47 protein-coding genes and 1 pseudogene (1 of these 48 running past the window's edge) are annotated in these 57,671 nt (G+C 59.8%); 24 read left to right on the top strand and 24 right to left on the bottom strand.

The genetic code is table 11. The features are described 5' to 3' along the window. The 5 genes from EKA13_RS07175 to EKA13_RS07155 all read right to left on the bottom strand — a co-directional run. Positions 1–423, bottom strand: partial view of an Mpo1 family 2-hydroxy fatty acid dioxygenase gene (locus EKA13_RS07175; protein WP_065758700.1) — the 5' portion only. 84 nt of this gene lie to the left of the window's left edge; the window shows 423 of its 507 coding nt (coding positions 1–423); it begins with the start codon at positions 421–423; its stop codon lies beyond the left edge, outside the window. 226 nt (positions 424–649) lie between these two features. Further along, entirely contained in the window at positions 650–1,903 is a 1,254-nt protein-coding gene (locus EKA13_RS07170) for an OprD family porin (RefSeq protein ID WP_065758699.1), read from the bottom strand. Between the two features lie 366 nt (positions 1,904–2,269). Then, positions 2,270–3,721, bottom strand: coding sequence for an AdeC/AdeK/OprM family multidrug efflux complex outer membrane factor (locus tag EKA13_RS07165; RefSeq protein WP_065758698.1), 1,452 nt, complete (start codon positions 3,719–3,721; stop codon positions 2,270–2,272). Continuing rightward, on the bottom strand, positions 3,718–6,870 hold the full coding sequence (locus tag EKA13_RS07160) for an efflux RND transporter permease subunit (RefSeq protein ID WP_065758697.1): 3,153 nt from the start codon (positions 6,868–6,870) through the stop codon (positions 3,718–3,720). Before EKA13_RS07160 ends, EKA13_RS07165 begins: the two co-directional genes overlap by 4 nt. Positions 6,871–6,873: 3 nt before the next feature. Beyond that, the gene (locus EKA13_RS07155; protein WP_065758696.1) at positions 6,874–8,034 is read right to left on the bottom strand and encodes an efflux RND transporter periplasmic adaptor subunit; all 1,161 of its coding nucleotides are present in this window, start codon (positions 8,032–8,034) and stop codon (positions 6,874–6,876) included. A gap of 259 nt (positions 8,035–8,293) precedes the next feature. On the opposite strand from EKA13_RS07155, the gene EKA13_RS07150 reads away from it, so the two are divergent. Next, entirely contained in the window at positions 8,294–8,926 is a 633-nt protein-coding gene (locus EKA13_RS07150; protein ID WP_065758695.1) for a TetR family transcriptional regulator, read from the top strand. Between the two features lie 158 nt (positions 8,927–9,084). Then, on the top strand, positions 9,085–9,972 hold the full coding sequence (locus EKA13_RS07145) for a DMT family transporter (protein ID WP_065758694.1): 888 nt from the start codon (positions 9,085–9,087) through the stop codon (positions 9,970–9,972). On the opposite strand, the gene EKA13_RS07140 is transcribed toward EKA13_RS07145, so the two are convergent. Both EKA13_RS07140 and EKA13_RS07135 read right to left on the bottom strand, forming a co-directional pair. Then, positions 9,969–11,459 (bottom strand): MDR family MFS transporter, encoded by a 1,491-nt coding sequence (locus EKA13_RS07140; protein ID WP_065758693.1) that lies wholly within the window; start codon positions 11,457–11,459, stop codon positions 9,969–9,971. The genes EKA13_RS07145 and EKA13_RS07140 overlap by 4 nt on opposite strands. 72 nt (positions 11,460–11,531) lie before the next feature. Beyond that, positions 11,532–12,437, bottom strand: coding sequence for a LysR family transcriptional regulator (locus tag EKA13_RS07135; RefSeq protein WP_065758692.1), 906 nt, complete (start codon positions 12,435–12,437; stop codon positions 11,532–11,534). Positions 12,438–12,552: 115 nt separating this feature from the next. Between EKA13_RS07135 and EKA13_RS07130 the strand changes: the two genes are divergently transcribed. Beyond that, positions 12,553–13,182, top strand: a complete 630-nt coding sequence (locus tag EKA13_RS07130) for an NAD(P)-dependent oxidoreductase (RefSeq protein WP_065758691.1) — start codon at positions 12,553–12,555, stop codon at positions 13,180–13,182. Here the strand turns inward: EKA13_RS07130 and EKA13_RS07125 are convergent. Next, positions 13,177–14,106 (bottom strand): AraC family transcriptional regulator, encoded by a 930-nt coding sequence (locus tag EKA13_RS07125; RefSeq protein WP_065758690.1) that lies wholly within the window; start codon positions 14,104–14,106, stop codon positions 13,177–13,179. The genes EKA13_RS07130 and EKA13_RS07125 overlap by 6 nt on opposite strands. Positions 14,107–14,429: 323 nt before the next feature. Here EKA13_RS07125 and EKA13_RS07120 point away from each other — a divergent pair. Together EKA13_RS07120 and EKA13_RS07115 are read left to right on the top strand one after the other, a co-directional pair. Next, positions 14,430–14,723, top strand: a pseudogene (locus EKA13_RS07120) (antibiotic biosynthesis monooxygenase family protein); the annotation flags it as partial. A gap of 39 nt (positions 14,724–14,762) precedes the next feature. Continuing rightward, positions 14,763–14,993 (top strand): hypothetical protein, encoded by a 231-nt coding sequence (locus EKA13_RS07115; RefSeq protein ID WP_065758689.1) that lies wholly within the window; start codon positions 14,763–14,765, stop codon positions 14,991–14,993. A 1-nt stretch (position 14,994) separates the two neighbouring features. On the opposite strand, the gene EKA13_RS07110 is transcribed toward EKA13_RS07115, so the two are convergent. Further along, positions 14,995–15,600: a flavin reductase family protein gene (locus EKA13_RS07110; RefSeq protein WP_065758688.1), complete on the bottom strand. Its 606-nt coding sequence runs from the start codon at positions 15,598–15,600 to the stop codon at positions 14,995–14,997. Positions 15,601–15,709: 109 nt separating this feature from the next. Further along, positions 15,710–15,997: a hypothetical protein gene (locus tag EKA13_RS07105; RefSeq protein WP_065758687.1), complete on the bottom strand. Its 288-nt coding sequence runs from the start codon at positions 15,995–15,997 to the stop codon at positions 15,710–15,712. 219 nt (positions 15,998–16,216) lie between these two features. Between EKA13_RS07105 and EKA13_RS07100 the strand changes: the two genes are divergently transcribed. Then, positions 16,217–16,972, top strand: coding sequence for a COG4705 family protein (locus EKA13_RS07100; RefSeq protein WP_065758686.1), 756 nt, complete (start codon positions 16,217–16,219; stop codon positions 16,970–16,972). A gap of 113 nt (positions 16,973–17,085) precedes the next feature. On the opposite strand, the gene EKA13_RS07095 is transcribed toward EKA13_RS07100, so the two are convergent. The 4 genes from EKA13_RS07095 to bglX all read right to left on the bottom strand — a co-directional run bounded on the left by EKA13_RS07095 (position 17,086) and on the right by bglX (position 24,022). Next, positions 17,086–18,405 carry an MFS transporter gene (locus EKA13_RS07095; RefSeq protein ID WP_065758685.1) on the bottom strand — a complete coding sequence of 440 codons (1,320 nt, stop codon included), beginning with the start codon at positions 18,403–18,405 and terminating at the stop codon, positions 17,086–17,088. A 170-nt stretch (positions 18,406–18,575) separates the two neighbouring features. After that, a complete protein-coding gene (locus EKA13_RS07090; RefSeq protein ID WP_065758684.1) occupies positions 18,576–19,910 on the bottom strand; it encodes a sigma-54-dependent transcriptional regulator in 1,335 nt (444 codons plus the stop codon). After that, positions 19,904–21,661, bottom strand: a complete 1,758-nt coding sequence (locus EKA13_RS07085; protein ID WP_065758683.1) for a sensor histidine kinase — start codon at positions 21,659–21,661, stop codon at positions 19,904–19,906. Before EKA13_RS07085 ends, EKA13_RS07090 begins: the two co-directional genes overlap by 7 nt. Positions 21,662–21,727: 66 nt before the next feature. Beyond that, positions 21,728–24,022: a beta-glucosidase BglX gene (gene bglX, locus EKA13_RS07080; RefSeq protein ID WP_065758682.1), complete on the bottom strand. Its 2,295-nt coding sequence runs from the start codon at positions 24,020–24,022 to the stop codon at positions 21,728–21,730. 184 nt (positions 24,023–24,206) lie between these two features. Between bglX and EKA13_RS07075 the strand changes: the two genes are divergently transcribed. From EKA13_RS07075 to EKA13_RS07060, 4 genes are all read left to right on the top strand, one after another. Continuing rightward, positions 24,207–24,809, top strand: a complete 603-nt coding sequence (locus EKA13_RS07075) for a LemA family protein (RefSeq protein WP_099775660.1) — start codon at positions 24,207–24,209, stop codon at positions 24,807–24,809. Further along, positions 24,809–25,543, top strand: coding sequence for a TPM domain-containing protein (locus EKA13_RS28600; RefSeq protein ID WP_065758680.1), 735 nt, complete (start codon positions 24,809–24,811; stop codon positions 25,541–25,543). Before EKA13_RS07075 ends, EKA13_RS28600 begins: the two co-directional genes overlap by 1 nt. A gap of 27 nt (positions 25,544–25,570) precedes the next feature. Further along, positions 25,571–26,188, top strand: a complete 618-nt coding sequence (locus EKA13_RS07065) for a TPM domain-containing protein (RefSeq protein WP_065758679.1) — start codon at positions 25,571–25,573, stop codon at positions 26,186–26,188. A gap of 108 nt (positions 26,189–26,296) precedes the next feature. Continuing rightward, complete coding sequence (locus EKA13_RS07060; RefSeq protein WP_065758678.1) at positions 26,297–27,514, top strand: class I SAM-dependent methyltransferase; 1,218 nt, start codon at positions 26,297–26,299, stop codon at positions 27,512–27,514. Here the strand turns inward: EKA13_RS07060 and EKA13_RS07055 are convergent. Continuing rightward, positions 27,511–28,404 carry a DMT family transporter gene (locus EKA13_RS07055; protein ID WP_065758677.1) on the bottom strand — a complete coding sequence of 298 codons (894 nt, stop codon included), beginning with the start codon at positions 28,402–28,404 and terminating at the stop codon, positions 27,511–27,513. The genes EKA13_RS07060 and EKA13_RS07055 overlap by 4 nt on opposite strands. Before the next feature lie 105 nt (positions 28,405–28,509). After that, entirely contained in the window at positions 28,510–29,532 is a 1,023-nt protein-coding gene (locus EKA13_RS07050) for a DUF4917 family protein (protein WP_065758676.1), read from the bottom strand. 155 nt (positions 29,533–29,687) lie between these two features. Between EKA13_RS07050 and EKA13_RS07045 the strand changes: the two genes are divergently transcribed. Continuing rightward, positions 29,688–30,320, top strand: coding sequence for a LysE family translocator (locus EKA13_RS07045; protein ID WP_065758675.1), 633 nt, complete (start codon positions 29,688–29,690; stop codon positions 30,318–30,320). Between the two features lie 96 nt (positions 30,321–30,416). On the opposite strand, the gene EKA13_RS07040 is transcribed toward EKA13_RS07045, so the two are convergent. The 3 genes from EKA13_RS07040 to EKA13_RS07030 form a co-directional block, all read right to left on the bottom strand. Then, complete coding sequence (locus EKA13_RS07040) at positions 30,417–30,722, bottom strand: DUF3077 domain-containing protein (protein WP_065758674.1); 306 nt, start codon at positions 30,720–30,722, stop codon at positions 30,417–30,419. A 308-nt stretch (positions 30,723–31,030) separates the two neighbouring features. Continuing rightward, positions 31,031–32,731 (bottom strand): SulP family inorganic anion transporter, encoded by a 1,701-nt coding sequence (locus EKA13_RS07035; protein WP_065758673.1) that lies wholly within the window; start codon positions 32,729–32,731, stop codon positions 31,031–31,033. A gap of 409 nt (positions 32,732–33,140) precedes the next feature. Further along, positions 33,141–33,782, bottom strand: coding sequence for a substrate-binding domain-containing protein (locus tag EKA13_RS07030; protein ID WP_003158902.1), 642 nt, complete (start codon positions 33,780–33,782; stop codon positions 33,141–33,143). 106 nt (positions 33,783–33,888) lie between these two features. Here EKA13_RS07030 and EKA13_RS07025 point away from each other — a divergent pair, with 106 nt between their 5' ends. Beyond that, positions 33,889–34,209: a helix-turn-helix domain-containing protein gene (locus EKA13_RS07025; protein WP_023464294.1), complete on the top strand. Its 321-nt coding sequence runs from the start codon at positions 33,889–33,891 to the stop codon at positions 34,207–34,209. Between the two features lie 98 nt (positions 34,210–34,307). On the opposite strand, the gene EKA13_RS07020 is transcribed toward EKA13_RS07025, so the two are convergent. From EKA13_RS07020 to EKA13_RS07005, 4 genes are all read right to left on the bottom strand, one after another. Beyond that, positions 34,308–36,656 carry a S8 family peptidase gene (locus EKA13_RS07020; RefSeq protein WP_176031468.1) on the bottom strand — a complete coding sequence of 783 codons (2,349 nt, stop codon included), beginning with the start codon at positions 36,654–36,656 and terminating at the stop codon, positions 34,308–34,310. A gap of 139 nt (positions 36,657–36,795) precedes the next feature. Beyond that, a complete protein-coding gene (locus EKA13_RS07015) occupies positions 36,796–37,827 on the bottom strand; it encodes an AAA family ATPase (protein WP_003158906.1) in 1,032 nt (343 codons plus the stop codon). Continuing rightward, positions 37,820–38,137 (bottom strand): helix-turn-helix domain-containing protein, encoded by a 318-nt coding sequence (locus EKA13_RS07010; protein ID WP_023464296.1) that lies wholly within the window; start codon positions 38,135–38,137, stop codon positions 37,820–37,822. The genes EKA13_RS07015 and EKA13_RS07010 overlap by 8 nt, the downstream gene beginning before the upstream one ends. Before the next feature lie 134 nt (positions 38,138–38,271). Then, complete coding sequence (locus tag EKA13_RS07005; RefSeq protein WP_003158908.1) at positions 38,272–39,162, bottom strand: LysR family transcriptional regulator; 891 nt, start codon at positions 39,160–39,162, stop codon at positions 38,272–38,274. Between the two features lie 279 nt (positions 39,163–39,441). Here EKA13_RS07005 and EKA13_RS07000 point away from each other — a divergent pair, with 279 nt between their 5' ends. The 8 genes from EKA13_RS07000 to EKA13_RS06965 are packed head-to-tail and all read left to right on the top strand — an operon-like array spanning position 39,442 to position 54,341. After that, on the top strand, positions 39,442–40,350 hold the full coding sequence (locus EKA13_RS07000) for a WYL domain-containing transcriptional regulator (RefSeq protein WP_003158909.1): 909 nt from the start codon (positions 39,442–39,444) through the stop codon (positions 40,348–40,350). Between the two features lie 12 nt (positions 40,351–40,362). Next, positions 40,363–43,584 (top strand): helicase-related protein, encoded by a 3,222-nt coding sequence (locus tag EKA13_RS06995; protein ID WP_003160812.1) that lies wholly within the window; start codon positions 40,363–40,365, stop codon positions 43,582–43,584. Beyond that, complete coding sequence (locus EKA13_RS06990) at positions 43,581–44,387, top strand: DUF4391 domain-containing protein (protein ID WP_003158911.1); 807 nt, start codon at positions 43,581–43,583, stop codon at positions 44,385–44,387. Before EKA13_RS06995 ends, EKA13_RS06990 begins: the two co-directional genes overlap by 4 nt. A 9-nt stretch (positions 44,388–44,396) precedes the next feature. Beyond that, positions 44,397–46,520 (top strand): GmrSD restriction endonuclease domain-containing protein, encoded by a 2,124-nt coding sequence (locus tag EKA13_RS06985; RefSeq protein WP_003158912.1) that lies wholly within the window; start codon positions 44,397–44,399, stop codon positions 46,518–46,520. A gap of 35 nt (positions 46,521–46,555) precedes the next feature. Beyond that, positions 46,556–48,676, top strand: a complete 2,121-nt coding sequence (locus EKA13_RS06980; protein ID WP_071535871.1) for a site-specific DNA-methyltransferase — start codon at positions 46,556–46,558, stop codon at positions 48,674–48,676. Positions 48,677–48,688: 12 nt separating this feature from the next. Continuing rightward, a complete protein-coding gene (locus EKA13_RS06975) occupies positions 48,689–51,694 on the top strand; it encodes a type III restriction-modification system endonuclease (RefSeq protein WP_003160810.1) in 3,006 nt (1,001 codons plus the stop codon). Positions 51,695–51,750: 56 nt separating this feature from the next. Beyond that, positions 51,751–53,631: an ATP-dependent endonuclease gene (locus EKA13_RS06970; RefSeq protein WP_003158915.1), complete on the top strand. Its 1,881-nt coding sequence runs from the start codon at positions 51,751–51,753 to the stop codon at positions 53,629–53,631. Positions 53,632–53,633: 2 nt separating this feature from the next. Then, the gene (locus EKA13_RS06965; RefSeq protein WP_003158916.1) at positions 53,634–54,341 is read left to right on the top strand and encodes a DUF2130 domain-containing protein; all 708 of its coding nucleotides are present in this window, start codon (positions 53,634–53,636) and stop codon (positions 54,339–54,341) included. A gap of 6 nt (positions 54,342–54,347) precedes the next feature. Here the strand turns inward: EKA13_RS06965 and EKA13_RS06960 are convergent, their stop codons facing one another. Next, positions 54,348–54,782, bottom strand: coding sequence for a mercury resistance transcriptional regulator MerR (locus tag EKA13_RS06960; protein WP_003131969.1), 435 nt, complete (start codon positions 54,780–54,782; stop codon positions 54,348–54,350). Between the two features lie 71 nt (positions 54,783–54,853). On the opposite strand from EKA13_RS06960, the gene merT reads away from it, so the two are divergent. The 4 genes from merT (at position 54,854) to merD (ending at position 57,632) form a co-directional block, all read left to right on the top strand. After that, positions 54,854–55,204 (top strand): mercuric ion transporter MerT, encoded by a 351-nt coding sequence (gene merT, locus EKA13_RS06955; RefSeq protein WP_003131974.1) that lies wholly within the window; start codon positions 54,854–54,856, stop codon positions 55,202–55,204. A 12-nt stretch (positions 55,205–55,216) separates the two neighbouring features. After that, positions 55,217–55,492: a mercury resistance system periplasmic binding protein MerP gene (gene merP, locus EKA13_RS06950; protein ID WP_003131987.1), complete on the top strand. Its 276-nt coding sequence runs from the start codon at positions 55,217–55,219 to the stop codon at positions 55,490–55,492. Between the two features lie 71 nt (positions 55,493–55,563). Next, positions 55,564–57,249: a mercury(II) reductase gene (merA, locus tag EKA13_RS06945; RefSeq protein ID WP_003158917.1), complete on the top strand. Its 1,686-nt coding sequence runs from the start codon at positions 55,564–55,566 to the stop codon at positions 57,247–57,249. Between the two features lie 17 nt (positions 57,250–57,266). Beyond that, a complete protein-coding gene (merD, locus tag EKA13_RS06940; protein WP_000995360.1) occupies positions 57,267–57,632 on the top strand; it encodes a mercury resistance co-regulator MerD in 366 nt (121 codons plus the stop codon). The last annotated feature ends 39 nt before the right edge of the window (positions 57,633–57,671 follow it).

Here is a 57,671-nt window from a genome sequence, read left to right as displayed (position 1 = left end):
GACGATGAACAGCGGTCCGATGATCAGCCCGCTGATGTCATCGACAAACGCCGGTTTGCGCCTTTCGTAATAATGCCCGACGAACTGGATGGCCCAGCCTGCCACGAACAGCCCCAATCCTGCGCTAAACCAGACGGCAGTGCTTTGTGCTGCCAGCCGCTCGCCAGCCCATAGGCACAGACCGAGCAGTGCGCCCATCACCAGGCCAAAGTGTGTGTCCAGTCGCAGGTAAAACCAGGCCGAAGCAGAGGCCACGAGCAGTGCAGGTGACAGCCACATCCCCATCAGCGACAGGCCCGGGCGCGACAGCAGTACCGTCACTGCAACAACAATCAGCGGGATACCAATGAAATGCGTGGCGATGTTGCGTGGATCTCGGTGATGCGCAGCGTATTGACTGAGGTATGTGGCGAGGTTTTTCATTGTTGTTCCTCCCGTCGAGCGTCAAATGAATAACCGTCATACCTGGCGTATGCAGCCGATTCAAGGCCACAGGTGTGAGCGGTTGCGCATTTCTGTGCAGGATAGCGTGCTACAGGGGAGGGGGAGCGGCGTGCGGGGATGCAATGGGATCAAGGTTTTCGCCCCGGTTCGCCTCAAACAGCTGGCGAACCGTGGCGGAACCTCGACAGGCTAGACGTTGCGGTGCTTACAGAATACCGATCGGGTAGCTGACGATCAGGCGGTTCTCGTCGAAGGAGTTGGTGTTGAAGTCCCGGCGCATGGTCGAGTTGCGCCATTTGAACGAGAGGTCTTTGAAGGCGCCGGATTGGATGACATAGGCCAGCTCCGATTCTCGTGCCCATTCCTTGCCATTGTCGACACTGCTGGTTTGCACGTTGTCGCCGCTGATGTAGCGGTTCATCAAGGTCAACCCGGGTACACCGAGGCTGGCGAAGTTGAAATCATGGCGCAATTGCCAGGAGCGTTCCTTGGCGTTGTCGAAGCTGGAGTTGTAGCTGTCGTTGGCCAGGGTGCCGCCGCTGGTGCCGTTGACCCGCATCCAGGCGCTATCGCCACTGACGTCCTGCAGACCGACATAGAAGGTGTTGCTGCCGTAGCGTGCCGACAACAGGGCTGACGCGGTCTTGTTATCCAGCTTGCCGGCCCGTTCAGCGCCGTCTTCCTTGCCGATGAAGTAACCAAGGTTGGCACCCAGGGTCCAGTTGCCCAGTGGCTGGCTGTGAACAAGGTTGATGTACTGCTGGTTGTAGATGTCCTTGAGTTCGGCATTCCACAGGCCGATCAATGTTCGCTTTTCGTTGAAGCTGTATTCGCCGCCGGCAAAGTTGAAGCGGTCGGAAGTGAAGGCTGGCTTGCCGTTCATGTACATGTCTTCCATGCTGGCGTCATTGCGTGGGCTGTTGCCACGGAACTGGCCACCATAGAGCGTAAGGCCGGTAATCTCCTGAGAGGTGATCTGGCCACCGCGGAAGGTTTGCGGCAACGAGCGGCCATCGTCCGAACGTAGAATCGGCAGCACCGGCATCCATTCGCCGACTTTCAGCTCGGTCTTGGACACCTTCGCTTTCAATGCCACGCCCAGGCGACCGAAGTTGTCGGCTGGGCGGCCGTCATCATGAACCGGTAGCAATTGAGTGCCTGCGGTGCCTTTACCGCCGTCCAGTTTGACCGAGTACAAGCCCAGTACATCGACGCCGAAGCCGACGGTCCCCTGGGTGAAGCCGGACTTGGCATCAAGGATGAAACTTTGGGTCCATTCCTCAGCCTTGCCTTGTTTGTTTGCCGGGTCGACGAAGTTGCGATTGATGTAGAAGTTGCGCAGGTTGAGCGTGGCTTTGGCATCTTCGACAAAACCGCCTTCGCTGGCCAGTGCAGGCAGCGCGCAGGTGGTCATCAACAAGCCGGAAAACACGTGCCGTGCGGGTTGGAAGGTATTCATTGTGGTGTCTCTTGTTTTTATTGGGCCGAGGCCTTCAACCGTAACGTTCAGCCGTCACGGATCGAGGTGCTGAGCTGAATGATCAGTGTTTCAAAGCGGCGAGAGGATGGTGCTGCGAGCGGTGGGAGTGAATCAATTCGTTGCAAACGGTACTGTGCGATAAACGAACACTAACTAGGTGGTACATAATTTTTTGCGGCATTCACGTGGCTGCGATGGCCGTGCAGGCATCGGTGCTGCCAGGGTAAGCAGGCCAGGTAGCGTTTTTTCGTGGGGGCAAAAAAAAACCACCGCGAGGGTGGTTTTCAACGAGTGGCTTGCCTGGGTCATGAGCCCAGGCAAGGCAGCAGATTGCTGCCGACGCAATCAGTTCTTCGAAGCCTGCGCTGACGCCTGCTGATCCTGAACGGTTTGTTCATGCCAGCCGCCACCGAGTGCCTTGTACAGGTTGACCTCGCTGACCAGTTGCAACAGGCGGTCGGCGATCAGCGCCTGCTGGCTGCTGAACAGCGAGCGCTGGGCATCGAGGAAGGTCAGGTTGCTGTCGATCCCGATACGGTAGCGACGCTCGGCCAGACGGTAGTAGTCCTGGTTGGCAGCGACCAGGTCACGCTGGGCTTGCAGCTGCTCTTTGAAGGTCTGGCGTGCTGCCAGGCCATCGGAGACTTCCTGGAACGCGGTCTGGATTGTTTTCTCGTACTTGGCGACGTTGATGTCTTTCTGGATTTTCGAGTAATCCAGGCTGGCACGCAGGCTACCCGCGTTGAAGATCGGCAGGTTGATCTGCGGCTGGAACAGCCAGGTGCCAGAGCCACCCTTGAACAGGCCGCCCATGTCTGGGCTGAGGGTGCCGGCGTTGGCCGTCAGGCTGATGCTTGGGAAGAATGCAGCCCTTGCCGCACCGATGTTGGCGTTGGCGGCCTTGAGCAGGTGCTCGGCTTCCTGGATGTCCGGACGGCGTTGCAGCAGCTCGGAAGGCAGGCCTGCCGGTACTTCGCTAAGCAGGTCGGCATTGAGTTCCTGGCTGGCCGGGAGGTTGGCCGGCACGCTAGTGCCGAGCAGCACGGTCAGGCTGTTCAGGTCTTGTGCAACCAGGCGTTGGTACTGGGCCAGCTTGACCCTGGCACCCTCCACCGACGTGCGCGCCTGGCTCAAGTCGAGTGCCGACGACACGCCGACTTCATTGCTACGTTTGGTCAGCTGGTAGCTTTCCTCGTAGGTCTTGAGGGTTTCCTCGGTCAGCTTGAGCAGGGCCTGGTCTGCTTGCCAGGTCAGGTAGGCGTTGGCCACGCTGGCCACCAGGCTGATCTGTGTCGAACGGCGTGCTTGCTCGCTGGACAGGTAGGTTTCCAGTGCCTGTTCGCTGAGGCTGCGGACACGGCCAAACAGGTCCAGCTCATAGGCGCTGACGCCGAGTGTGGCCGAGTACTGGCTGTTGATCGTTGCTTCGCCAGTACTGGAGACATCGCCGGGTACACGCTGGCGGCTACCACTGCCATTGGCCGAAACGGCCGGGAACAGGTCGGCGCGCTGAATGCGGTACTGCGCCCGGTAGGCGTCGATGTTCAATGCCGCAACCCGCAGGTCGCGGTTGTTGACCAGCGCCGTCTGAATCAGCTGTTGCAGTGCCGGGTCATGGAAGAACTGACGCCAGCCTTGCTCGGCTGCCGCGACCTCGGCCGACTCGTTTGGCGAGTAGGCCGGGCCTTGCGGCCACTGAGCCGCCGCTGGCGACTCGGGTGTCTGGTAATCGGGAATCAGCGAGCAGCCGCCAAGAATGAAAGCGGTGACCGCCAGGGACAACAGGGACTTACTCATTGCCCAGCCTCATAGCGTGGAGTTTCGGGGGTGGCGTCGGCTTTAGGCTTCTTGCTGGCGAACAGCGACGACACACTGACGAAGAACAGTGGTACCCAGAAAATGGCCAGTACCGTGGCGGTCAGCATCCCGCCGATAACGCCGGTACCGATAGCATGCTGGCTGCCCGAGCCCGCACCGCTTGAGATAGCCAGAGGTACCACGCCGAGAATGAACGCCAGCGACGTCATGATGATCGGGCGCAGACGCATCCGGCAGGCTTCCACTGCGGCGTCGATCAGGCTGCGACCCTGCTCATGCAGCTCTTTGGCGAACTCGACAATCAGGATCGCGTTCTTTGCAGCAAGCCCGATGGTGGTCAGCAGACCGACCTGGAAGTACACGTCGTTGGACAGACCGCGCAGGCTGGTGGCAGCCAGCGCACCGATGATCCCCAGCGGCACGACCAGCATGACGGCAATCGGGATCGACCAGCTTTCATACAGTGCTGCCAGGCAGAGGAACACCATCAGCAGCGACAGCGCGTACAGGGCTGGGGCTTGCGAGCCGGACAACCGCTCCTCGTAGGATAGACCGGTCCATGAATAGCCAATACCGGCGGGCAGTTGCGCTGCCAGGCGCTCGACTTCAGCCATTGCTTCACCGGTACTGTAGCCCGGGGCCGGCGCACCCAGGATCTCCATGGCTTCAACACCGTTGTAGCGCGACAGCTTCGGTGCGCCATAGATCCACTGGCCTTTGGCGAAGGAGGAGAACGGTACCATTTCACCGATCGAGTTGCGCACATACCACTTCTGCAGGTCTTCCGGGTTCATCCGTGAGCCGGGCTCACCCTGGATATAGACCTTCTTGACCCGACCGCGGTCGATGAAGTCGTTGACGTAGCTGGCACCCAAGGCAATCGACAGTGTGTTGTTGATCTCGGCGATGGTCACACCCAGGGCACTGGCGCGCTCGTCGTCGATGGTCAGTTGGTACTGCGGTTCATCGTTCAGGCCGTTCGGTCGTACTGCAGTCAGTACCTTGCTTTGCGCGGCCATACCGAGGAACTGGTTGCGGGCTTCCATCAGCTTGGCATGGCCGACACCGGCGCGGTCCTGGAGGAACACATCGAAGCCGGTGGCGTTGCCCAGTTCCAGTACTGCGGGAGGGGCGAACGCGAACACCATGGCATCACGGAAGGTGAAGAAATGTTGTTGAGCACGTTTGGCCAGGTTGAATACGCTGTTTTCAGCAGAGCGCTGGTCCCATGGCTTGAGCATGATGAAGGCCATGCCCGAGCTCTGACCACGACCGGCAAAGTTGAAGCCGTTGACGGTAAACACCGAACTGACGGTATCCGACTCCTGCTCCAGCAAATAGCTGCGCATTTCGTCGATGACCACCTGTGTACGCTCGGCGCTGGAGCCTGCAGGTGTCTGCACCTGGGCGAAGAGTACACCCTGGTCTTCTTCCGGCAGGAACGCCGTTGGAATGCGGGTGAACAGCCAGACCATACCGACGACGATGATCAGGTAGGCCAGCAGGTAGGGGGCTTTGTGCCGCAGCATGCTGCCCACACCGCGCTCGTAGCTGCGTACGCTGCGGTCGAAGTTGCGGTTGAACCAGCCAAAGAAGCCACGTTTGGCAACGTGATGCTCACCTTTTGGCACCGCCTTGAGCATGGTCGCACACAGTGCCGGGGTGAAGATCAGCGCTACCAGTACCGACAAGGCCATGGCCGAGACGATGGTGATGGAGAACTGTTTGTAGATCACCCCGGTGGAGCCGCCAAAGAACGCCATGGGCAACAGTACTGCCGACAGTACCAGGGCGATACCGACCAGGGCGCCCTGGATCTGGCCCATGGATTTCTTGGTTGCTTCCTTGGGTGACAGGCCCTCTTCGGACATCACCCGCTCGACGTTTTCCACCACAACGATGGCATCGTCCACCAGCAAGCCGATGGCCAGCACCATGCCGAACATGGTCAGCGTGTTGATGCTGAAACCGGCGGCCGCGAGGATGCCGAAGGTACCCAGCAACACCACCGGTACGGTCATGGTGGTGATGACCGTGGCGCGGAAGTTTTGCAGGAACAGGTACATCACCAGAAACACCAGCACGATGGCTTCGATCAGGGTGTGGATAACTCCGCTGATCGATTCGGTGACCACTGGCGTGGTGTCATACGGGAATACCGCCTTCATGCCTTGCGGGAAGAACGGCTCCAGGTCGCTGATGGTCTTGCGCAGCGCCTTGGCGGTATCCAGCGCGTTGGCGCCGGTTGCCAGCTTGATCGCCATGCCCGAGGCTGGTTTGCCGTTGAATTGGGCACTGACTGCGTAGTTTTCGCCGCCCAGACCGATCTTGGCGACATCACCCAGGCGTACCTGCGAGCCGTCGCGATTGACCTTCAGCAGGATCTTCTCGAACTGCTCGGCGGTTTGCAGGCGGGTCTTGCCGATGATGGTTGCGTTCAGTTGCTGGCCGGGCAGGGCGGGCAGACCGCCGAGCTGGCCGGAGGATATCTGGACGTTCTGCGCGGCAACCGCCGTCTTCACATCCACCGGGGTCAGCTGGAAATTGTTCAGCTTGGCCGGGTCGAGCCAGATACGCATCGCGTACTGGGCACCGAATACCTGGAAGTCACCGACACCGGCGGTACGCGAGATCGGGTCCTGCATGTTCGAGACGATGTAGTTGGCCAGGTCGTCCTTGCTCATGCTGCCGTCTTCGGACACCAGGCCGATTACCATGAGGAAGTTTTTCACTGCCTTGGTAACGCGGATACCCTGTTGCTGCACTTCTTGCGGCAGCAGCGGGGTGGCCAGGTTCAGTTTGTTCTGCACCTGGACCTGCGCGGTATCGGGGTTGGTACCCTGCTCGAAGGTCGCCGTGATGGTCATGCTGCCATCGGAGTTACTTTCCGAGGACACATAACGCAGGTTGTCGATCCCGTTGAGCTGCTGCTCGATCACCTGGACCACGGTGTCCTGCACCGTCTGCGCCGAAGCACCTGGGTAGGTCACGGCGATGGCAATGGCCGGTGGAGCGATGCTTGGATACTGGTTGATTGGCAACTTGAGGATCGACAGTGCGCCGACCAGCATGATCACCAAGGCGATCACCCAAGCGAAGATCGGGCGATCGATAAAGAATCTCGACATGGTTTACTCCCCTTTGGCCTCTGCAGTCGCTGCATTGGCCTGGGCTGGCTTGGCTGGCTGGGCCGACTGGACGTTGGTGGCTTCGCGTGCCTTGACCTCGATGCCCGGTTTGACGAACTGCAGGCCTTCGGTGATCAGGCGGTCGCCCGGGTTCAGGCCTTCCTCGATCAGCCACTGGTTGCCGACGGTACGGTTTGCCTTGAGCTGGCGAAGTTCGACCTTGTTGTCCTGATTGACGACCAATGCGGTTGGAGCACCTTTCAGGTCGCGGGTCACGCCCTGTTGAGGAGCCAGGATCGCTGCGTTCTTGACGCCCGCCTTGAGCTGGGCATGCACGAACATGCCTGGCAACAGGTTGTGGTCAGGGTTAGGGAACACCGCGCGCAGTGTCACCGAGCCGGTGGTGGGGTCGACCGAGACTTCGGAGAACTCCAGGCGCCCGGCATGGGCATAGCTGCTGCCATCTTCAAGGGTCAGTTGAACCTTGGCGGCATTGCTGCCGACCTTTTCCAACTGACCGCTTTCCAGTTCGCGGCGCAGCGTGAGCAGCTCGACCGAGGACTGGGTGACGTCAACATAGATCGGATCGAGCTGCTGGATGACGGCCATGGCATCGGCCTGGCCATTGTTCACCAGCGCACCTTCGGTGACTGACGAGCGGCCAATGCGGCCGGAGATCGGTGCCAGTACCTTGGTGTAGCGCAGGTCGATCTGGGCGCTTTTTAGGGTGGCCTCAGCCTGCAAACGTTTGGCTTGCGCGTCGTCGTATTCCTGACGGCTCACAGCCTGTTCGGCAACCAACTGCTTGTAGCGCTCAGCCAGCGCACGGGTTGATTGCAGGTTGGCCTGGGCACTGGCCAGGGTCGACTCATACACCGATGGGTCAATCTGGTACAGCTGCTGGCCGAGCTTGACCTCGCTGCCTTCAGTGAAAAGACGCTTGAGAATGATGCCGTTAACCTGGGGGCGAACTTCTGCGACCCGGTACGCGGTGGTACGTCCCGGCAGTTCCGTGGTCAGGGTATAGGCTTGAGGTTGAAGGGTGACTACACCCACCTGGGGGGCCTGTGCGACAGGCGCCGCCGCTTCCTTCTTACAGCCGCTGAGCAGTGTTGCCAGGGCGACGGCGGAAACCAGAGCAGTAACAGCTGGTTTGAAGTGCATGGAGATCCTCGGGTCGCTGAGAGCTGAAGACGCTCAAGAGTAGTGGAAATTGAATGAGAGAAAAAATGGCGTCGAGTGGATAAGTAGCTTACTAACGAATATACTTACATTCACGGCTGTTTGTAAACACCTCTCGTTCGGTCTACCCGACTGCAGCGAGACCTGAATTAACCCCCGGGAACTGGCTCAGTAGACACTTGCCCGGCACCGAACCCGAGCGCCCACGGCGCGCCCGGCCCCTTGATGAGGTTGTACTGCCATGGTCCGTCGAACCAAAGAGGAAGCCCAGGAAACCCGTAGCCAGATTCTCGAGGCTGCGGAGAAAGCCTTCTACAAACGCGGGGTGGCGCGCACCACCCTGGCCGATATTGCAGAGCTGGCAGGGGTGACCCGGGGGGCCATTTACTGGCATTTCAACAACAAGGCCGAGCTGGTTCAGGCCATGCTCGATACTTTGCGCGAACCGCTTGATGAGCTGGCAAGGGCGAGTGAGAGCGAGGAGGAAGCCGACCCGTTGGGGTGCATGCGCAAACTGCTCATTCAACTCATGCAGCACTTGGTACTCGACCCTAAGACGCGGCGCATCAATGAAATCCTGCATCACAAGTGTGAGTTCACCGATGACATGTGTGACATTCGCCAGCAGCGCCAGAATTCGACCATTGACTGCCATGCACACATCACGTTGTCGTTGGCCAATGCCATAAGGCGAGGCCAACTCCCCGCCAATGTAGACCCAGAGCGAGCCGCCATTGCAATACATGCTTACATAGACGGCATCATCAAACGCTGGTTGCTGTTACCCGAGAGCTTCGACTTGTTCAAGGATGCCGAACTGTGGGTGGACACCGGCCTTGATATGCTGCGCTTGAGCCCAGCCTTGCGCAAATAAGAGTTTGTGAAGGATTGTGAGTAACTGCGTCTATTTGTTTCCAAGGTCCAGTTGTGCCCAAGGCCTCGTTCAGGTGAAGTCGACAGGTTCCGTTCTCACGGAGTGTCTGCGCTCTGGTAGTTAGCAGGCTAATTAATTATTTTTCATCGAGTCCTACCATGAGAGCCCTGAACCCGAAGCTTGGTGGTGCCGAACGGCCGCTCAAAGGTATTGCCTTGATCTGCCTGGCGGTGCTGTTGTTTGCCAGCCATGACGCCTTGTCCAAATACCTGTCTGGTTTCTATGCCATTGTGATGGTGGTTTGGGCGCGTTATGTGGTGCATACACTGCTGATGCTTGCGGTTTTTGTGCCGCGTGCGGGGTTTTCGGCAGTGGTGCGTACCCGGCGCCCGGGGCTGCAACTGGCACGGGCCTTGTGTCTGATTGGTACCAGCCTGTTCTTCACCACTGGCCTGCGTTACATCCCACTGGCCGAAGCCACGGCGGTCAACTTCCTGGCCCCCTTGCTGGTGACGGCACTGTCGGTGCCGCTGCTGGGCGAGAAGGTCAGTCGCAGCCAGTGGCTGGCGGTGCTCGGTGGTTTTGTCGGGGTGTTGATTGTGGTGCGCCCGGGGGGCGCGCTGTTCACCCCGGCGATTATCCTGCCGTTGTGTTCGGCGCTCTGTTTCGGTGGCTACCAGTTGCTGACGCGCAAGCTCAGCGGCTTTGATAGCCCAACCACCAGTAACTTTCTCACCGGTATTCTCAACAGCCTGATCATGACCGCACTGGTGCCGTTTTTCTGGACAGTGCCTACCCTGACCCACGGCCTGTTCATGATTGGCCTTGGGACCTGCGGTATGCTGGGCCACATGTTGCTGACCCAGGCATTTCGGCATGCCGCTCCAGCGATGCTGGCGCCGTTCAGTTATGGGCAGATCCTGTTTGCCGGGATGTTTGGCTACCTGGTCTTCAACCACACGCCGGACCTGTTCGGTGTGGTTGGCATTACCATCATCTGCGTCAGCGGGCTGGCGGTAGCCTGGGTTCAACGCCGGGGCGCCTAAGTGCGCCCACGCAGTTGTTGATTGGGCAGCCTGAGAGCGGCACCCAGGCCAAGCAGCGAGATCAAGGCGCTGCCCAGCAGGACGTCGCGGAAGGTCAGGCTCAATGCACTGCGCAAGGCTTGCAATGCTTGGCCATCCACGGTGTTCAGGCTGTCGAGCAGGATGTTGCTGGTAAGGCCGTGTTCACTCATGCCAGGCTGAATCGGGCCTGTATGCCCCAGCATTGCCAGCAGTAGCGCTGACATGCTGGCCACACCAATTGCGCCGCCGAGTGCGCGGAACAGGTTGGTGGTGCTGGTGGCGACGCCAATATCACGTGGTTCAACAGAACTCTGCGCGGCGACCAGCGAGGTTGGAAACTGAAGGCCTGAGGCAATGCCGGTCAGCAGCATGAAGGTCGCACTGGTCAGCCATGCGTCTGGCGGGGTCAACGCCATACCGATGATTGCCAGCGGCATGCACAGCGCACCGGTCAGGATCTGCGGCTTGAAGCGACCGCTGCGGGCAGTCAGCCGCCCGCCCGTGTAGGCCCCGATGGGCAGGCCGATGGCCAGCGGCATCAGGTAAAGCGCTGCGCTATCGGCACCCGCACCGGTGATGCTTTGAAAGCGCAGGGGCATCAGCATAGACAGCGAAATGGCCTGGAAACTGGTCATGAAAATAGTGCACCAGCACAGTACTGCTGTGCGATTGCTGAACAGCTTCAATGGCAACAAGGGCTCGGGTGTTCGCCGCTGGTGGGCCACGAACAGCACCAGCCCGACCACGGCAGTACTCAGTAAACCGAGCATTTCCTGGCTGTTCCAGGCGTAGCCTTGGCCGATCAGGGTAATGGCCATCAGCAGGGTACCGAGCCCGGCCACCAGCAGCACGCTACCCAGGTAATCGATCACCGCCGTCCGCTGAGGGATGACCAGCACGCGCAAGGTGCGTCGAGCGATCCACCAGGCGAGCAGACCCAGAGGCAGGTTCAACCAGAACACCCAATGCCAGGACAGGTATTCGGTGAGGTAACCACCAAACACGGGCCCAGTGACGCTGGCCAAGGCATACATACTGCTGAAATAGCCCTGATAGCGACCACGGTCGCGCGGTGCAATGATGTCGCCAATGATTGCCTGGCTGACCGAGATCATCCCGCCAGCACCGATGCCCTGCAGTACCCTGGCGACTACCAGTTGCTCCATACTCTGCGACAGGGCACAGAATACCGAGGCCAGGGTAAACAGGCCGATTCCGAACAGAATCATCCGCCGACGCCCATACAGATCGCCCAGTTTGCCGTAGATCGGCACGGCCACCGTCATCGCCACCATGTAACCGGATATCACCCAGGCCAACAGGCTGACATTGTTGAACTGGGTCGAAATGGCTGGCATCGACACGGCGACGATGGTCTGGTCCAGTGCGCCAAGGAAAATTGCCAGCATCAGGGCGACCAATACGCTACGCAGGACGGTTGGGGGCAAAGGAGCGTTCACGGACAAACCTTGGAGAAAAGTGAGTGGCCAGTTTACCTGCGTGCGTCGACTTTTCTAATCCGCCAGAGGCGTAACGAGCTAAAGGCCGATGTCCCATGCCGGTTCGGCGTTGAAGCGCTCCGCGAGAAAGTCGAGCATGCTGCGCAAGGTCGCGGGCATATGCTTGCGTGAGGTGTACACCGCATTCAGGTTCAGCTCGCGTGGCTTGGCATCCGGCAGCAACCGGATCAGCTCTTTGCTGCGCAGCGACTCGGCCGCCAGGTAGGTTGGCAGCATTGCGATACCGGCCCCGGCCAAGGTAGCCCGTTGCAGCGTCAGTGCCTCATTGGCGCTGATAGAGCCTTGCACCGGAACCGAGACGGCCTCGCCGTGAAGCTCGAAATGCCAGAGGCTGTGGCCAAAGTAGGAGTGGGTCAGGCAGTTGTGCCGGGCCAGGTCCTCGACCCTTTGTGGTGCCGGGTGCTCGCGCAGGTACGCGGGTGACGCGCAGATCACTGAACGACAGACAGTCAGGCGCCGTGCAATCAGGTTGGGATCAAGGTCATTGCTGGTCCGGATCGCCAGATCAATGCGTTCGTCCACCAGGTTGACGGTACGGTCGAGCATCTGCAGGTCGACCTTCACGTCTGGATAGCGCTTCACATAGTCGGCGACAGCTTCGACCAACTGCGCATGAGCGAACGAGGTGCTGACACTGATGCGCAGTTCACCGTGTGGCGCATCATCCGGCCGCCTGACCGCCGCTTGCAGGTCGCCGGCCATTTCCAGCATTTGTCGGCAGCGCGGCAGCGTTTCGTTGCCGGCTGCGGTCAGGCTCAGTTTGCGCGTAGTGCGTTGCATCAGCCGTGCACCGACCCAGTCCTCGAGCTCTGCCAGGTAGCGCGAAACGACCGGGCGTGAAAGCTCCAGGTGGTCGGCGGCAGCCGATTGGCTGCCGAGGTCAACCACGGTCACAAACACCCGCATTGCAGTCAGACGGTCCATGATTTGCCCGATTTCAGAAACAAACTATGTCCAAGCATCGCATTTTTTGCGACGGTTCATGCAACTAAGCTGTTCCTCATTGATGACTTCAGTGCAACTCAGATCGGAGGTTTCCATGAGCAAGATCGCAATTATCGGTGCTACTGGCCGTGCTGGTAGCCAGTTGTTGGAAGAAGCCTTGCGCCGTGGTCACAGCGTCACGGCCATTGCCCGCAATACGGCCTCCCTGGCCGGACGCTCGGGCGTGACCACACGTCAGCTGGATGTCACTGATGCTGCCGCGCTAGAGCAGGCCCTGGTCGGCCATGACGTGGTGCTCAGTGCGGCACATTTCTCCGGGATCAAGCCGCAGGCGATCATCGAGCCGGTGAAGCGGGCCGGGGTCAAGCGTCTGCTGGTCGTCGGAGGCGCCGGTAGCCTGCTGCTGCCATCCGGGCACAAAGTGATCGACAGCCCGGACTTCCCGGAAGCCTATAAGGCTGAGGCTACAGCAGGCGGCCATTACCTGGACACCTTGCGCCAGGAGCACGAACTGGACTGGACCTTCCTTTCACCCTCGGCCGAGTTTGTTGAGGGCGCGCGTACTGGCGTGTACACGCTGGGCAAGGATCACTTGCTGATTGGCGCTGACGGCAGAAGCTGGATCACCTTTGCCGACTACGCCATTGCCATGCTCGACGAGGTAGAGAAACCAGCCCATTCTCGCCAGCGTTTCACCGTGGGCGCCGGCAAGGGCGACCTATAAGGCGCTGCGTAGCCGGGCCAGGTCTCGCAGCGGCGGTGCCCCGTACAGGCGGCTGTACTCGCGGCTGAACTGTGACGGGCTCTCATAGCCGACGCGATAGGCCGCCACCGAAGCCTCCAGCCCATCGTTGAGCATCAACCGCCTGGCCTCCTGCAGACGCAGTTGTTTTTGGTACTGCAGGGGGCTCATCGAGGTCACGGCCTTGAAGCGGTGGTGCAGTGTTGACGTGCTGAGGTTCACCGCCCGGGCCAGTTCGTCAATGCGCAACGGGTGGTGGAAATGCTCGTTCAGCCATTGAACGGCCTGACAGACACGGTGTGTCTGGCTGTTGGCCATGGCTATCTCGTAAAGCCGGTAACCCTGCTGCCCGCGCAGTAGCCGGTACAGAATCTCGCGGCGTACCAGCGGTGCCAGTACGGCAATGTCTCTGGGGGTGTCGAGCAGGCGGACCAGGCGCAGCAAGGCATCGAGCAGCTCGCTGTCGATGCGTTCGATAAACAGACCGCGCCCTGAGCGTGGGGATGGCACGCTCATTGGGCCGGCTTCGGCAATCAGGCTATGGATTTCAGCTGGGTCGATATCCAGGCGCACGCCAAGTGTCGGGTTTTCAGGGCTCGCATCCAGCAGTACACCACTGATCGGCAGGGCCACCGATACGACCATGTAGTGCAGTGGATCGTAGGTGTAGCACTCATCGCCCAATCGGACTTCCTTGCTGCCATGGGCCATGATGCACAGCGCTGGTTGCGCCAGTGTAGGCATCGAGCGCACCCGCTCTTCATAGCGCACCAGGTACAGGTCGTCGATGGCCGATGCAACGCCAATCTGGCTGGTCGTGTGTCGCTTGATCAGGTCGGCCAGTTCCAGTCGTTGCTGCTCGAAAGCAGGTTCCAGTTGAAGGGCGGCGGGGGCTTCGGATGACATGCGACAGCTTCCAGAGGTGACCGGATAAAGCATAGGTTTGTGCAAGTGGTGACGCTAGTCCGATGCTGCCGGGTTCTTGCCTGATCCTGCGTAAGCAGTCTCTCATGAGGGCACGATGGTGCTGAGTGCTTGCCTGAAATCCATCGGCATGGGCGAGGCCTCGCGTCAGGCTGGGCTTTCGCTGGCAATGACCCGGTGCAGAATCAGGCAAGTCATCGGCAGGAATTGCCTATCGCCACGCGTGTCTGCGGTTCTACGCTGTGCAACCTGGCAATTTCCCCCTCTGGCCGCTTTCAGGAGAACCGCCCATGATTTCACCGTAACCGGTCAGCCATCTTGCGTTCGTTCGTGCCAGTTCCGGGCGTTCGGCAGAGCTGGGCGAACGCCTGCAGCAGTTGCTTGAGCCTTCTCGACAGGCACCCGGTTGCCTGAGCTTCAGCCTGCAACGCTCTACCAGCGATACGCAGCTTTGGCTGCTCAGCGGCTCCTGGCGCAATTCGGCTGCGATGGCAGACTATTTCGCCTCGCCAACCTTGATGCTGTTCGGTGACTTGCTTCAGGCGCAGCTACTCGACAGCCTCGACGTACAGACATTCGGCGAGGCGCACACAGGTTAGAATGCTGGCTTTCCAGTCACCGAGGCAGGTTTCAACTCCATGGCACGCAGAGAGTTTGCACAGTACGAGGCCGTTTCGGCCGTGGTTCCGGGAGAGGGCGGTTACAGTGCCGCCATCGCGGTAAAAGGTCTGGGCGCCGGTGGTGCACCACGCTTCCACAAAGTGCTGCCGGGCCAGACCTTCAAGACTGCTCACGAAGCTGACGTCGCGGCGTGTGGCGAACTAGAGCGCTTGGTCGGGATCAGCGAGGACGCCGAACTGCGCTGGTAACTCACACCTGTGGACGGGGCATCTTGAACAGGTTGCCCAGTTCAAAGTAGTCCGCCGGGCCGCCACCACGAAGGATCGGCTCGGCGGCCGCCGTGTCGTAGATACCCTCTTTGAGCAGATGCTCGGCGATATGCACGGCCACCACTTCACCCAGAATCAGCCAACTCGGTACCAGCGCCTGGTCGGCACGTTGCAGTTGGACGATCTGCGTCACCTTGCATTCAAATGACACCGGGCTTTCCTGCACGCGTGGTACGGCGATTACCTTCGAGGCGGCGGGTGTCAGCCCGCTCAAGGCGAACTCATCGACGTGCGACGCCACTGCTGCGCAGCTCTGGTTCATGGCTTCGGCCAAGGGACGGGTAGCCAGGTTCCAGGCGAACTCGCCGGTCTGCTCGATGTTGTTCAGGCTGTCTTTGCGCCCGACGCTGCAGAAGCCGATGATCGGTGGGATGTAATTGAACGCGTTGAAAAAGCTGTACGGCGCGAGGTTCAGGCGACCTTCTGCGTCCTGGCTAGAGATCCAGCCAATCGGTCGTGGGCCGACGATAGCGTTGAAGGGATCGTGGGGCAGGCCATGGCCTTCTGCGGGTTCGTAGTAGTACATCGAGGGTCTGCTAGCAATTTTACGGCCTGCTAGTGTGCCAAGGTCCATCGTCGTTGAAAACGACCAAGCCCGGCCGAAGCCGGGCGTTGAGCATGTCGTTGCCGTTGTATTAGCTGAAGCGGTGGGCCTGGGTGCGGTCGAAACCATCTGCGGCAAACTTGGCAGCGCCGGTGCGGTCAAAGCCGTCTTCGGCAAATTTGCCAGCGCCGGTGCGGTCAAAGCCGTCTTCAGCAAATTTGCCAGCCCCCGTCCGATCAAAACCGTCTTCGACATAGCCGGCTGATTGGCTGTGCTCGCTGGTAAAGCTGTGAGCATGGGTACGTTCAAAGCCATCTTCAGCGAATGCGTTTGCAGCCAGAACCGAGAAGGCGAGGGTCAGGATCAGTTTGCTTTTCATGGTGGTTGCTCCGGGGTAGTGAGGGGTTGTGTGTTGCTATGGGTTCAATGTTACGCTCGTTAAATTGATAAAAAAGCGCAAAAAATAACGCGTATAAATCAGTTAATTCGATACATATGGCGAAACAAAAAAATCCAACGAATTTTTCATCTCTGCTCGACTGGTTTTTCATCCGCCTTTACGCAGCCTTGCCGCACTTTTTCCTGGAGCGGTGAACGCGTGAATAAACTTCCTCAGATAACCCTGGCGTTCTGGGTCATGAAGATCTGTGCAACCACCTTGGGCGAAACCGCCGGTGACTTGCTTTCAATGACCCTGAACGTTGGCTATGCCCTCAGTTCGGTCATTCTGATCAGCATTTTCCTGGCGACCCTGGTTACCCAGCTGTTTTCCCGTACCTACAGCCCGGTGCTGTACTGGTTGGTGATTCTGTCGACCAGTACCGCCGGTACGACGATGTCCGATTTCATGGACCGCACACTGGGCTTGGGCTATGCCAGTGGTTCGATGATCCTGATCGGCATTCTGGCGGTGATTTTTGTTGCGTGGCGCTTCAGCGGTGACTCGCTCAACGTCAGCCATGTTCAAACGCGGCGTGGCGAGCTGTTCTACTGGGCCGCGATTCTGTTCTCCAACACCCTGGGTACCGCGTTGGGCGACTACCTGGCCGACGACTCCGGCCTGGGCTTTGCCGGTGGTGCGTTGCTGATCGGTTCGGCCATTGGCGTGGTGGTGTTGGCGCGCTACTGGACGCGGTTGTCGGGTGTGTTGCTGTTCTGGGTAGCGTTTGTGCTGACTCGGCCATTCGGCGCCACCTTGGGCGACTTCCTGACCAAGCCGCACGAAAAGGGCGGGCTGGATTTCGGCACCGTCGGTTCATCGCTGGTGCTGGGTGGTGTGCTGTTGGTGCTGATTGTCGCAGCTTCGTACTACCAAGGACGTGAGCAACGGCCAGTCGCCGCCGAACTTTCGTGAGGCACTGAACAGCAAAAAAGGGGGCCATTACTGGCCCCCTTTTTTGTATTTGGGCGCTGATCCCTGCGCCGACGCCATCGCAGGCAAACCTGCATCCCAAAAAGACTGCTGTATCAGTCGGTGACGATTCGAGAATGCTGGCGGGTGTCCTTCATGAATACATACACCAACAGCGAACAGGCGATGCAGGCGGTGACGTACCAGTAGAAGCCGGCTTCCATGCCATTGCTCTTGAACCACAGCGCCACGTATTCGGCGGTACCGCCGAAAATCGATACGGTCAGTGCATAGGGCAGGCCAACGCCCAGGGCGCGGATCTCGGTAGGGAACAGCTCGGCTTTGACCACGGCGTTGATCGAGGTGTAGCCACTGACGATGATCAGTGCAGCCATGATCAGGAAGAACGCACCCCACCAGGTCTGGATGGTGTGCAGGGTGCTGAGGATCGGTACGGTGAACAGTGTTCCCAAAACACCAAAGGCAATCAGGATCGGACGACGGCCAATTTTGTCGGACAGGCCGCCGATCACTGGCTGCAGGCACATGAACAGGAACATTGTGGCCGCTGAAATGGTGGTCGAGTCGCTGATGGTCATGCCCACCGTGTTTACCAGGTACTTCTGCATGTAGGTGGTGTAGGTGTAGAAGGCCAGGGTACCGCCCATGGTCAGGCCAACTACCGTCATCAGCTCCTTGGGATGACGTATCAGTGTGCGCATCAGGCTTTCCTTGGACTTCTCCTTCTTGGTGAACGAGCTGGTCTCTTCCATGCCACGGCGCAGGTACAGCGCAACCACTGCACACAGCGCGCCGATCACGAACGGTACGCGCCAGCCCCAGGCGTAGAGCTCTTCGGTGGTCAGTGTCTGTTGCAGGACGATCAACACAGCCAGGGCGATGAGCTGGCCGGAGATCAGCGTCACGTACTGGAAGCTGGAGAAGAAACCACGGCGCTCCTTGCTGGCCATCTCGCTGAGGTAGGTAGCCGAAGTACCGTATTCACCGCCCACGGACAGGCCCTGCATCAAGCGGGCGATCACCAGCAATACAGGGGCTGCAACCCCGATGGTTTCATAGCCGGGAGTCAGGGCGATGAGCAGCGAGCCGGCACACATCAACAGCACCGAGGCCATCAGCGCAGCCTTGCGTCCCTTGCGGTCGGCGTACAGGCCCATCAGCCAGCCGCCGATAGGGCGCATCAGGAAGCCCACGGCGAAGATCGCGGCGGTGTTGAGCAGTTGTGCGGTGGAGTCGCCTGCTGGGAAGAAAGCCTTGGCGAAATACAGCGAGAATGCGGCGTAGACGTACCAGTCGTACCATTCGACCATGTTGCCGATGGAGCCACTGAAGATCGACTTGAGCCGGCTGGCAGTGTTTTTTTCTGCGGCAGGCGCGATGGCCGCCCCGACAGACAGGGTGCTTGAATTATCCATGATGGATCCTTCTCGTTGTTTTTGTGGAGCGCGCCGAAACGCAGCTTGCCTGTGCCATAGCAGGAGCTGTGCCAGATGCCAGAGGCCTGTTCTAGAAGGGTTTAGCCTCTCTGGTGAGCGGAAATTCGCTTATCGGTCAGGGGGTGATCAGCAAGAATCCGCTTATTGGCTCAGGGCCGGTCGAGAAAGTCTTCACGCTGCAGGCCGTGGCGCTGCATCTTTTCGTTGAGGGTGCGCCGGGGCAGTTGCAGCTCCTCGAGCACTGCCTTGATATCGCCCTTGTTGCGGGTAAGTGCCGCACGCAGGCATTGGGCCTCAAAGGCCTCTGTCTGGGCGCTCAGCGACTGCCCACCTTCTACCGCCAGCGTTTGAGGGGGTGTCAGGCCCAGAACGTGGCGCTCAGCAGCGTTAGCCAGTTCGCGCACGTTGCCTGGCCAATCGTGGCTGAGCAGGTTGCCCAGTTGTGCGCCGCTTAAAACGGGCGGGGTACGGGCCAGTCGTGCGGCGGCGGTGCGGGCGAAATGCTGGAACAGCAAGGGGATGTCTTCGCGGCGCTCGCGTAACGGCGCCAAGTGCAGTTCGGCGACGTTCAAGCGGTAGGCAAGGTCTTCACGAAAGCGCCCGGCGCGGGCCTCTTCAAGCAGATCGGGTTTGGTCGCGGCAATGATCCGCAGGTCGATGGCGATGCTCTGGTTGGCCCCCAGGCGTTCCAGCTTCTGTTCCTGCAAGACGCGCAGCAGCTTGGCCTGTTGAGCCAAGGGCATGCTCTCGATTTCGTCGAGGAACACCGTGCCGCCGTTGGCGTATTCCAGCTTGCCAATACGTTTGCCCTGAGCACCGGTGAAGGCACCGCTTTCGTGGCCGAACAGCTCAGCTTCAAACAACTGCTCGGGGATCGCCGCGCAGTTAAGCGCGACAAAAGGTTTGTTCGCACGCGGGCCGAAATCGTGCAGGCAACGGGCAACCTGCTCCTTGCCGCTACCGGTTTCGCCACGTATCAGGACATTGACCGGTAGCGCGGCGAGCTCCAGTACCTGACGGCGTAACTGCTGCATGCCTTGGGACATGCCAAGCAACGTGGACTCCAGCCGCGCCTTGAGGTCGGCCTGCTCATGTAGCGAGCGGTTTTCCAGCACCAATTGGCGCTTTTCCAAAGCGCGGCGCAGGCTGCTGAGCAGGTCTTCGGGGCTGAACGGCTTTTCCAGAAAGTCGTAGGCCCCCTTGCGCATGGCCTGTACGGCCATCGGCACATCGCCATGGCCGGTCAGCAGGATCACCGGCAGGTCGGCATCGCGTGCTTGCAGCTGTTCCAGCAGTTGCAGGCCATCCATGCCGGGCATGCGCACATCGCTCACCACCACACCGGGGAAGTGCTCGGGCAATTGTGCCAGGCACGCCTCGGCACGGTTGTGCAACTGAACGCTGAAGCCCGACAGCGTCAGCCACTGCTCCACCGCAGTAAGGATGCTGGCTTCGTCATCAACGACGATCACCGAATTCAACATGCTGGCTCCGTATCGCTGGGCAAGGTCAGGGTGAAGCGGGCGCCACCCGGCAGGTTTTCAACCTGCAGGCGACCACCGATTTCATGGACGATACCGTAGGAGATAGCAAGACCCAGGCCAAGCCCTTCACCCACAGGTTTGGTGGTGAAAAACGGGTCGAAAACGTTGCCCAAGTGTTCGTCGGCAATACCGCCACCGCTGTCCAGTATGCTCAGCTTCCAATCGTGCTGGTCGACCTCAATGCGCACTTCCAGGCGTTTGTAGGGCTTGTCGAGCATGGCGTCGAGGGCATTGCGCAGCAGGTTGATCAGCACCTGTTCAAGGCGGATCGCATCGCCACGCACCCAGGCTGGTCGGGCCAGGTACAGCGCCGTACTGACACCCTCGGCGCGGATACGCGGATCTAGCAACTGCATGGCCTGATCCACCACCGTGGCCAGGTCCAGGCGTTCGCGCAGGCCGCTGGGGCTGTTGCGGGCGAACGTTTTCAAGTGCCCGGTCAGGGCCGCCATGCGGGTCAGCATCTGTTCCAGTGGTTCCAGTGCCTTACGCGCTTCGTCGAGGCGTTCATTGTCGAGGAGCAGGCGCAAGGTAGCCAGTTGCATGCGCTGGGTGGTCAGCGGCTGGTTGATCTCGTGGGCCAGGGCGGCCGACATCTGCCCCAGGGCGGCCAGTTTGGCGGACTGCACCAAGCCTTCCTGAGCGGTACGCAGGTCGCGGGTGCGGGCTTCGACCAAACACTCCAGCTCCTGGCGGCTACGTTGGCGCAGGCGTGCCATGCGCAGGCGCTGGCTGATGAACAGCAGCGCAAAGAACAGGCTTAGCCATAACGCGGCAGCCGCCAGGGCTGCGTTGCGCCCGTCTTCAGTCACCTGGGGCGAGCGCAACAGGTGCAGTGTCCAGCCTTCAGTGCCCAGCGGCAGGCTTTCCCACAGGTAGTCCCTGGTGCCTGCTGGCCCCTGGACACTGACCAGTTGGCTGTTGTCATCAAAGCGGTTCAGTGGATGATGTTTCAGAGGTACCAGCGGCTGTTTGTCGTATTGCCGGGTTTGCTCCAGCTCCTTGCGGTCTTCGGCGCCAAGCGGTTGCAGTTCGCGGTAGCGCCAGCCGTCCTGGTTAGCGATGAAGATAATGCCGCGGGCATCACTGACCAGCAGGATATCGTTGCCCTGGCGCCACTCCCGCTCCAGCTCCGGAAACTCCAGTTTGACCACCATCGCCCCGAGAAAGCGCCCGTTACTGTCCTTGACCGCACTGGAGAGGAAGTAGCCAGGGATGCCGCTGGTGACCCCTACGGCGTAGAAACGCCCACTGCCCTGGTTCATGGTCTGTTTGAAGTAGGGGCGGAACGCATAGTTCTGCCCAACGTAAGTGCTGGGCAAACGCCAGTTGCTGGCGGCGACGGCCAGGCCCGTGTGGTCCAGCAGTTCCAGGGTCGAGGAATTGGCCGCGCCGTTGATACGCTCCAGCTTGTGGTTGAGCGCCTCTTGAACCTCGGCTGTAACCGGGCCGCTGAGGGCTGCGATCAGTTCCGGGTCGAGGGCCAGCACCGCGGGCAAGGCGCGGTAGCGTTCGATCAGGGTGTGTAGCGAATTGGCGTACAGCCCCAGTTGCTGGCTCGCCCTGGAGGCATCTTCCAGCAAGGCCTGGCGCTGGGCGTGCTGCCAGGCCCACGCCGTGCTCAAGAGCATGCCTGTGAGCATCAGGAACAGCATCAGGCCCAAGCGCATGGCGCGAAAGGAAATAGGCATGGCAAACAGAATCCCGGCAACGGGGAAGGCATCTCGGCACTTCCCCTTGGACATCGCGGCGACCGCTTACAGCAGCTCGAAACTCTGCTGTTTCACAGCCTCTGAGTCCAGCCCGACCTGCACGTTGAACTCGCCAGGCTCTGCAGCGTACTTCAATTGAGCGTTGTAGAACTTCAGGTCGTCTTCGCTGAGGGTGAAATGAACGATGCGTTCTTCGCCCGCCTTGAGGCTGATTTTCTGGAAGTTCTTCAGCTCCTTGATGGGCCGGCTAATCGACGCCGCGACGTCGCGAACGTACAACTGAACCACGGTTTCACCGTCACGCTTGCTGGTGTTTTTCACCCGGATGCTGGCATCGAGGGTTTGCCCAGGCTTCAGGGTCTTGCGGGACAGCGTCAGCTCCGACAGGCTGAACTCGCTGTAGCTCAGGCCATAGCCGAACGGGTAGAGCGGGCCGTTGGGTTCCTCGAAGTACTGCGAGGTGTAGTTGCCCGGTTTGCCCGGTGTGTATGGGCGACCAATGCTCAGGTGGTTGTAGTACATCGGCACCTGTCCGACCGAACGCGGGAAGGTCATTGGCAGTTTGCCGGACGGGTTGTAGTCGCCGAACAGTACGTCCGCGATGGCGTTGCCGCCTTCAGTACCGCTGAACCAGGTTTCGAGCATGGCATCGGCCTGTTCGCGTTCCCAGGTCAGCGACAATGGTCGGCCGTTCATCAGCACCAGCACCAGCGGTTTGCCGGTGGCTTTCAAGGCCTTGATCAGGGCGCGTTGGCTGGCGGGGACTTCCAGCGTGGTGCGGCTGGACGACTCATGGGACATGCCCCGCGATTCGCCAACCACGGCAACCACGACATCTGCTTGCTGCGCAGCCTTGACCGCTTCATCGATCATCACTGCCGCAGGGCGTGGGTCGTCGACGATTTCCGGTGCATCGAAGTTGAGGAAGTTCAGGTAATCGAGGATCGCCTTGTCGTGGGTAATGTTTGCACCCTTGGCGTAGATCACGCGGGCGCGTTCGCCCAGCACACGGCGCATACCGTCATGCACGGTCACGGAGTGACGCGGGCGGCCTGCCGCGGCCCAACTGCCCATCATGTCGATAGGGGCATCGGCCAGCGGCCCGACCAGAGCGATGGTGCCCTGCTTCTTCAAGGGCAGGGTCTGGTTGCGGTTTTCCAGCAATACCATGCTGCGGCGCGCTACATCACGGGCGGCATCGCGGTGCAGGCGTCCTTCGGCGTAGGTGTCGGCCGGGTCTTCGCTGGCGATACCGATGCGTCGGTACGGGTTTTCGAACAGGCCCATGTCGTACTTGGCGCCCAGCACTTCACGCACGGCATTGTCGATATCCGCCTGATTGATCTCGCCGGACTTGAGCAGGCCCGGCAGTTCCTGGCCGTACAGCGAGTCGTTCATGCTCAGGTCGATGCCGGCCTTGATCGACAGCTTCGCCGCTTCGCGACCATCACGGGCGATGCCGTGCTTGATCAGTTCAAAGATCGCACCATGGTCGCTGACCGTGACGCCCTTGAACCCCCACTCCTTGCGCAGCAGGTCATTCATCAACCAGGTGTTGGCCGTCGCCGGTACACCGTTGATCGAGTTGAGCGCCACCATCACCCCGCCTGCACCCGCATCGACAGCGGCGCGGTAAGGCGGGAGGTAGTCGTTGTACATCTTGATCGGGCTCATATCGACGGTGTTGTAGTCGCGCCCGCCTTCCACTGCACCATATAAGGCGAAGTGCTTCACGCTCGCCATCAGGCTGGTCGCCGATGCCGGGTTGTTGTCCTGAAAGCCCTCGACCATCACCTTGGAGATCCGCGAAACCAGGTAGGTGTCTTCACCGAAGCCTTCACTGCTGCGGCCCCAGCGCGGGTCACGGGCGATATCGACCATGGGCGCGAAGGTCATGTCGATACCGTCGGCACTGGCCTCCACTGCCGAGGTACGGGCGACCGTGTGGATGGCGTCCATGTCCCAACTGGAGGCCAGCGCCAGGCTGATCGGGAAAATGGTGCGGTGGCCGTGGATCACGTCATAGGCGAAGAACATCGGGATCTTCAGCCGGCTGTTCTTCACTGCCGCATCCTGCAGCGGACGGTTCTCGCTACGGGTGATGGAGTTGAACGTACCGCCGATATTGCCCGCGGCGATCTCCTTGAGGATCTGCGGTTGGGGCATATCGGGGCCGATGCTGATCAGGCGCAACTGGCCGATTTTTTCCTCGAGCGTCATTTGCTGCATCAGGTCGGCAATAAACGCCTGCTTGTTCTTCTGCGGCTCGGTAGTGGTATCGGCAAAGGCGGTATGGCTGGCCAGGCTGACAAGCAGGCCCAGCAAACAGAGTTTGTTCATGACTATTCGTTCTCAAGGCTCAGAGCAGTATTCACCAGGGAGACTGCACAGCCGAAATTGGGGGAGCAGCTATTGTTGTAATGGGCTGGGATCTTTTAGCCGATTGTGCCATCGCGTTCCAGCGATGGCCGGCGATTATGCCTGAAGTCCGGACTTTTACGGGTAATCAAGGAGCACGATGACGATGCAGGTACTTCATGCCAAAGCGATACGGCTCTGGGTCGTGTTGATGCTGTCCAGCCTGCTGGCCGGCTGTGGGATCAACAACATTCCTCAGTATGACGAACAGGTCAAGGCGGCCTGGGCGCAAGTGCAGAACCAGTACCAGCGGCGCGCCGACCTGATTCCCAACCTGGTGGAAACGGTAAAAGGCTATGCCAAGCAAGAGCAGACCACCCTGACCGCCGTTGTCGAGGCCCGGGCCAAGGCCACCTCGATTCAGGTCGACGCCAGTACCTTGGACGACCCGGAAAAATTGCGCCAGTTCCAGGCGGCACAAGCTCAACTCAGCGGGGCCTTGAGCCGGCTGATGGCGGTTTCCGAGCGTTACCCGGAGCTGAAGTCGAACCAGAATTTTCTGGCCCTGCAGTCGCAACTCGAAGGCACGGAAAACCGGATTGCCGTGGCGCGCAAGGATTTCATCGCCGCCGTCCAGCGTTACAACACCGAGATCCGCACCTTTCCCGGGCGTATCTGGCACAGCTTGATGTACAGCGACATGCCGCTGCGTGAGACCTTCGAGGCGACCAGTGCCGATGCCGACAAAGCCCCTGAAGTGAAATTCTGATGCGCCTGCTCAAGGCTGCTGTGCTGCTGGCACTGCTCTGTGCAGCCTTGACGCTGCGCGCTGAACCGAGCTTCCCGGCCCTGACCGGGCGCGTGGTGGACGAGGCTCATTTGCTCGATGCGGCCAGTATTGCCCAGCTCAGCCAGATGTTGGCGGCCCATGAGCAGGCCAGCGGTGGTGAGCAGGTGGTGGTGGTCACCTTGCCTGACCTGCAAGGCATGAGCATTGAAGACTACGGCTACCAGCTAGGACGGCACTGGGGGATCGGCCAGCGCGGCAAGGACAATGGCGCATTGCTGATCGTCGCGCCGCAGGCGCGCAAGCTGCGTATCGAGGTCGGCTACGGGCTGGAAGAGCGCCTGACCGATGCCCAGGCCTCCGTCATCATCAACAGCATCATTACCCCGGCGTTTCGGCGCGGCGAGTTCAGCCAAGGTATCGTTCAGGGCACGGCGGCGATTATTCAGGTATTGGGGGGCAACCCCTTGGCCGAACCGGCCCAGGCGACGGGCGCGGAGGCCGAAGGCGGCTCGCGTGGCTGGACCATCGGCTTGTTCATCTTGCTGGTGGTACTCGCCTTCACCTTGCAAGGCTTGGGCTTGAGCGGTGGGCGAGGCGGGCGCGGCGGCGGTTTTGGTGGCGGCCTTGGCGGCTTCGGTGGCGGTTCGGGTGGGGGCGGCTTCAGTGGCGGTGGCGGCAGTTTTGGCGGTGGCGGCTCATCGGGCGGCTGGTAGACAACTTATCAACAAGAGCCACAGTGCATGGCATTGCTCAGTGAATTTGAACAACGGCAGGTCGCCGAGGCGATTGCCCAGGTCGAGCGCAACACCGACGCGGAACTGGTCACGGTGTTGGCCGCTCGGGCTGACGACTACACCTATATCCCGCTGCTCTGGGCCAGCCTGCTGGCACTGGTGCTGCCGGGCATCATCTATTACCTCAGCGGCTGGCCGGGTGGGCATGGGCTGCTGATCGCGCAATGGTTGACCTTCATTGTGTTCAGTCTGGTGTTTCGTGTGCCGCGCCTGACCACCCGCTTGATTCCGCGCGCTGTGCGCCATTGGCGGGCCTCGAACCTGGCTCGGCGGCAGTTCCTTGAACAGAACCTGCACCGCACGGTGGGCAGCACCGGCATGCTGATCTTTGTCAGCGAAGCCGAGCGCTATGTGGAGATTCTGGTCGACGAAGGCATTTCCCGGCATTTGGACAATCAGGTCTGGGACAGCATTGTGCAGCGCTTCACCGGGCAGGTCGGGCAAGGCCAGACCTTGCAGGGTTTTCTCGACTGTATTCAGGCGTGTGGCGAACTGTTGAGTGCCCATGTGCCACTGACGCAGGCCCGTAATGAATTGCCCAATCGCCTGGTGATATTGCCGTAAGGGCAGGGCAATCATCGACAAAAGCTGTGCCTGCGCCGGTCATCCACGTAAAATGCCCGGCACTGGCGCCGACTGGCGCGTCCCCGCACTCCGAGGCACCCACTCCTGATGTCCGATACCCCTACCGCCCAGGCCGCGCCGGATGCGCGTGCGCAGTTTCTGGCCCTGCTCGCCACCTGCCTGCAGCAGAATGCCCTGATCAAACTGGTGCTGGCGCGCCATGTCGGCACCGAAGAAGCCCTGCAACGGGTGATCGCCAAGCCGCTGACCGTCAAGGGCCAGGCTTGCCTGTCGTTTGTCTACCGCTACCAAACCCGCGACATCACCCGCAATCTGCCGGTCGACGAAGCCCTGGCACTGGTGGCTGAACTGCTGCCAGGCAGTTTTCGCAACGCCCACCTGCAGAGCCTCAGCGATGAAGCCCAGTTGGAGTTCAGCAAGAAAGGCAAGCCGATGCTGCACCACAGCGCAGCACAGCAGGCACGTCAGGCGCCGGCGGGCGAGCATGACCGGGAGAAGAAACGCTACCTGGAACTGAGCCGACCGTTTCTGGTCGACCTGGGTGTCACCGACAAGCAGCATGCGCTGATTCCGGCCATGTCGCGCAAGTGGAAACAGATCAACAAGTTCATCGAGGTGTTTTCCCATGCCCTCGGCAGCTCGACCCTGGGCGCAGAGCAGCCACTGCGTGTCGCGGATTTCGGCTCGGGCAAGGGTTACCTGACCTTCGCCATCCATGATTACCTGCGCAACACCCTGCAGCGTGAGGCCCAGGTCACCGGCGTCGAGCTGCGCCAGGACATGGTCGAGCTGTGTAACAAGGCTGCGGCTCAGTTGGAGCACCCAGGCCTGCATTTCGAACATGGCGACGTGCGCACCGTTGTGCCCAGCGCCATCGACGTGATGATTGCCCTGCATGCCTGCGACATCGCCACCGACTATGCCATCCACACCGGTATCCGCTGTGGTGCAGCCATCATCATGTGCTCGCCGTGCTGCCACAAACAGATTCGCCCGCAAATGCACACCCCGGGCCTGCTCAAGCCGATGCTGCAATATGGCCTGCATTTGGGCCAGCAGGCTGAAATGCTGACCGACAGCTTGCGCGCGCTGTACCTGGAAGCCTGCGGCTATGAGACCAAGGTGTTCGAGTTCATTTCCCTTGAACACACCAACAAGAACAAGATGATCCTGGCGATCAAGCGTCGCGATCCGGTCGATGCGAGCGTGTTGATGGCCAGAATCCAGGAGCTCAAAGCGTTCTATGGGGTTCAGGAGCACTGCCTGGAGACCTTGCTGCGGGCTGACGGTTTGCTCGCGGCCTAAACCTTGGCTGGGCGCTGGGCCGGATGCACCCGTGTGCGCCGGCCCAGTACCACAGTCAGAATCACCCCGGTGGCAAACACCCAGGTAATCGGCTCGACCTGCTCGCCAAAGAACAGGGCGGAAAAGGCGATAGTGAAGAAGATCTGCAGCAACTGCACCTGACTCACCCGGGCGATGCCGCCCAGCGCCAAGCCGGCGTACCAGGCAAAGAAACCGATGAACTGCGAGAACAGCGAAACATAACCGAAGGCCCACCAGGTTTTGCTGCTGACCTCGCCCTGATGCTGCAGCGCCAGGTACACCACCGGCCCTAGCAGCAACGGGCTGGCCAGTACCAGCGCCCAGCAGATCACCTGCCAACCGCCCATTTCACGGGCCAGTCGCCCACCTTCGGCATACCCCAGGCCACCCACCGCAATGGCGGCGAGCATCAGCAGGTCGCCGGCCTGGATCTGCCCGGCACCCATGATCATGGCGTAGGACAGCACTAAAACGCTGCCCAGCGCGGCGCAGGCCCAGAAGGCTTTTGACGGGCGCTCGTGGGACAACCAGGCCGCGTACACCGCTACGCACAGCGGTTGCAGGCCGTTGACCAGAGCCCCGTGGGAGGCCGGTACGGTTTGCATGGCCCACGCGGAAAACACCGGGAACCCCAGAATGACCCCCAGCGCTACCAGGCTCAGCCCTTTTATTTGCTGCCAGGTCGGCCATTTTTCGCGGCGCCAGAGCAACAGCGCGGCGGCGGGAATGGCTGCGACCAGCGCCCGGCCCAGCCCATTGAGCAGTGGGTGCAGTTCCTGCACGACGATACGGGTCATGGGCAGGGTCAGGCTGAAAATGACCACGCCGAGCAGGCCGAGGGCCATGCCGGTGTTTTCGCGGGTAGACATGCGGGAGCGCCTTGGGCAGATAAGTCGGTCCATTGAGCCACAGGCGTTGGGTGCGGTCTTGTAACAGTTGCATACAAAACGACGGATACAGTCCCTGGACAGCGTTTAGCGGCGACGTTTGCTGGCAGGGGGAACCGCCACCGCCAATTCAGCCTGCCCAAACGGGTGGCTGCTGGCATCGAAGAAACACAGTTCGATGTCCGGGCGCTCGGCAAACAACGCCGCATAGTGCTGCTTCTGGCCGATGATCGCTGCTTCGCTCAGTGGGTGTACCGCAATCGCGAGGTGGCCGGGGCTGGCCTGTTTGATGGCCTCCACCAGATGCCGGTCGGAGCTGTCCAGGCGGTGCCCGAAAATACACAGGCCACCGTCATGGCTGGCCAGTTCGCCGTGGCACCAGCTCAGGTAGTCCGAGGTACGGATAGCGCGCAGTTTGTCGTCGCTGCTGCTTTCATTGATGAACAGCGGCACATCGCCTGGGGTGTTCACCGCAAAGCCGTCGAGCAGTGCGCTTTCGCGGGCACTGCGTTGGCGGGTGCTGCCGTCCTGTTGCTTGAGCAGGTGCAAGCCACCGTGCAGGTAAAGCAGGCGATGGCCGTCACCGCGGCTGCGGCGTACGTCAAACACGCCCTCCTCATCGAACAGCACCTGAAAGCCTTCAGGCGCGTAGCTCACCGCCCAATGGGTGAGCAGGTCGTAGTTGCTCGAATAGATGCTGCGGTAATTGCGCAGCTCCTGGTTGAGGGTGTGCAGGGTCGAGGCAGGCAGCAGCTTCCACGGGATATGCACGCTGCGCACGGCATGAATCAGCGCTTCCTTGATTGCGTAATAGCGGTTCAGCGGCGCCGACGAACTGATGGCCAGGGCGGCATTGACCCGTACCGTGGTGTTCAGTGCCGTGAGCACCGGCTCGAACACCTCCGTGCCCATGGACTTGAACAAGGCCTGATCGGTAAGCCCCAAGGGTTTGTGGCGTACCCGCTGGGCCAGTTCGAACAATGAGAAATAGGCGAACGGGCGCCACACAGTGCGGCTGGCGCCGTTGCCCAGCAGCAAGCCGCTGCAAGGACGGCGGGAGACCAGTTCAGGCCAAGCGGCGAGGGTGGCGTCGAAGTTGGCAGAGGGCATGCAGGGCTCACAGACAGGTAATGCAAAGGAATGGGCGCGACTGTATCACGCACGTCCTGCTTGTCATCAGCGCAGGCCATCGGCTGTGTGGCTGGCTGGCTTTTGGAAGCCCGCGTAGACTCTCGTGCCTTGCTCTGTTCAGGCCCCGTGTTCCGATGACGTTTTCGCTTGTGTTTGCTGTGCTCGCCTCCGGCTTTATCTATGGCATTACCCCGGGCCCCGGTGTCCTGGCGGTGCTCGGTATTGGCGCGGCACGTGGGCGTAAGGCGGGGGCGGGGTTTCTTTGTGGGCACCTGCTGGGTGATGTGCTCTGGTGTGGCACTGCGTTGGTGGCCATCGTCGGCGCGCGCCAGGTTGGCAGCCTGTTGTTTGATGGCCTGGGCGTAATCAGCGGCGTGTACCTGTTCTGGCTGGGCCTGCGCGCCTTGCGCAGTCGCCCGTCTGCTGAAGACGGGCAGCAGGGGCCGGTGCGTCAGCCGTTCTGGCATGGCGTGGTGTTTGGCCTGACCAATCCCAAGGCCTACCCGGTGGCCGTTGCCACCTTTACGGCATTGTTATCCAGCCGCGCCGAAGCACTGACCTGGTCGATGCTGCCCTTGTTGATCGTGCTCAGCTTTGTGGGTGGCTTGCTGGCCTATGCGACTCTGGTGGCGCTGGTGGGCGCGCGCCAGGTCCGTACGTTATATGTGCGCTATGAACTGTGGATCACCCGGGCCTGCGGGTTGATGTTCATTGGTTTCGCAATCAATGCGCTGGTGCATGCCTTGCCGGGGTTGCTGGCGGGTTGATCGTGTGGCCCCAATCGCAGGCAAGACCTGCTCCCACCCGGCCCCGATCAAACCGCGTGGGATGCAGGCTTGCCTGCGATGGCGTCAGTGAAGGTATTAGCGCTTCATGGCCTGCGCCTCGAACCCGTCGAGCAGGGCGTCAATCAACGCTTTGGCCGCCTCCATCGCGTGCAGCGAGGCCCAGCGCAAGCCTTCCGGGGTGCGCTCGTGGCAGAAGCAGGTCTGGTTGACGGCATCAATGCCTGCCTTCAGTTGCAAGGAGGCATGCACCAGCGCGTCTTCGGCACTAATGCCTTCGTTAACGGAAAACAATGGCGGGTGCCCTGCGTCGCAGGAGCCAAAAGGCAGCGAGGCCGTTTTATACGGCGCACAACGTGGTGGGTCGGGAACAATCTTCATCATGGTAAAGCTCCTATAGACATAGAGGAGCTGCCCTGACTCACTTCCACATGAGGGTGGCAGCCACACGCAGGGTGGAAGACCGGTCTATAGGAATCCGGCGCACCCCAAAGGGTGCCCTGCGCGTAGCCGCCATAACAAATCATACAGGCATAAAAGTACGCCAGCATTCACCTGTCAGGGAATACACGCCTATAGAGGGTCCAGACTTCCACATCTGGTCGCTGAATATGCAGCGACCCCCGAAGGCTAGTGGGCATGCCGTTGTGCAACAAGGTCAGCAGTTCCCAAGGTTATGTAGGAAGTTTCGCTTACTCCGAAGCAAACAGCTCTTTGTTCCGATTGCGCCATACGCGGTAGGCGCGAATGCCGGCCCGTACCGAGCCGAACAGCAAGCGATCCTCCAGTTCCCGCGCGATCCCCGAGCGCACCAGCATGCGCAAGAACTTGCCGCGGGCACGGGCAATGCCGAACAGAATGCCTTGTGCTTTGAGGGTGTCCCGCACTTCACGCAAGGCCGCGATACCGCTGACGTCGATGGTGCTCACCGCTTCAGCGTCGAACAGCACCGCACGGGGCTGGTGTTCACGTTGTACGGCATCGAGCAGGCGCATTTTGAAGTAGTCGGCGTTGAAGAACAGAATCGCATCATCGAAGCGGTACACCACTAAACCCGGTACGGTGCGGGCATCTTCGTGGTGACGAATGTCCACCTGGCCTTCGACGCCGGGTAGCCAGCCGAGTACGGCATCGGTTGGCTGGTAGATGCTGTACAGCAGGCGCAGGATGGCCAGGGTCACGGCAATGATAATGCCCGGCAGCACGCCCGCCCCGAGCACGCCGACGGTGGTGAACACGCAAAGCCAGAACTCGAAGCGACTGAGTGCACGGATCTTGCGCAGTGACTGCACATCAATCAGCCCCCAGCCGGCCATCAGCAACACCGCGCCCAAGGCGGCTTGGGGAATCCAGGCCAGTGGTGCGGTGAAGAACATCAGGATCGCCGCGATCACCAGCGCGGCAATAATACCCACCAGTTGGCTCTTGCCGCCGACCATATCGTTGACCGCCGTACGCGAGTCGGCACCGCTGATGGCAAAGCCCTGGGAAACCCCGGCAGCGAGGTTCGACACACCCAGTGCAAGAAACTCGTGGTTGGCATTGATCGCGTAACCGTGGCGCGCGGCGAAACTGCGGGCGGTGAGCATCGCACTACAGAAGCTCACGGTCGCGATACCCAAGGCGTCACGCATCAGGCTTTTCATTTCTGCCAGGTTGGTTTGCGGCCAGGCCAGTTCCGGCATCCCGGCGGGCACCGCGCCCAGAATGGCAACGCCGAAGCGGTCTAGCCGCAGCACGCCAACCGCCAGCGTGGCGATGGCCACAGTCACCAGTGCCGCCGGCAAGCGTTGGAAGTGCCGGGGCAACCAGATCAGTGCAATCAGCCCGGCAACCCCAATGGCCAACGTCGGCCAATGGATTTCATTCAGGCGCTGCAGCATGTTGATCAGGCTGAGAATGAAACCATCCCCCTCGATCTGAAAGCCGAGCACTTTGCCCAACTGCCCGGCCAGCAGGCTCAGGCCGATCCCGTTCAGGTAGCCGATCAGAATAGGTCGCGAGAAAAAGCTGGCGATAAACCCGGCACGTGCCGCCCCGGCGGCGATCAACATCAGCCCCACCAGTACCGTGACAATCACCGACAACTGCGCCAGCCGCTGCGGATCGCCCATCGCCAGTGGCGCAATTGCCCCGGCAACCATCGCGCAGGTGGCGGCATCCGGCCCGACCATCAACTGCCGCGAACTGCCGACCAAGGCATAGACAATCATTGGCAAGATGCAGGCATACAAGCCCACATGGGGCGGCAGGCCGACAATTTGCGCATAGGCAATGGCGATAGGGATCTGAATCGCGGCCACAGACAGCCCGGCCTGAAGATCGTGGCGAAACCACTCGGCGCGGTAATGCAGCAAATTGGCCAGGCCCGGAAGCCAGCGGGAGAGAAACATGAACGGGTCCTTTCGACTGTTTCAGAACAACGCCGCGTTCATTCCCGAGCGCCGAAACACTGCGGCGGGCAGGGCGCCTGGTCAGGGTGCAGCGAGATGAACTGTTTGTACCCGATTGCAGAAACGTTGCAAGAAATTTCGACAGTAAAGCGACTGGCGTTGTTTTGAGTCAGGCGAGAGGCAATGGCTTGAGGGTAGATGCGGTATGGAGAGAGGGGGATGCTAAAGGAGGGAGAGCAAGAAGTGGAGCGGGTGAAGGGAATCACCCAAGGCAGCCAACCCATTGATTAATAAAGATTTTTTCTGGTTATTAAAACCAGAAGTGGCCTCTGAATGTACCACATCACCCCTCTTGGCGAAAGGCATAAATCCACCGCCTTCTGCTGGCAGCTACCGACAGCCACTGCGATCAGGAAGGGAGCGCTTTTGCGATCTGCAGTGCCCTGCGCTCGAACCGTTCGGAAACAGGGTTCGCTTGCCCCTGGGGCCTATGCAGGTGCGCCACGATTTCGTAGGGGCCGTCGTCCAGTGGTCGCATGCTGACTCCCCATCCAGGGGCGTGCTTGATACGCGATTGTGCGGATACCCCGACACCGTAGCCGGCAGAAACCCATAGCGCCATCATCTCGAAGGAAGTCACGTACTGAAGGTTCTGCGGGTCAGCAGGCAGACGCGCGAGCAGCCGACGATCCAGCGAAGAACAGGTCTCAGCCTCCCAGCGAAAGATCGGATAGTTCTGGAGGTCGGCGATGGTGAGCGATGCCTGCTCAAGCAAGGGAAGCCTCAGCGGTATCGCAACGGCCATGTGCTCAATCCACAAGGGCTGGGTTTCCAGGGCCGGATCGCTCGCTCCTTGAAGCGACATTCCCACGTCGTAGCGGCCTTCACGAAGCCCATCAAGCAGCTCGTCACCTGCCACTTCAAAGAACGTGATGCTGACCTCGGGTTCTTCCGCTCGTTGCAGCGCGAGCAGCGCCGAGAGCTGAGATGACGATACGCCTGGCGCAATCGCAAGCCTGAGGTGGGCGGGTTGGCTGGTGATGTTGTCCACGGAGAACCTACAGAAGCGACGAAGCAGGTCAAGGGCAAACCAGCATCATAGTAAAGAGAGAAGTTTAACGTCTATATGTTTAACGTGGTTAATTTAAGAGGATTGTTTGACGCTTCTGTTGATGCAGAAGCTTACTATTCAGCCAGGTCGTCCACCTGGCACACCCACATATGAATCCGAACCAGCATTAGCTTTCGGGCGGGCCGTGCGTGCCGCTCGCGTCGCGCAGGGGGTCGCTCAAGACGATTTTGCGTATCAGGCGGGAATATCGCGTTCGCACATGGGCAAGATCGAACGCGGGGAGCATGTGCCGACGCTGCCTTTGATACTGAAAATCGCTGCCGCACTCGGGATAAGCGCCAGCGAATTGATGGCCGCGACTGAAAAGAACCTCAGCGCGGGCAGTGAGCCGCAAGATTCGGCATAGCGGTCGTAAGTGTCTTTTCGGATATTGGCAGCGCAAGCTGTCGCAGCCAACGGCGCCGGGCGGGTGCTTAGCCCGACAGCGGAACACTGGAATGCCTCTTACGTATCGACAACCACAACATTAGCCACAGGGATTTTCTGGGAAATAGCAGCGTAAAGATCAACGTCCGTCTGCTGGGTCTGAATGGATACCACCAAGCTATATCGCGCCGGCAGGCCATAACGTTCCAGCGCAGGCCGTGTCCGCCACCACCCAGCCGAAGGATACACAGCAATGAAGCCACGGCTGGCCAAGTCAGCCGCCGTACCTTTCCAGACATCCTGATGCAGCGAACCACGATGCCGCTGCCGTTCGCCCAACAGCCAATTGGGATCTGAGGGGTTCACAGGGTCACCCTCATCCTCGCGCTGCGCTGCCGCATTCACCCGTGCGACAAAATGCTCGGTGGATGCATCCAGCGGACGCTGCACATCGAATCGCAGGCGATGCGAAGGGTAGTGATACTTCGAGGCCACACCACGTGCCGAAGGATTGGGTTCGATGAAGTAGGAGAGCGTGACACGCATCTCGACGGGCGTGTCCTGCAATGCCTCCAACTCATCCTTCGGCCAAGGCAAGGAATGCAAATTCATGTCGCGCGTCACGACCTTGCCTGAAACCTTCGCGTAAGGCTGTACCACGTCCTCAACCAGCAAGGTCAGCGAGTCTCCCGCGCTCCATAGTGCCCGGTTCAAATCCGGGACTCCCCAGCCGCAATGGCGAATCAAGTGAACGTAATCGTCCTTGTTCGGCACCACGGGCAGGAACATCCCGCGCATGGCCTCGCTCCATTGCGCAGAATGCACCAGCAACGCACGCACGGTTTCCGGCCGGAGGTGCGGATAGGCCGCCATGATCTGAGCCACCATTCCCGCACACAATGCCGACGCGGCACTGGTGGCGTTGCTGGTGGTGAACAGGCGATCCAGCGGCTGGTTGTGGGTCGTCAGCAAGTTCAGGCTGGCCATACCGACCGCACCCAGTTCATCCTTGGCCGTATTGCCTCCTTCCAGCACAACCTCGGGCTTCAACGGCCATGCCCGATCCCACGTTCTGGTTGTCGTCGTGAAGGGGCTGAGGCCGCCGGCTTCGGCGACGGGGCTCAAGGAAGGATGACCTTCCGTGTCGATCTTGTCAGTACAAGCACCCACCGTGATTGCGTTCCATGCCTGGCCGGGGTCATGCACGAGATTGGTGGAAAGGCTATCGGGATATCCAGCCCACGCATTGGGGTCGCGCGTGTTGCCGGCGGACAGCACGAACAGGCGCGGACTTTCACCAGCCCCATCGGTATCCGCAGCAAGGCCATCGACAGCAGCAGACCACGAGGAAGGACGGCCACGGTCACGGTAGTCCGAAGCCGTCACCGCCGAAGCAAACACGCGCGACCGATTCGGCGCAGAGATTTCAGGCCGCGCGACGCCTTCCGTGAAAAGATAAGCGTGGTGGCGCGCATCACCTTCATTCGCACCTTCCGCCGGTATCAGCTTCACCGACTCCAGTCGATGAGGGACATTGATTGAATCAGCAGAGGCCAGAGCATCCGTGAGATCGCCATAGGCAGCCAAGCCCGCCAGGCCGGTGCCATGATCAGCCTCATCATCCACGCCCCAGGCCGGCTCCACGGTATGCAAATCGCTCGCATCCATCAAAGGCGCCAAGAGCGGATGCGCACGAGTCACTCCGGAATCCAACAGGCAGACGCGGGGAGCCGTATCGTCCGACGGCTGCAACCGGGCACGACGCAGCAAGTCGTCCGCCCACGCCTGCTGCTCGCGTACGCCCATGCCATCGAAGAACTCAGCAGTCTCCTTGGCATAGCGAAGTTCAGCCACACAGTTCAGCGTCATCACCGACCGCGAGAACTGCTGCTGCGATCCATACATCAACAGCACCGTGCGTTCGGGGAAATTGACCTGCTTGTCACTGACGACACATTCCGCCAATCGAGCAAGTTTCTTGAAGTCCTCTACAACGATTTGCCGCTGTCCCGCCCCTCGAACCGGAAGCCAGACCTCCCACCAGAAGGCGGTCGCGAGATCGTCAGGCAGCAATTCGGGGGCGTCAGTCCACAGAGCCCTGATTTCTGCTGCCCGGATGGATTCGATGGCATCGATCAGCTTGCGGTGATCTCGCGCCTTGCCGTTACGATCCTTTTTCTCTTCGAGGTAGTCGGAAATGTATTTCTCGAAATGCGCCAGCTTTCCATCAGGGACAAAGACATTGGCGAAGGTCCGGTTGCCCTCGTGACGAACACTGAGAAGCTCAATCCTCTTGCGAGCATCCGCCAAGCTCTCGAACGCCAGCTCAACATCCGGTTGACTGGAAAACTGGATTTGCAAGCCAAGGCCACTTTCCAGTTGCAGTTCCCCTTGAACTCGCACCGCCTCTGCCACAGCAGGCTTCAAGATCTCGATTTGTGCTCGGAGGGACGCACTCTGTTGCGGCCGAGGCAAGGCCGGTACGTTTTGCGTTGGGCCACCGCCCGGAGAATGTGCGGTAAACCCGACGGTCTTTGATGTATTTCGAAGAATGAAGTGTGGGCGTTTAGCTTGTGGCTGATCCGGCATGGTTCGGTACGGCCTTCTTGTGATTCATTCTGAAGCTTAATTTGCGGCGCTCATCGAGAGCGCGTGTCAGCATATCCACCTTCACACACGCCTCGTCGTGCATCACCGCTTCCTTGATGGACTCATCCACTGCACGTTTAATCTCTGCGTAGCTCAAACCCTCCGCTCTGCTTGTAAGCGCCTTGAGTGGAAAAGGTTTGGGCGCGAACTTCCCAAGCCGCGACTGGATCAGCCTGGCGGCTTGCGGCGCACCTGGAAACCGATACTCGATCACATCATCAAACCGGCGGAAAAGTGCGTAGTCAAGGATCTCCACATGGTTCGTCGCTGCGACGATCAGGCTATGGGATTGATCGCTTTCAATCATTTGCAGAAAGCTGTTCAGTACCCGCCGAATCTCACCCACGTCATTGGCCAGCCCTCTTTGCGAGCCGATGGCATCGAACTCATCAAAGAAGTAAACACCCCGCACATCATTGATGGCATCGAATATTTGACGCAGCTTGGCGGCGGTCTCTCCCATGAACTTGGTAATCAGGGCATCCAGCCGAACAGAAAACAGCGGGATACCCAGTTCACCGGCCAGCACAGAGGCCGTCATCGTTTTGCCGGTGCCAGGCGGGCCGACCAGCAACAATTTACGTCTCGGCGACAGGCCATGCTCGCGGATACGCGAATGGTGCTTCTGTTCCTTCATGATGCGGCCAAGCTGTTCGGCCATCTCCGCATCGAGCACCATGTCCGACAGTCGATTCTTTGGGTAGGACACCGTCAGCAAGTTCGCCAGTTCACCGCGTGGACGGGCCAATGGCACCAGTTTGCCCTCGGTGCCATGCGATGAGACACGGGCTTTCGCCGCGTCGATCATGTCGCGCAGTTCTTCGGCAAGCTTGCCATGCCCCACCTTGGCTTCACGAGCCGCGACCTGCATGGCGACGGAATAGAAGTGCTGGTCATCCCGCTCGATATGGGATTTCACCAACGCCTTGAGTTGTTCGGCATTAGCCATAGTGGCCTCCCACCTGCGCTGTCATGTTGGCCGATGCTCCCAGTGATGCCAGCGCAGACTGCATTAACTGATCGGCGACGTGCTCGTCTATCGCACCCAGTTCGCTTTGGTCGGCAGCCAGAACGAACAGCAGGCCGACAGGCACATGCAATGCCTCGGCAATTCTTGTAACCGTCGAAAGTGTCGGGTCGCGCTTATTGTTCTCAAGCATCGACAAGTACGACACGGAGCAATTGGCTCGGTTCGCAATGGTGCTTTGAGAGACGCCCCGTTGCGTTCGGCACAGTCGAATGGCTTGTCCAACATTCATGGCGCTTGCTTTCTCACGGGTTGCGACGAGCGTAAGTACCCTGGAATTTTACCACCAGTGAACATTATTGACGAGACTTCTCCTCCGGATACCGCACTGGCAGGCTTCAGGCAGCCAGTCCTGGCCGCTGCGGATCAATCGTCCGAGTGCGCGCGCAGGCGCGCGATGAATCGTTCCACCGACACCGGCGAGTCCTCGCCGGCGGGCCGTAGCAAGTAGGTCGTGATGACTGCGGAATCCATGGCCAGAGGGCGGATCACCACGTCGGGGCGCAGGCTCGCCGCGATCCTGGTTTCGGTGATGAAGCCTACCCCGTAGCCGGCACCGACCAGGGTGAGCATCATGTCCAATGACGACACGTGCTCGGCGACGTCGGGTGGACGCTCCAAAGGCCGCAGCAGCCGCGCCAGTTCACGATGGTAGCCTTCGCATGCCTGCGGGTCACATAAGACCAGTGGGTAGATCGCAAGCTGATGCAGCGGAACAGCCTTGTGTGAAAGTAAAGGATGCCGGGCGGGCACGGCTACCACCAGCGGATCGTGCCAGAGTGGCTCGGTAACGATGTCGTCGCCGACTTCCGCCGTGTGCGCAAACCCGATCGAGAAGTCACCTGAGCGCAAACCACGCAACTGATCGGCCAACGGCACTTCGGACAGGCGAATCTCGATCTCCGGCTCTTCCTCGCGGCAGCGGGCCAGGAGGGCCGACAGCCTGGGATCGATTGCACCGTCGGATACGGCAATGCGAAGGCTTCCGCTCAGGCCCGCAGCGACCGCCTGTACGTTCTCCTGAGCCTGTTTGAGGACGGCGAACACTCTGCGCACATCTTGCAGGAACGTTGCTCCCGCCTCGGTCAGTACCGTGCCTCGGCGGTTGCGCTCGAAGAGCACCACACCCAGATCATCCTCAAGCTCTTTGATGGCGCGGGACAAGGGTGGCTGTTCGATATGCAGGCGCTCTGCGGCCCGTGTGAAGTGCAGCTCTTCTGCGAGAGCCACAAAGCAGCGAAGGTGTCGCAGTTCCATGGGTCGTGCTCCTGTTCCGTATCAGCGATCTATTCGCACCAGCTCTCGTCCGCAGTGACCTGCTGGATGCACGTCCAGTCCACGTCACTCCTGGCGCGCTGCGCTGGACTGAAGCGCCTGCCAGTCCACGCCGGATCACTCATTTGCGCCTCAAAAATGGTTATCATAATACAGCTAACTAGTGAATCAACTTAGATTTATAGACGTCTTTCCACACAGACCATATACTTTCTGCAGAAATTTACACGAGCATTCGCTAACCCGAACGAGCCAGTCAGGATGCCCCACCAACAGCTTGCCGATCTCACCCAGCCACAGCGTGACCGCCTCGCGTTCGTGGAATTGCGTCTGCGCTTCATTGGGGAGATGCGCCGCCAGGACTTGGTCGCGCGTTTTGGTATCCAGTCCGCTGCCGCGTCCAGGGATCTGGCGCTGTACAAGGACTTGGCTCCGGGCAATATCGACTACGACGGCAAAGGCAAGTTCTACGTCCTGGGTTCGAGCTTCCAGCCGATCTTCGATTTCCCACCCGAGCGGGTGTTGTCGTGGCTGACCCAGGGGTTTGGCGACGGTGAACCGATGCACATCAAGGCGTGGGTGGCCAGCGAGAGCCCGTCCCGGCTCACTCACCCTGACCTGGCAATCTTGGCGAGCGTCACTCGGGCCATTCATTACGAGTGCCCGCTCGGCATCGAGTACCACTCCATCTCAAGCGGTCGCACGGAGCGCGAGATCGTTCCGTTTGCGCTGATCGACAACGGTCTGCGCTGGCACGTTCGCGCGTTCGACCGCAAATCCCAGGATTTCCGGGATTTCGTCATCACCCGGATCAGACGCCCTGTCGTGCTCAAGGGCCAGCCAGTGGCGGCTCACGAGATGAGCGATCAGGACATTCAGTGGACACGGATCGTCGAGCTGGAACTGGTTCCCCATCCGGACCAGCCCCGGCCAGAGATCACCGAAATGGACTACGGCATGCAGGGCGGCGTGCTGCGGATGAAGCTGCGTGCAGCCACGGCCGGGTACATCCTGCGCAAATGGAGTGTCGATTGTTCCCCCGACCATAGCCTGCGCGGCCCCGAGTACCGGCTTTGGTTGAAAGACCACCTTGCCATCTACGGTGTGCGCAATGCTGTGCTGGCGCCGGGATATGCATCGCCAAGTACAGAGGCGTCGATAGACGACTGAACGGGAACGACCATGAAGCTGATCCACAACACCGGTTCGCAGCGCGTCATCGATTTGATCCGCCCTCATCTCAAGCGTGGCAATCAGCTCGGTTGCGTGACGCCTTCGTTCTCTCTTTACGCCTTCGCTGAAGTCCGAGAGGCTCTGTCCACCCTGGAACGGGTCCAATTGATTGTGCCTCCCGACGATGCGGTGCTTGAACTCCTTGGTTCGGAAGGTGACCGTGCCGCGCGCAATCGTCTGCAGGCACGCTGGTTGGCCAATCAGTGCGCGAAGTGGATCAGTGAGAAGGTTGATCTGCGGCGGGCATCAAGATCAGTGCCTCAAGGTGCAGCAGTCATGCGCAGGCTCGATGGAACGCCTGAACAAGTGGTGCTGGGGTCGTTCGCCTTCAGCACATCAGGCCTTGGCCTGACGCCAGGCAACCCATTGAGCTTGATTCAGGCATCGGAATCTGCTGACGAGGCCGCGCAGCTTGCCCAATGGTTCGATCACCAGTGGGCAAATCTGCAAAGCGTTTCTGCCACCGATTCGGAGGACAAGAGCAAAGGGCGTGATGCCGTTCTCGAAGCGCTGCGAGCCCTTGGTGAGCACCGCGACCCGTTCACCATCTACACATTGATGTTGCATCACCTGTTTCGTGACAGTGGCGACGAGATGGATGAAGAGCGCATCGTCAAGTCCGCCACCGGCATTCGCAATACCGTGGTGTGGAAGAAGCTCTTCAAGTTCCAGCGCGACGGCGTGGTGGGCGCGATCGACAAACTCAACCGCTTTGGCGGCTGCATCATTGCCGACAGTGTCGGCTTAGGCAAAACCTTCGAAGCCCTGGCCATCATCAAGTACCACGAACTGCGCAACGACCGCGTGCTGGTGCTGGCGCCCAAGCGCCTGCGCGATAACTGGACGCTTTACAAGGCCAACGACAAGCGCAACGTCCTTGCAGGCGACCGTTTCAACTACGACGTCCTCAACCACACCGACCTGTCACGCGATGGCGGCACATCCGGCGATATCGATCTGTCGCATGTGAATTGGGGCAACTACGACCTGGTGGTGATCGACGAATCGCACAACTTCCGCAACAAGGCCACCCACAAAGGCAAGGAGTCGCGCTACGACCGCCTGATGCGGCGGATCATCCGCGAAGGCGTCAAGACCCGCGTGCTGATGCTCTCGGCCACACCGGTCAACAACCGCCTGGCCGACCTGCGCAACCAGATTGCCTTTGCCACCGAAGGCGATGACACCGCCCTGATGGAGCACGGCATCGCCAGCATCGAGGCCACGACCCGCAAGGCGCAGGCGCAGTTCAACCGCTGGCTGGCGCTGGACGAAGCTGAAAAAACACCGACCCGGCTGGTGGAGATGCTGGGTTTCGACTACTTCACCTTGCTGGACCATCTCACCATCGCCCGCTCTCGGCGGCACGTGGAGAAATACTACGGCACCAGCGAGACAGGCCGCTTCCCGGATCGCCTGCCACCGATCAACATCAAGGCCGACGTTGACCTTGCGGGCGAGTTCCGCGCCATCCGCGACATCAATCAGGAAATCCGCCGACTCACCTTGGCCAGTTATGCGCCGCTGCGCTATGTCCTGCCCCACAAACAGGAAGCCTACGACGCCAAGTACAGCACGCAGATTCGCGGCGGAGAAAGCTTCTTCCGCCAAGCGGACCGCGAAGAAAGCCTGATTCATCTCCTGCGTGTGAACGTGCTCAAACGCATGGAAAGCGCCGTTTCTTCCTTCACCCTGACACTGCAAAGGCAGCTCAAGGACGTGGAGGCCACGCTGGGCCGCATTGAGTCGCATGCCGATGCACTGGAGGAAATCGACATTGCCGACGTCGATATCGACGACCCCGCGTTCGAGTCCTTGTTGGTCGGGCGCAAAGTCAAGGTGCTGCTGGATGACGTGGATCTGATCCGCTGGAAGCAGGATCTGCTGGAAGACCGCAACCGCCTGGCAACCCTGCTGGCGGCTGCCAAACAAATCGATGCCGCCCGCGACGCCAAGCTGACCGCACTGCGCGACTTGATCCAACGCAAGTGCCACGATCCGATCAACCCCGGCAACCGCAAGATCATCGTGTTCACTGCTTTTTCCGATACGGCGCACTATCTCTATGCGCAGCTCGCTCCCTGGGCCAAAAGCACGTTGGGTGTCGATGCTGCGCTGGTCACCGGGAGCGCCGGCATACAGACCACCTTGCCCGGTCTGCGCAAAGGCATGAGCGATGTGCTGTCGGCATTTGCGCCGCGCGCCAAGGAGCGCCCGGCCGAACTGGCCGCTGAAGGCGAGATTGACTTGTTGATCGCCACCGACTGCATTTCCGAAGGGCAGAACCTGCAAGACTGCGACTGGCTGATCAACTACGACATCCACTGGAACCCGGTGCGCATCATCCAGCGCTTCGGACGCATCGACCGCATCGGCTCGCCCAACCAGCGCATCCAGCTCGTGAACTTCTGGCCCAACATGGAGTTGGAGGAATACATCAACCTGGAACAGCGCGTCAGCGGTCGCATGGTGCTGCTCGATGTCTCGGCCACAGGGGAAGAAAACCTGATCGAGCAACAATCCGGCAACGCCATGAACGATCTGGAATACCGGCGCAAGCAGTTGCTCAAATTGCAGGACACCGTCATCGACATGGAAGACCTGTCCACCGGCGTGTCGATCACCGACCTCACCCTGACCGACTTCCGCATCGATCTGGCGCAATATCTGAAGGCGCACCCCGGCAAGCTCGACACCCAGCCCCTTGGAGCCTATGCGGTGACCACGACACTGGATGCCGATATTCCCCCCGGCGTGATCTTCTGCTTGCAAGCCTGCGGCCCGGCAGCAAAGCCCGCCGCATCGTCCGACTACCCGCTCGCGCCGCACTACCTGGTGCATGTCGGCGATGACGGAACCGTATTGCTGCCTTACCCCCAGGCCAAACGCATCCTGGACCGCCTCAAGCGCCTTTCGCTGGGGCGCGAACGACCTGATGAAAGTGCCTGCGCGCGGTTCGACAAGGCCACCAAAGGGGGCGAAGACATGCGCCATGCCCAGAAGCTGCTCGCGGCGGCAGTGGCATCCGTCGCCGGCAAGCACGAGGAACGGGCCGTGGCCAGTCTATTCACGCCCGGCGGCACGCACGCCATGAAAGGCGAATTCGCCGGCAGCGGTGATTTTGAGGTGGTGGCATTCCTGGTGGTGCTGCCGGAAAGGGAGGCAGCATGACGGTCATCGACGCGCACGCCGTTATCCAGGCATTGGGCCTGCCCGACAGTTGCCGGGTAGAGCAGCGCGTCCCCAAGAAACTGCTGTTGGAGAATGGTGTGCCTACGGCGTCCGACAAACGCTTGATCACCGATGCCATTGAAGAAATCCAGTGGTTCGCCGCGCTCAAGCCCAACACCATCGGCGTGCCTGACTACCGGGACGCGCAGCGCGAGTACCTTGAGATCGCAGTGCTGGTTGTGACCTTGCGGGGTACCGTCAAACCCGCCAGTTGCTCGCGGCTGGCTGAACTGGTGCACCGTGCGGTGCCTTATCCGGTGCTGTTGCTGTTGGTTGAAGGACAAACGGTGGCCTTGTCCCTGGCCCACAAGCGCTGGGCGCAGAACGAGGCCAGCAAAGTGGTGCTCGACGGCAGCCTTACGTTGGCCTTGCTATCCCACGCAACCGCCAATGCCACGGCGACCGATGCCGCAGCACGCTCCGAAGCCGAGCATGCCTTCGTGCAATCCCTGTCGATTGCACACCAGCCCCAGACCTCGTTGCACGCCCTCTATCAAGGCTGGATGGATTGCGTGCAGGCCCTGCAGGCTGCGCGGCGGACAGGAAACTACCGAACCACGGCAACGCCGGAGCAGGCGGCGGCGCGTCGGCAGGCGCTGGCCGATTGCGAGCGGCTTGAAGGCGAGATCAGCCGCCTGCGGGCACAAGGCGCGAAGGAAAAGCAGATGGCACGCCAAGTCGAAATCAATCTCCAATTAAAAGCACTGTTGGCCGAGCGTCAGCAGATCGCTCAATATCTCTGAGGAATAGAAGTGAAGGCCACAGAAACCAACCTGCTCAAGTTCTTGAAGAAATCTCCGCAGTTCGTCATTCCCATCTATCAGCGCAATTACTCCTGGACGGAAGCCCAGTGCCAACAGCTGTGGTCAGATTTGCTGAGGTCGGGTCGTGACGAGCAGATTAATGGCCATTTCATCGGTTCCATCGTTTATGTGGAGCGTGGTCTGTCCACCGTCACCACCCAGGAAGCACTGCTGGTCATCGACGGACAACAACGTCTTACCACGTGCACCTTGTTGATTGCAGCACTGGCCAAGCACTTTGAAGCCAATCAGCTGCCTGAATTGCTGGACAGTTTCTCCGCGCGAAAGCTGCACAATTACTACCTGCTCAATCCTGAAGAGGACGGCGAGCGCCACTACAAACTCATTCTGTCGGAAACTGATAAGAAGACGTTGTTGGCCATCATCAAATCCGCACCGATGCCTGCGGAGATCAGTACCCGCATAGAGCAGAACTACACGCTCTTTCAGGCGCTGATAAACAAGCATCAGGACGAGCTCAAAGCCATCTGCCAAGGGTTGGCCAAATTGCTCATCGTCGAGGTGTCGCTCGATCGCACTCAGGACAATCCTCAGCTCATCTTCGAGAGCATGAATTCCACCGGCCTTGAGCTCAGCCAGGCCGATCTGATTCGCAACTACATCCTGATGGGATTGGAGCCAAAGCTCCAGACTGAGCTTTACCAGAGTTACTGGCGGCCGATGGAAAAATCGTTCGGCCAGAAGGCCTACGTGACGCACTTCGATCCCTTTATGCGTCACTATCTCACTGCCAAAACAGGTGAGATTCCCAACGTGCGCGAAGTGTATGCTGCCTTCAAGGCTTTCGCTCGCGCCAGCCAGCTTGATACCACTGCGCTTGTTGCTGATATCCACGCCTATGCCAGCTACTACTGCGCCATGGCGCTTGGTGCGGAAACGGAGTCGAAACTAAAAGAAGCTTTTCACGATCTGCGTGAGCTGAAGGTAGACGTAGCCTATCCCTTCCTGCTTGATGTCTATCACGACTACAAGCAAGCACGGTTGGCTGCGGACGAATTGGTGAGCATCGTTCGCTTGGTTGAAAGCTACGTGTTTCGCCGCGCCATCTGCGCCATTCCCACCAACTCGCTGAACAAGACCTTCCCAGGCCTGAGCCGGACACTGAAAAAAGACCGTTATCTGGAGAGTGTGCGGGCGGCGTTCCTGTTGTTGCCGTCCTATCGCCGCTTCCCAGGCGATGAGGAGTTCCAGCGCGAGCTCAAACAACGCGACCTGTACAACTTCCGCAGCCGTAGCTATTGGTTGCGTCGTCTCGAAAACCATGGACGCAAGGAACGCATCGTGGTTGAGGACTACACCATCGAGCACATCCTGCCGCAGAACGAAGTACTTTCATCAGCGTGGCAGGCGGAACTCGGCCCCGATTGGCAACAGACTCAGCAGAAGTATCTGCATACCTTGGGCAATCTCACCTTGACGGGATACAACAGCGAGTACAGCGACTATCCATTCGCCTACAAGCGCGATCAGGTCATCAATGCCGATGGCAAGAAAATCGGCTTCAAATACAGCGCCCTCAACATCAACGAAGGATTGGGTGAGGTAGAAAAGTGGGATGAAAGTGCCATCAAAACACGTGCCGAGCGCCTTGCTAGAGAAGCCGCCAAAGTATGGGCTGCACCGCAGCTGGATAGCAGCGTCCTTGATGCCTATCGCCCTTCAGCAACCAACGCAGGGCAACACTACGGCATCGACGATCATCCGCACCTGACCAGCGGCACCATTCGCACACTGTTTGATGCCTTGCGCAAAGAAATTTTGGAGTTGGACCCGTGCATCTACGAGGAATACCTCAAGCTCTATGTCGCCTATAAGGCAGAGACAAATTTCGTGGATGTTGTCCCTCAGGCCAGACGCTTGCGCCTGTCGCTGAATATGCCATTCAGCGAGATCGATGACCCCAAAGGGCTGTGCACCGATGTCACCAACCTTGGCCGCTGGGGCAATGGCGATGTAGAAGTCGGCTTGTCCAGCCTGGATGAGCTTCCCTACGTCATGGGCCTGATTCGCCAGTCTTTTGATCGCCAGATGGGCGACCTGCAGGATGCCTGATGCCAAAGAATACCGAGTTTGAGGAGAGTCTCACCATGACCATTAAAAAAATCGATACCACCAGCCCAGAAGCCCAATCCGCCGATCTGGTGGCGGGAAATATCGAACAGCTCAAAGCGCTGTTCCCGGAGCTGATCACCGAGGGCGCGGGCGGCGTGGCCGTGAATGTGGACGTACTCAAGGCGCTGGTGGGCGATGCCACCGTCACCGATGCCGACGAGAAATACGGCCTCAACTGGCATGGCAAGCGCCGCGCCCGGCAATTGGCGCTCACGCCCAGCACGGGCACCCTGCGCCCCTGCCCGGAAGACAGCGTGGACTGGGATACCACCCAGAACCTGATGATCGAGGGCGACAACCTTGAAGTGCTCAAGCTGCTGCAAAAAAGCTATGCCAGCAAGGTCAAGCTGATCTATATCGACCCGCCGTACAACACCGGCAAGGATTTTGTGTATCCGGACAATTTTCAGGACAACATCAAGAACTATCTGGAGCTGACCGGGCAGATCGAGGGTGGAGAGAAGATTAGCAGCAATACCGAGGCCAGCGGGCGCTTTCATACCGACTGGTTGAACATGATGTATCCAAGGTTGAAGCTGGCGAGGAATTTACTGCGAGAGGATGGGGTAATCCTGCTCAGTATCGACGAGCATGAGATCACGAACCTGCGCTCCGTGATGGATGAAGCCTTCGGTGAAGAAAATTTTCTATCCTGCCTTACATGGGAAAAAGGCAGAAAAAATGATGCCAAGTTTTTTTCCAATGGACATGAGTACGTTCTTGTCTACGCAAAATCGCAGAGCTACCTTCGAGAGCAGAAAACGCTGTGGCGTGAAGAAAAGCCGGGTGCCCGAGATATCTGGAATAAATACCTCGAACTGCGCGTTCAGCATGGAATCCAAGACAACCTGATCGAAGAGGGGCTGCAAGCTTGGTATTCCGACTTGCCCAAAGCACACCCCGCTAAAAAGTGGAGCCGCTACAAGCGAGTGGATCAAAACGGGCCGTGGCGGGATCGTGACATCTCCTGGCCGGGCGGTGGTGGGCCGCGCTATGACGTCCTTCATCCCGTTACAAATCAACCGTGCGTTGTGCCGGAGGCCGGTTGGAGATACTCATCTTCCGATGAAATGCAACGCCAGATAAAACTTGGGCTTGTTGAGTTTCGCCAAGACCACACGGAGCCGCCCTTCCGAAAGGCACATATCCGCCCGATTCCTCAGGAGCTTGATTCGGACAGTTCGACTGATGTTGATGCGCCTGAGGAACCAGCCGATATCGAGGATGAAGAAGAATTCGCAACTCAGGTTAGGGGTAGCTACTTCTACAAGCAATCCCAGGTTTCGGTGAAATATCTCCGGACCCTATTGGGGAAGAAAGTCTTCAACAATCCAAAGGATCTGGACGAGATTGCGAAACTGATCCGCTACACCACGTCTGATGACCCTCACGCCGTTGTGCTGGATTTTTTTGCGGGCAGCGGCACGACGGGCGAGGCGACGATGCAGTTGAACAGTCAGGATAACGGGAGCAGACGTTACATTCTTGTCCAACTTCCAGAGTCGCTTGACGCAAGCGACAAGCAGCAAAAGATTGCTGCAAAGTACTGTGGAGACCTTGGACGGCCGCTGAATATCGCTGAGCTCACTAAAGAACGCCTACGCCGTTCCGGAACCAAGATCAAAGCCGATAACCTCGACTGGCAGGGCGACACCGGCTTCCGCGTATTCAAGCTCGACACCTCTAATATCCGAGCCTGGAATCCCAAACCACACGATCTGGAAGCCACACTGTTCGACCATCAGGATCACCTGCTCGAAGGCCGCAGCGAGGCCGATGTGTTGTACGAACTGCTGCTCAAGCTCGGCCTTGATCTTTGCGTACCCATCGAAAAGCGCGGCATTGAAGGGCTAGATGTACATGCCGTAGGCGGCGGCGTGCTGTTGGCTTGCCTGGCCGAAAAAATCACCCGTGAGCAGGTGGAGCCACTGGCCCAAGGCATCATCGCCTGGCACAAGGAGCTGGCACCCGCTGGCCCTGCTGGAAAAGAAAGCACCTGCGTGTTCCGCGACAGCGCCTTTGCCGACGACGTTGCCAAAACCAACCTCGCCGCGATTCTGGAGCAGCACGGCATCCAGAACGTGCGTAGCTTGTAAGGGAGGTTCGCAATGAAACTCCACTTCGAGCCCAACCTCGACTATCAGATGCAGGCCATCGAGGCCGTGTGCGATCTTTTCCGTGGTCAGGAGGTCTGCCGCACCGAATTTACGGTGACCATGAAACTGCCCGATGAGGTGCAGATGTCACTGGGTGTGGCGCAGTCCGACCTTGGCGTTGGCAACCGCTTGACCCTGCTGGACGATGAACTGCTCAAGAACCTCGCGGACATCCAGTTGCGCGGTGGCCTGCCGCCTTCCGGCTCGCTGACTTCCGGCGACTTCACGGTGGAAATGGAGACCGGCACCGGTAAGACCTATGTATACCTGCGCTCGATCTTCGAGCTGAACAAGCGCTACGGTTTCAGCAAGTTCGTGATCGTGGTGCCCTCGGTGGCGATCAAGGAAGGCGTCTACAAGACCCTGCAAATCACCGAGGAACACTTCAAGGGGCTCTACGCGGGCGTGCCCTTCGATTACTTCCTGTACGACTCGGGCAAGCCCGGGCCGGTGCGCAATTTCGCCACTAGTTCCAACATCCAGATCATGGTGGTGACGGTGGGCGCCATCAACAAGAAGGATGTGAACAACCTCTACAAAGAGACCGAGAAGACGGGCGGCGAGAAGCCCATCGACCTGATCAAGGCCACCCGGCCGATCATCATCGTGGATGAACCGCAAAGTGTGGACGGCGGCCTTGAAGGACGCGGCAAGGAAGCGCTGGATGCCATGAACCCGCTCTGCACGCTGCGCTATTCCGCTACCCATGTGGACAAGCACCACATGGTGTTCCGCCTGGATGCCGTGGATGCTTATGAGCGCAAGCTGGTCAAGCAGATCGAGGTGGCGTCGGCCACGGTGGAGGATGCGCACAACAAGCCTTTCGTGCGCCTGGTGAAGGTGGAAAACAAGCGCGGCCGCATCAGCGCCAAGGTCGAGCTGGATAAACAGACCGCCACTGGCGTGCAAAGGACTGAGGTGACGGTCAGCGATGGCGACGACCTTCAGCAGAGCGCCGATGGCCGTGCGATCTACGCCGATTTTCGGGTGGGCGAGATCAATACGGCCAAGGGCGAAGCGTTCATGGAGCTGCGCTACCCCGGCGGCGAAGTGTTTTTGCAGCCGGGTCAGGCCCACGGTGATGTGGATGCGCTGGCCGTGCAACGCGAGATGATCCGCCGCACGATCAAGGAGCATCTGGACAAGGAAAAGCACCTGCGTCCATTGGGGATCAAGGTGTTGAGCCTGTTCTTCATCGACGCGGTGGACAAGTACCGTCAGTACGATGCGGACGGCCAGCCGGTCAAGGGCGTGTATGCGCAGATGTTCGAGGAAGAATATCGCCGTGCCGCCAAGTTGCCGGCCTACCAGAGTTTGTTTGCCGAGATCGACCTGGAGTCCGCCGCCGAAGAAGTGCACAACGGCTATTTCTCCATCGACAAGAAGGGCGGCTGGCTTGATACCGCCGAGAACAATGCGGGTAACCGGGAGAATGCCGAACGCGCCTACAACCTGATCATGAAAGAGAAGGAGAAGCTGCTGTCCTTCAGCACGCCGCTGAAGTTCATCTTCTCCCACTCCGCCCTCAAGGAAGGCTGGGACAACCCCAACGTGTTCCAGATTTGCACCTTGCGCGACATCCAGACCGAGCGCGAGCGCCGCCAGACCATTGGTCGCGGCCTGCGCCTGTGCGTCAACCAGGATGGCGAGCGGGTACGGGGCTTCGAGGTCAACACCCTGACCGTGGTGGCCACGGAAAACTACGAACAGTTTGCCGAAAACCTGCAGAAGGAAATCGAGAAAGACACAGGCATCCGCTTTGGCATTGTGGAGCAGCATCAATTTGCCGCCATTGCCGTGACTGGCGCTGATGGGCACGCCGCACCGCTGGGCATCGAGCAATCAAAGGCACTGTGGGAGCACCTGAAAGCCGCCGGCCATATAGATGCCAAAGGCAAGGTGCAGGATTCACTGAAAACGGCGCTGAAGAACGGCACCTTGGAACTGCCGGCCGAGTTTGATGCGCAGAAAGCCCAGATTGCTGAAGTGCTGCGCAAGGTGTCGGGCCGGCTGGACATCAAGAATGCCGATGAGCGCAGGCAAGTGCCGCTGCGCAAGGGTAAGGATGGCAAGGTCGTTTATCTGAGCGACGAGTTCAAGGCACTGTGGGACCGCATCAAGCACCAGACAACGTACCGCGTGCAGTTCGATAACGCCAAGCTGGTGACGGATTGCATCGCAGCGTTGCAGAAGGCCCCGGTGATTGCCAAAGCACGGCTGCAATGGCGCAAGGCCGACATCTCTATCGGCAAGGCGGGTGTCGCCGCGACGGAGAAAGCGGGCGCGGCGACCGTGGTGCTGGACGAGGCGGATATTGAGCTGCCGGATTTGCTGACCGACCTGCAGGATCGCACCCAGCTCACCCGACGCACCATCGTCAGCATCCTGACGGGAAGCGGCCGCCTGGACGACTTCAAGCGCAATCCGCAGCAGTTCATCGAATTGACCGCCGAAACCATCAACCGTTGCAAGCGCTTGGCCCTGGTCGATGGCATCAAGTACCAGAAGCTCGGCGACCAGCATGTCTATGCGCAGGAGCTGTTCGAGAAGGAGGAACTGACCGGTTATCTGAAGAACATGCTGTTGGATACCCAGAAGTCGATCTACGAGCACGTGGTGTACGACTCGACCCCAGAGCGGGATTTTGCCAACGGGCTGGAGAAGAACGAGGCCATCAAGCTCTACGCCAAGCTGCCGGGCTGGTTCAAGGTGCCCACCCCACTGGGCAGCTACAACCCCGACTGGGCCGTGCTGGTGGAAGAAGACGGTGCTCAGCGCCTGTACTTCGTGGTGGAAACCAAGAGCAGCCTGTTCACCGACGACCTGCGCGACAAGGAAAGCGCCAAGATCGAATGCGGCAAGGCGCATTTCACTGCGCTGGCGGTTGGTGAGAACCCCGCCCGGTATGTGGTTGCGCGCTCCGTTGACGATCTTTTGACCGAGGCGGCAAAAGGATAGGTTCTGTCGCTGTCACGGCGAGAGACGACACAAAACACAAGGAGCAGAGACCCGAAATGAAGATCCAATCCGTTCGCATCCGAAACTTTCGCACGTTGAAAGACGTGACGATTCCGTTCGATTCCGTCACGACCTTCATCGGGCCGAACGGTGCCGGCAAGTCAACGGTGCTTCGTGCGCTCGACTGGTTCTTCAACGGCAAACCCGGCTCGCTGACGGAGAAGGATTGCTCTTTTGGGGCGACTGACGAAGACATCGAGGTTCAGGTCACCTTCGCAGACCTCACCGAAAAGGATCGCGAGGCACTTGGCAAGTACGCGCCGGAAGGAGTTGCCACGTTCACCGCATGGAAGCGCCGATCTCCCGATGGCACCGATGTGCTCTCCGCCAATGCAAAGGGATTTCCGGCTTTAAATGCCATCAAGGCAGCAGGCGGTGCGACTGCGAAGAAAGAGCTGTATGCCACTCTCCGGCGCGAGCGCCCGGAGCTTGACCTTCCTGCGGCGAATACTGGTCCAGCCGTCGAGCAGGCGATGACAACTTGGGAGGCGGCTCACACTGATCAACTGCTCGATGCGCCCGAGGCTTTGCAAACCAATTTCTTCGGTTTCAACAGCGGCGGCAAGATGAGCGGGCTCTTCGACTTCGTCCTGGTTACGGCAGACCTTCGGGCAAGTGAAGAGTCCATCGACGGCAAGGCAAGCATCATTGGGCGAATCCTTGAGCGCTCGATTGACCGAACTGCCGCTGATGAGGCAATCGCGGAAATCGTTGCGGAGTCACGGGCAAAGCAGCAACAAGTCTACGAAGAGAAGTTCAAGGAGCAACTTGGGGCCATCACAACGCAGCTCAACGAGGTCGTCACAACCTATGCGCCAGGCCGGGCAATCACGGTTTCTCCGGCTGAGGTGGAACTCAAGGCACCTCGCACGACGTTCGACGTGGCCGTGCTCGACGGCACCACCGAGACTGCGGTGGAGCGGCAGGGACACGGCTTTCAGCGCACGCTGCTGATCTCGGCTCTGCAACTCTTGGCGCAGTCGGGCGCAGCCTCGGCCGAGGGAGTCATCTGCCTGGCGATCGAGGAGCCGGAACTTTTCCAGCACCCGATCCAGGCGCAGACCTTTGCGAAGGTGCTCAGGTCGCTCGCCGAAGATGCTGGCAAGCGCATCCAGGTGACCTATGCGACGCATAGCCCCTACTTCCTGGAGGCTCGACATTTCCATCAAGTCAGACGGCTGACGAGATCCGCTGACGAAGTCCCGGTGGTGACGGTCCACTTTGCCACGGTTGAGGATGTGAAGGCCAGGCTGAATGGAACAGTGGATGGCGATGTGGTCGATCGCAGGCTCGACCATAACGTGGCCGACCAGCTTGCCATAGCACTCTTCGCGAATCGCGCATTTCTTGTGGAGGGGACAACCGAATCTGCTGTGTTCTACGGTATTGGAGATAGAACTTCCCCCGGCGCCCTTGAGGCAGCAGGAATTTCTATCGTTTCTGTGGGCAGCAAGACATCGATACCCCTCGCGCATGCGATTTTGAAATCTATTGGTGTGCCAGTCTACGCACTGTTTGATGCAGACGGTGGATTTGAAGCGCGAGCCAAAGCCAAAAACAAAAAGCAAGATGACATAGATCGGGAGCGCAACAATCATGCGGTAGAGAACTGCAGATTAATGCGGTACTTCGGCTTGCCTGAAGAAGATTTTCCATCCGCCACCATTTCCGACGTCGCGGCCATTTTTGATGATCATCTTGAAGCGTTTCTGTCTGCGAACTGGGGTGAGTGGATAACTGCCTGCAATAGTGTTGAGGCTGATACCGGAATAAATCTATCGAAAAACCAACTCGCATACCGGACTGCAACACTCCGGTCGGGAGGAGTGGTGCCAGAAATGCTTAAGCAGATTCTTGTCAAGGTGGAGGGTAAGTAATCATGCATGAAATCATCTGCCCTCACTGCGGGAAGGCATTCAAGATCGATGAAGTTGGGTACGCGGACATTCTGAAGCAGGTTCGAGATAGCGATTTCGAGAAGCAGTTGCATGAGCGGCTAGAGTTGGCCGAGCAGGGAAAGCGCAATGCGGTCGAACTAGCTGAAGCCAAGATTGCCAACGAATTGCAGAAGACCTCGTCTGCCAAGGACGCCGAGATCCAGGAGCTGAAGGCCAGGCTTGATGCTGGCGAAGTTGCGCGGCAACTTGCCGTGGCCGAGGCTTTGAGCGCGGTGGAAAAAGAGCGTGACACGCTTGCAAATGAATTGGAACAAGCGAAGCGTGACAAGCAAGCCGTATCCAAGTTGGCAGAGGTCACGCTCATGAGCGAAGTGCAAAAAGCCGCTGCAGCGAAGGAGTCGGAGATACAGGAACTCAAGGCGAAGCTTGACGCTGTTGTCATCGAGAAGAAGCTCGCGATTACCGAAGCAGTCGGCGCGGTCGAGAAAGAACGTGACGAATTGAAGAGCGGCTTGCAGCGGGTAGAACTTGAAAAGCATCTCGCCGAGAAATCTTTGAAAGAAAAGTACGAGACGCAGATCAAGGATCGTGATGACGCAATCGAGCGCCTACGGGACATGAAGGCGCGACTATCGACCAAGATGGTGGGCGAAACTCTTGAGGGGGTCGTCTCAGAAAACGGAAAATAAAGCACGCTAAGGCATAGCCGAACCTGCCAAGCTTGCTCCACCCTGTAGTGACGCGATCAGCGGGCAGGAAACGTTCCCCCTTCGCGCATGGCAGGCGCACACCAACTCAGACAGCACGGCCTCCATGCGCGCCAGGTCAGCCATTTTCTCGCGCACGTCCTTGAGCTTGTGCTCGGCCAGACTGCTGGCTTCCTCGCAATGGGTGCCATCCTCCAGCCGCAGCAGCTCGGCGATCTCATCCAGGCTGAAGCCCAGCCGCTGGGCTGATTTCACGAAGCGCACCCGCGTTACATCCGCCTCGCCATAGCGGCGGATGCTGCCATAGGGCTTGTCAGGCTCCAGCAACAAGCCCTTGCGCTGATAGAAACGGATGGTCTCCACATTGACCCCGGCCGCCTTGGCGAAAACGCCAATGGTCAGGTTCTCCAAATTGTTTTCCATATCGCTTGACTCCGTACATGAGTACGGAAGTAAGGTTACGCTATCCAATTTCAATTCGAAAGGACAAGCGCATGTCTGAACCAAAAACCGGGCGCGGCGCGCTCTTCACTGGAGGGCTTGCCGCCATCCTCGCCTCGGCTTGCTGCCTCGGGCCGTTGGTTCTGATCGCCTTGGGGTTCAGCGGCGCTTGGATCGGCAACTTGGCGGTGTTGGAACCCTATCGCCCCATCTTTATCGGCGTGGCGCTGGTGGCGTTGTTCTTCGCCTGGCGGCGCATCTACCGGCAGGCAGCGGCCTGCAAACCGGGTGAGGTCTGCGCGATTCCCCAAGTGCGAGCTACTTACAAGCTCATTTTCTGGATCGTGGCCGCGCTGGTTCTGGTCGCGCTCGGATTTCCCTACGTCATGCCATTTTTCTACTGATCGGAGTTCACCATGAAGAAACTGTTTGCCTCCCTCGCCCTCGCCGCCGTTGTTGCCCCCGTCTGGGCCGCCACCCAGACCGTCACGCTGTCCGTACCGGGCATGACCTGCTCCGCCTGCCCGATCACTGTCAAGAAGGCGATTTCCAAGGTCGAAGGCGTCAGCAAAGTTGACGTGACTTTCGAGACACGCCAAGCGGTCGTCACCTTCGACGATGCCAAGACCAGCGTGCAGAAGCTGACCAAGGCAACCGCAGACGCGGGCTATCCGTCCAGCGTCAAGCAGTGAGTCACTGAAAACGGCACCGCAGCACAACGGACGTCATTGTCTGGCGCCACAAACGATAAAGGATCTGTTGCATGACCCATCTAAAAATCACCGGCATGACTTGCGACTCGTGCGCGGCGCACGTCAAGGAAGCGCTGGAAAAAGTGCCAGGCGTGCAGTCGGCGCTGGTGTCCTATCCGAAGGGCACAGCGCAACTCGCCATCGTGCCGGGCACATCGCCGGACGCGCTGACTGCCGCCGTGGCCGGACTGGGCTACAAGGCAACGCTAGCCGATGCGCCACTGGCGGACAACCGCGTCGGACTGCTCGACAAGGTGCGGGGATGGATGGCCGCCGCCGAAAAGCACAGTGGCAACGAGCCCCCGGTGCAGGTAGCGGTCATTGGCAGCGGTGGAGCCGCGATGGCGGCGGCGCTGAAAGCCGTCGAGCAAGGCGCGCAGGTCACGCTGATCGAGCGCGGCACCATCGGCGGCACCTGCGTCAATGTCGGCTGTGTGCCGTCCAAGATCATGATCCGCGCCGCCCACATCGCCCATCTGCGCCGGGAAAGCCCGTTCGATGGCGGTATTGCGGCAACTGTGCCTACGATTGACCGCAGTAAGCTGCTGGCCCAGCAGCAGGCCCGCGTCGACGAACTGCGGCACGCCAAGTACGAAGGCATCCTGGGCGGTAATCCGGCCATCACCGTTGTGCACGGTGAGGCGCGCTTCAAGGACGACCAGAGCCTTACCGTCCGTTTGAACGAGGGTGGCGAGCGCGTCGTGATGTTCGACCGCTGCCTGGTCGCCACGGGTGCCAGCCCGGCGGTCCCGCCGATTCCGGGCTTGAAAGAGTCACCCTACTGGACTTCCACCGAGGCCCTGGCGAGCGACACCATTCCCGAACGCCTTGCCGTAATCGGCTCGTCGGTGGTGGCGCTGGAGCTGGCGCAAGCCTTTGCCCGGCTGGGCAGCAAGGTCACGGTCCTGGCGCGCAATACCTTGTTCTTCCGTGAAGACCCGGCCATCGGCGAGGCGGTGACAGCCGCTTTCCGTGCCGAGGGCATCGAGGTGCTGGAGCACACGCAAGCCAGCCAGGTCGCCCATATGGACGGTGAATTCGTGCTGACCACCACGCACGGTGAATTGCGCGCCGACAAACTGCTGGTTGCCACCGGTCGGACACCGAACACGCGCAGCCTCGCGCTGGACGCAGCGGGGGTCACTGTCAATGCGCAAGGTGCCATCGCCATCGACCAAGGCATGCGCACGAGCAACCCGAACATCTACGCGGCCGGCGACTGCACCGACCAGCCGCAGTTCGTCTATGTGGCGGCAGCGGCCGGCACCCGTGCCGCGATCAACATGACCGGCGGCGATGCGGCGCTCGACCTGACCGCAATGCCGGCCGTGGTGTTCACCGATCCGCAAGTGGCGACCGTGGGCTACAGCGAGGCGGAAGCCCACCACGACGGGATCGAGACCGACAGCCGCACCTTGACCTTGGACAACGTGCCGCGTGCGCTCGCCAACTTCGACACACGCGGCTTCATCAAGTTGGTTATCGAGGAAGGCAGCCATCGGCTGATCGGCGTACAGGCGGTCGCGCCGGAAGCGGGTGAACTGATCCAGACGGCGGCTCTGGCCATTCGCAACCGCATGACGGTGCAGGAACTGGCCGACCAGTTGTTCCCCTACCTGACGATGGTCGAGGGGTTGAAGCTCGCGGCGCAGACCTTCAACAAGGATGTGAAGCAGCTTTCCTGCTGCGCCGGGTGAGAAAAAGGAGGTGTTCAATGAACGCCTACACGGTGTCCCGGCTGGCTCTTGATGCCGGGGTGAGCGTGCATATCGTGCGCGACTACCTGCTGCGCGGATTGCTGCGCCCGGTGGCGTGCACACCAGGCGGCTACGGCTTGTTCGATGACGCCGCCTTGCAACGGCTGTGCTTCGTGCGGGCGGCCTTCGAGGCGGGCATCGGCCTCGACGCGCTGGCGCGGCTGTGCCGGGCGCTGGATGCGGCGGACGGCGACGAAGCGGCCGCGCAGCTTGCCCTGCTGCGTCAGTTCGTCGAGCGTCGGCGCGAAGCGTTGGCCGATCTGGAAGTGCAGTTGGCCACCCTGCCGACCGAGCCGGCACAGCACGCGGAGAGTCTGCCATGAACAACCCCGAGCGCTTGCCGTCCGAGACGCACAAACCGA

The sequence above is a fragment of the Pseudomonas defluvii genome, from assembly GCF_001695625.1.
GTDB lineage: Bacteria > Pseudomonadota > Gammaproteobacteria > Pseudomonadales > Pseudomonadaceae > Aquipseudomonas > Aquipseudomonas defluvii.
Note: the sequence above shows the minus strand (reverse complement) of the source record. Positions and strands in the feature narration are given on the sequence as shown.

Coding starts and splice junctions, on each gene's coding strand:
- EKA13_RS28600 (WP_065758680.1), top strand. CDS start 24,809: ATGCGCCTGCTCAAGGCTGCTGTGCTGCTGGCACTGCTCTGTGCAGCC.
- EKA13_RS07085 (WP_065758683.1), bottom strand. CDS start 21,661: ATGCCTATTTCCTTTCGCGCCATGCGCTTGGGCCTGATGCTGTTCCTG.
- EKA13_RS07155 (WP_065758696.1), bottom strand. CDS start 8,034: ATGCACTTCAAACCAGCTGTTACTGCTCTGGTTTCCGCCGTCGCCCTG.
- EKA13_RS06975 (WP_003160810.1), top strand. CDS start 48,689: ATGAAACTCCACTTCGAGCCCAACCTCGACTATCAGATGCAGGCCATC.
- EKA13_RS07060 (WP_065758678.1), top strand. CDS start 26,297: ATGTCCGATACCCCTACCGCCCAGGCCGCGCCGGATGCGCGTGCGCAG.
- EKA13_RS07090 (WP_065758684.1), bottom strand. CDS start 19,910: ATGTTGAATTCGGTGATCGTCGTTGATGACGAAGCCAGCATCCTTACT.
- EKA13_RS07115 (WP_065758689.1), top strand. CDS start 14,763: ATGGCACGCAGAGAGTTTGCACAGTACGAGGCCGTTTCGGCCGTGGTT.
- EKA13_RS07010 (WP_023464296.1), bottom strand. CDS start 38,137: ATGAATGTTGGACAAGCCATTCGACTGTGCCGAACGCAACGGGGCGTC.
- EKA13_RS07055 (WP_065758677.1), bottom strand. CDS start 28,404: ATGTCTACCCGCGAAAACACCGGCATGGCCCTCGGCCTGCTCGGCGTG.
- EKA13_RS07105 (WP_065758687.1), bottom strand. CDS start 15,997: ATGAAAAGCAAACTGATCCTGACCCTCGCCTTCTCGGTTCTGGCTGCA.
- EKA13_RS06965 (WP_003158916.1), top strand. CDS start 53,634: ATGCATGAAATCATCTGCCCTCACTGCGGGAAGGCATTCAAGATCGAT.
- EKA13_RS07075 (WP_099775660.1), top strand. CDS start 24,207: ATGCAGGTACTTCATGCCAAAGCGATACGGCTCTGGGTCGTGTTGATG.
- EKA13_RS07135 (WP_065758692.1), bottom strand. CDS start 12,437: ATGGACCGTCTGACTGCAATGCGGGTGTTTGTGACCGTGGTTGACCTC.
- EKA13_RS07130 (WP_065758691.1), top strand. CDS start 12,553: ATGAGCAAGATCGCAATTATCGGTGCTACTGGCCGTGCTGGTAGCCAG.
- EKA13_RS07110 (WP_065758688.1), bottom strand. CDS start 15,600: ATGTACTACTACGAACCCGCAGAAGGCCATGGCCTGCCCCACGATCCC.
- EKA13_RS06990 (WP_003158911.1), top strand. CDS start 43,581: ATGACGGTCATCGACGCGCACGCCGTTATCCAGGCATTGGGCCTGCCC.
- EKA13_RS07145 (WP_065758694.1), top strand. CDS start 9,085: ATGAGAGCCCTGAACCCGAAGCTTGGTGGTGCCGAACGGCCGCTCAAA.
- EKA13_RS07165 (WP_065758698.1), bottom strand. CDS start 3,721: ATGAGTAAGTCCCTGTTGTCCCTGGCGGTCACCGCTTTCATTCTTGGC.
- EKA13_RS06980 (WP_071535871.1), top strand. CDS start 46,556: ATGACCATTAAAAAAATCGATACCACCAGCCCAGAAGCCCAATCCGCC.
- EKA13_RS07160 (WP_065758697.1), bottom strand. CDS start 6,870: ATGTCGAGATTCTTTATCGATCGCCCGATCTTCGCTTGGGTGATCGCC.
- EKA13_RS07065 (WP_065758679.1), top strand. CDS start 25,571: ATGGCATTGCTCAGTGAATTTGAACAACGGCAGGTCGCCGAGGCGATT.
- EKA13_RS07125 (WP_065758690.1), bottom strand. CDS start 14,106: ATGTCATCCGAAGCCCCCGCCGCCCTTCAACTGGAACCTGCTTTCGAG.
- EKA13_RS06960 (WP_003131969.1), bottom strand. CDS start 54,782: ATGGAAAACAATTTGGAGAACCTGACCATTGGCGTTTTCGCCAAGGCG.
- bglX (WP_065758682.1), bottom strand. CDS start 24,022: ATGAACAAACTCTGTTTGCTGGGCCTGCTTGTCAGCCTGGCCAGCCAT.
- EKA13_RS07170 (WP_065758699.1), bottom strand. CDS start 1,903: ATGAATACCTTCCAACCCGCACGGCACGTGTTTTCCGGCTTGTTGATG.
- EKA13_RS07150 (WP_065758695.1), top strand. CDS start 8,294: ATGGTCCGTCGAACCAAAGAGGAAGCCCAGGAAACCCGTAGCCAGATT.
- EKA13_RS07000 (WP_003158909.1), top strand. CDS start 39,442: ATGCCCCACCAACAGCTTGCCGATCTCACCCAGCCACAGCGTGACCGC.
- EKA13_RS07050 (WP_065758676.1), bottom strand. CDS start 29,532: ATGCCCTCTGCCAACTTCGACGCCACCCTCGCCGCTTGGCCTGAACTG.
- EKA13_RS06995 (WP_003160812.1), top strand. CDS start 40,363: ATGAAGCTGATCCACAACACCGGTTCGCAGCGCGTCATCGATTTGATC.
- merP (WP_003131987.1), top strand. CDS start 55,217: ATGAAGAAACTGTTTGCCTCCCTCGCCCTCGCCGCCGTTGTTGCCCCC.
- merA (WP_003158917.1), top strand. CDS start 55,564: ATGACCCATCTAAAAATCACCGGCATGACTTGCGACTCGTGCGCGGCG.
- merT (WP_003131974.1), top strand. CDS start 54,854: ATGTCTGAACCAAAAACCGGGCGCGGCGCGCTCTTCACTGGAGGGCTT.
- EKA13_RS07035 (WP_065758673.1), bottom strand. CDS start 32,731: ATGTTTCTCTCCCGCTGGCTTCCGGGCCTGGCCAATTTGCTGCATTAC.
- merD (WP_000995360.1), top strand. CDS start 57,267: ATGAACGCCTACACGGTGTCCCGGCTGGCTCTTGATGCCGGGGTGAGC.
- EKA13_RS07095 (WP_065758685.1), bottom strand. CDS start 18,405: ATGGATAATTCAAGCACCCTGTCTGTCGGGGCGGCCATCGCGCCTGCC.
- EKA13_RS07005 (WP_003158908.1), bottom strand. CDS start 39,162: ATGGAACTGCGACACCTTCGCTGCTTTGTGGCTCTCGCAGAAGAGCTG.
- EKA13_RS06970 (WP_003158915.1), top strand. CDS start 51,751: ATGAAGATCCAATCCGTTCGCATCCGAAACTTTCGCACGTTGAAAGAC.
- EKA13_RS07015 (WP_003158906.1), bottom strand. CDS start 37,827: ATGGCTAATGCCGAACAACTCAAGGCGTTGGTGAAATCCCATATCGAG.
- EKA13_RS07045 (WP_065758675.1), top strand. CDS start 29,688: ATGACGTTTTCGCTTGTGTTTGCTGTGCTCGCCTCCGGCTTTATCTAT.
- EKA13_RS07040 (WP_065758674.1), bottom strand. CDS start 30,722: ATGATGAAGATTGTTCCCGACCCACCACGTTGTGCGCCGTATAAAACG.